The organism is Glutamicibacter sp. JL.03c, assembly GCF_025854375.1.
Lineage (GTDB): Bacteria > Actinomycetota > Actinomycetes > Actinomycetales > Micrococcaceae > Glutamicibacter.
This window is the reverse complement of sequence record NZ_CP107575.1, coordinates 2356310-2411064: the sequence shown is the minus strand read 5'-3', so window position 1 is coordinate 2411064 and position 54755 is coordinate 2356310. Positions and strand designations below refer to the sequence as shown.

Sequence of the window (54755 nt, the reverse complement as noted above, 5' to 3'; positions counted from 1 at the left end):
CGTGCTCCTCACATGACCGGCGGCGGCATTGTCCACGGTCCAACCCCACGTGATTACTCGCAGCGTACCCCGAAGAAGATGAAGGCTGCTGCACTGCGCGGCGCTTTGTCTGATCGCGCACGCTTCGGTCGCGTTCACGTGATTGAGAACTTGGTTGCAGGGGAAACCCCATCGACCAAGGAAGCTCTGGCTACCTTGCGTTCGCTCACCGAGCGCAAGAACCTGCTTGTCGTCATCGATCGCGCCAACGATGTTGCAGCCCTTTCGGTTCGCAACCTCGACCTTGTGCACGTTCTGTACGTCGACCAGCTGAACACCTACGATGTTCTGGTTTCGGATGACGTAGTCTTCACCAAGGCTGCCTTCGACGCCCTGGTCCAGAAGGAGGAAGCCAAGTGAGCATCAACTCCAAGGCTCCACACGACGTGGTCATCGCACCAGTCGTATCGGAAAAGAGCTACGGTCTGATCGATCAAGGTCAGTACACCTTCGAGGTGGCACCGAGCTCCAACAAGACGGAAATCAAGTACGCCGTTGAAGCTATCTTCAACGTCAAGGTTGATTCCGTAAACACCATCAACCGAGCCGGTAAGCGCAAGCGCACCCGCTTCGGGTGGGGTGCACGCAAGAACACCAAGCGTGCCATCATCACCCTGAAGGAAGGCTCGATTGACATCTTCGGCGGTCCGCTTTCCTAAGCGGAGACCACTTTAACGAGGAATAGAAAATAAATGGGAATTCGTAAGTACAAGCCGACTACCCCGGGCCTCCGCGGCTCGTCGGTAGCCGACTTCGCAGAAATCACCCGATCGACTCCGGAAAAGTCGCTGGTTCGCCCACTCACCAAGACTGGCGGCCGTAACAACTCCGGTAAGATCACCACCCGACACAAGGGTGGCGGACACAAGCGCGCTTACCGTGTTATCGACTTCCGTCGTCACGATAAGGACGGCGTTCCGGCAAAGGTCGCTCACATCGAGTACGACCCGAACCGTACCGCTCGTATCGCTCTGCTCCACTACGTGGATGGCACCAAGCGCTACATCATCGCACCGAACAACCTCAAGCAGGGTGACCAGATTGAGGCCGGCGCAAACGCTGACATCAAGCCAGGTAACAACCTGCCACTGCGTAACATCCCGGTTGGTACCGTGATCCACGCTGTGGAGCTCCGCCCAGGTGGCGGCGCCAAGATGGCTCGTTCCGCAGGTGCTTCGATCCAGCTGGTAGCCCGTGAGGGCCGCTTCGCTCAGCTGCGTTTGCCTTCGGGCGAAATCCGCAACGTTGATGTGCGCTGCCGCGCAACCATCGGCGAAGTTGGCAACGCTGAGCAGATCAACATCAACTGGGGCAAGGCCGGCCGTATGCGCTGGAAGGGCGTTCGCCCAACCGTTCGTGGCGTTGTCATGAACCCAGTTGACCACCCACACGGTGGTGGTGAAGGTAAGACCTCCGGTGGTCGTCACCCGGTCAACCCTAACGGTAAGCGTGAAGGACGCACCCGTCGTCCGAACAAGGAAAGCGACAAGCTCATTGTGCGTCGTCGCAAGACCGGCAAGAACAAGCGATAGGAGCCTGGAAACATGCCACGCAGCCTGAAGAAAGGCCCCTTCGTCGATCAGCACCTGTTCCTGAAGGTCGTTGCTGAAAACGAAAAGGGCACCAAGAACGTCATCAAGACGTGGTCCCGCCGTTCGATGATCATCCCGGACATGCTGGGACACACCATCGCCGTACACGACGGTCGCAAGCACATTCCTGTGTTCGTCACCGAATCGATGGTTGGACACAAGCTCGGAGAGTTTGCCCCAACCCGTACGTTCCGTGGCCACGTAAAGGACGACAAGAAGGGCAAGCGCCGCTAGGCCCCGCAAGGGTACTAGTATCGCTTAGCACTTCTTCGATAGACGAGAGAAGGATAGCAATGGAAGCCAAGGCAATTGCGCGTCACATCCGCGTAACGCCTATGAAGGCCCGGCGCGTCGTCAACCTTGTTCGTGGTCTGCAGACCAACGAGGCACTGGCCATCTTGAAGTTTGCCCCACAGGCAGCTTCGGAGCCGGTATACAAGGTTGTCGCATCGGCAGTGGCTAACGCCCGTGCCGCCGCGGACCGCGCAGGTGAAGCATTCAATGAGGACGAGCTGATTATCAGCGAAGCGTTTGTTGACGAAGGTCCGACCATGAAGCGGTTCCAGCCGCGTGCACAGGGTCGCGCATTCCAGATCAAGAAGCGCACCAGCCACGTGACTGTGGTTGTTTCAACCCAGAAGGGTGGGGAGAACTAAATGGGACAGAAGGTCAATCCGAACGGTTTCCGTCTCGGCATCACCACTGACCACATCTCGCACTGGTTCGCTGATTCCAGCAAGCCAGGCCAGCGTTACGCGGACTACGTAAAAGAAGACGTACAGATCCGTGCACTGCTGTCCAAGGGTATGGACCGTGCAGGTATCGCCCGCGTAGAGATCGAACGCACCCGTGACCGCGTACGTGTGGATATCCACACTGCACGTCCAGGTATCGTCATCGGTCGCCGTGGTGCAGAAGCCGACCGTATTCGCGGCGAGCTGGAAAAGCTCACCAAGAAGCAGGTTCAGCTGAACATCCTCGAGGTCAAGAACCCTGACATGGAGGCCCAGTTGGTCGCCCAGGGCATCGCCGAGCAGCTTGCTTCCCGCGTGGCTTTCCGCCGTGCGATGAAGAAGGCAATGCAGTCGGCAATGCGCGCTGGTGCCAAGGGCATCCGCGTTCAGTGCTCCGGTCGTCTTGGCGGTGCAGAAATGTCCCGCAAGGAGTTCTACCGCGAAGGTCGTGTGCCGCTGCACACCCTGCGTGCGAACATCGACTTCGGCAAGTTCGAAGCCAAGACCACCTTCGGCCGTATCGGCGTGAAGGTTTGGATCTACAAGGGTGACGTAACCGCCAAGGAACTGGCTGCACAGCAGGCTGCTGCTGCTCCAGCTCGCGGCGGCCGCGGTGGCAACGATCGTCCACGTGGCGGCGAACGCCGTCGTCGTAACGACCGTAACAAGGGCGCTGCAGCTCCTGCTGCGGAAGGAGGAGAGGCTTAAATGCTTATCCCACGTCGAGTCAAGTTCCGTAAGCAGCACCACCCAAAGCGTTCGGGTGCTGCCAAGGGCGGAACCACCGTTAACTTCGGTGAGTTCGGTATCCAGGCGTTGACCCCGGCTTACGTGACTAACCGTCAGATCGAAGCCGCTCGTATCGCAATGACCCGTTACATCAAGCGTGGCGGTAAGGTGTGGATCAACATCTACCCAGACCGTCCGCTGACCAAGAAGCCTGCTGAAACCCGTATGGGTTCCGGTAAGGGTTCACCTGAATGGTGGGTCGCCAACGTCAAGCCAGGACGAGTCATGTTTGAACTCGGTGGCGTCAGTGAAGAGGTAGCTAAAGAGGCATTGCGTCTTGCAATCCACAAGCTGCCAATGAAGGCACGCATCGTGCGTCGTGAAGGTGGTGAATAGGGATGTCTATCGGTTCTAAGGACCTTAGCATTGAGTCCCTGGACGGCTTCGATACCGCTCGTTTGAACGAGGAATTGAAGAAGGCCAAGGCAGAACTGTTCAACCTGCGCTTCCAGTCGGCTACCGGCCAGCTGGAGAGCAACGCGAACCTGAAGGCTATCAAGCGCGATATCGCCCGCATCTACACTGTGCTGCGCGAGCGCGAGCTGGGCATTCGTCAGGATGTCGTCGTTCCGGTTGAAGAAACCAAGAAGGAATCCAAGTAATGAGCGAGAAGGAGAACGGTGTGGATAACGCTACCGAGCGTAACGACCGCAAGACCCTCCGTGGTTACGTGGTTTCCGACAAGATGCAGAAGACCATCGTCGTTGACGTCGAGGACCGTGTGAAGCACGCCCTTTACGGCAAGGTCATGCGTCGCAACAAGAACGTCAAGGCTCACGATGAGAACAACGAAGCCGGCATCGGCGACTTGGTTGTCATCGCTGAGACCCGCCCGCTGTCTGCTGACAAGCGTTGGCGTCTCGTTGAGATCGTAGAGAAGGCTAAGTAAGCCTTCGCTTCGATTTCACGGATCTCGTGATTGAAGAATGCCCCGAACACTTCGCAAGAAGAGTTCGGGGCATTTCTGCATTCTCCCTATAGTTCGCGGATACGGCACTGGATCATGCAATCACTTCAGAGACTGCGCCCAGGAGTCCTTGCCCGGTCGCCCGCCTGCAGGTACGTAGCCATCGTTGCGCCGGGAGCCAGCACCGTCTACCTTGTCGGGCAGAAGGCGGTTGATGCCGATGGCACACTGATCGGCGAAGGCAATGCCGAGGAACAAGCAAAGGATGGGTTACACAATGCAAACGCAGCGTTGGCAGCAACCGGGGCAAAGTTTGACGAGGGTGTCCAATGGAACGTCCTTTGCTGGAGGACGTATATATCATTAGCACCTATGCGGCTATCGGCACCGAACCAGCTTCAGAAGAACCACCGCTGACGTGCGCTACCATTGTTTCCCAGCGAGGCATCCCTGGCGGTCTGTTTGAAATCAACGCAGTTGCGCCGTTGGCCATTGATTAGGACACGGATTGCCAAAACACGAGTCAGCGTATCCTGCTAGCTGCTTCGATAGTCACTAGGGGAGTACCCGAGCACTTTTCGGAAGTCTGTCGACAGGTGGGCCTGGTCGGTATAGCCGAGGTCCACGGCCAGCGAAGCAAGCGAAGTTTGCGGATGCTCGCGCAAATGCAGGGCAGCTTCTTGCAAGCGATAGCGCCGGATGACTGCCAACGGTGAAAGCCCCAAGTATTTCTGGGACAAGCGCTGCAGGCTACGCGTGGTGAGATTCAAATCTTTTGCTACTTGGTCAATACGCAAAGCCGTGCCGTTCGTCGACACATAATCCAAGAAATTATTGGCCAGTTCGCCGGACTCGGTGATTGGCGGCAGACGCTGCTCCAGCCATAAGGACAATTGACGAGCACAGCCTGCATTCGAGTTTGCGTCGTCACTCAGCTGATGTTCGTGCAGCAGCGCTTGATGAAGTGCACCTGCATCAATAGTTGCTTCTTGGTCCAGCAGCAGCTGCGGCGTGCTCTTGAGCAAGGAAGCCAAATAGGGAGCTGCAGCGGGGCGGAACAGTGCGGCTACGGCCCAGCTGGTGCCGCGCAGATCCCTATGAGATGCACCGCGGCTTGGACCTGCGACGGACACACCCTCAGGTTGCACCACAAGATTCATTTGCGGAAAAGGCAGGATCTGCTGGCGGGAAAACCGGCCAGCAGCAATATCCCAACGCGAGATCCAATACCAGCTGACGTTTTGCTGCAAATGTTCGGGAGGCATGATGCGCTGGAATTCCGGCAGCCGGGCCGGATATAGAACCCCACGACCATCGTGAATATCGGCCATGCAGCAGCACCTCAAATTTGTCGCAAATTTACAAGCTCCAGCATTCCATAACGTCGTAGTCTTGTGGCATGCAAAGTCACAACGAAATGGTGCGTGGTGTCACCGGAACGCACACCACCGCTGGTGTTCCACACGGAGTAACTTCACTCACTCCATTCCTCGCTGTACCAGATGCGGCGAAGGCAGTGGAGTTCTACAAAGACGTGTTTGGAGCACGGATCATTGATGTCACCAACATGGGCGGGGTCGTTGTCCATGCCGAGATTGATTTTGGCCAAGGACACCTGCAAATTGGCGAGCCCAGCCCCGCATACGGGTTGGTGCCGCCACCAGCTGCACCGAATGCTTGCTATTCGCTCGGGTTGTATTGCGAGGACGTGGATGCAGTGCTGGCAAGGGCTACAGACGCAGGCGCTACGGTGAGGGAACCGGCGACCAATTTTGTTTCCGGCGACAGGTTCGCTTCCATAATTGATCCTCACGGCGTGAGGTGGTCCATCATGAGCAGAGTTGAAGATCTGAGCGAAGAAGAGAGCGCGCAACGGGTGGCAGCTTGGGCTGCGCAACAGTCGGAAGCCGACTCGAATTGAGCTGCATCTGCCAGGCGCTGAACTAAGCTCAAGCCATGACATTGAATCGCCCGCAACCACGTTCACAGTGGCTGTGGGCGATTCCCATGCTCCCTTGCCTGGGCATTGGAATCCTGCCCTACCTAACGTGGACAGCTGCCGGCTGGGTTCCTCGGCTCCAGGCATTCCAACCATGGATGCTGCTCGGTGCTGCCGTGGCCGTAGTGCTGGCCTCAGTCAAACGCCGGTGGCTGGTTTCGGCAGTGGTCGTGGTCTTGCTGGCCATCGGTGCGTTCCCGAACATTGCTATGGCAACCGGCGAACCGTTGCCATCGGATGCAACCCCGGAGATATCAGTTTTCTCCTTCAATGCGCTCAAGGCTGGCGCTGATGCTTGGCAATTATCGCAGAGCATTAAAAAGGCCGACCCCGATGTCTTGGTGCTCGTAGAGACAAGTGAACCTCTTCATCGGAAATTGGCTACCCAAGGAGCATTGGACACCTTGCCATACCGAAGCGCCCCGGTGCCTGCCGGGGGAGAAGCCGATACGGTGATTTTTTCGCGCTATCCAGCGACAGAACGATCAGGTTCGCTTGGCCCGGACGCGACCAATTGGTACGGATTTCCCATCGTTGACATTGCGTCTCCACGAGGGCCAATCACGGTCGTTGGGGTTCACATTTATCCTCCGCTGCAAGATGCGCGCCGGTGGCAGGGTGGGCTGCTGGCTCTGCAGCAGTGGGTTGCCGCGCAGGAAGCAGAACCAATGATCCTGGCAGGGGACTTCAACTCCACCCGAGCCCATCCACAGTTTCGAGAACTTGTCTCCAGCCTGGGACATGAACGATCGTTGTTGCCCATATCGACATGGCCAACTGGGGGAACACTGCCGCCGATGATTGGGATTGACCATGTTTTATCCCGCGGCTTCGTTCCGCTCAAGCAAGAGGCAGCCAAGATCGATGGGTCCGATCATCTCGCACTCATCGTGAAGCTCGGTGTGCCACATTAGCAGACCCCGCGCAGAGGCATTGCCCCGCAGACATGGAGCACCGAGCGGTGAATATCCGCCCGAAATATGGAAACGCAAATAAATGCCTGCCGGCGTAAATGATCTCCGCTCGACGATTAGCAGCGCAGCTCGTCAGGTCTTGCGGGTCCTCGCGAACCGCTGGTTGGGTATCGGCAACCCACTGACGTTTTGCATTCAGGACGGGACGTCGTTTGCGAGCGCTGCGGCGACAGACTTTGCTCTTCCGGTGAAGAGGGTCTTGTTATCCTTCGCGCCATGAACCGAGTCAGCATGGCCACCTAACTGGACCTCGGCGCCGTTGGGTATCTTGGAAACCCATGATTCCACCTTCGCAGAACCTATGGATGGAAGCTTCGAACGATCTGGAGGGAAAGGATGTCGGTTGCCCGGGTAATGGTAGTTTCCCCGTCCTTCTCCTGAACCCGTTCAACGGCTTTCACGGAGCCGGCGAGACCCAGGCGATGACGCTTGTGGAAGGGTCCCAAACGAGCACGAACTTGGCAATAAGAGCACTAGACGGTTCGGGCCATTCCTGCGCATTAGTTGCGGCTGCCTGTGCAGCCGGCTAGTGGCATCCGAGGGAGGCCAGCCATACCCCGCTTCCTTTGAGTCGAACCGTTCCTGCTTTCATCGAGTCTCCGGTACGTCAGTGACCTCCGCCATCGAATCGATTACTCGGATATCTAAGCGATTATTGCCATCTTCGGGAGCGGCATAAAGTCCGCACCAAATAATGGATTCATGATTTGCGGTTGAAGTTCGGATGGAATCGGCCGCCCAAGTCAGTCCCACATCGGAAATGACGCTATATTCCTTGAGGTTTGCCCGATCATCGAGGGTCGTGCGTGGCGGGGAATTCTCGAACATGTCGCCGATCGAGATGGCTGCGGGGTCACTGGCAGGCGGCAAAATCAGGAATGAGCACGTACCGCAGTGTCATGGTTTTCCCTTCGACTTTCAGAGCCTGGATGCCGGCCGTGACTTAGTCGTCTTGATGTCCCGGGTCGGTGAATTCCCTCGTGACGATGACGCTCGTGGTGGCAACAGGAGCGGTGGGCGTTTCCGATTGCCCGAACGGCGCCTGCGTCGTTGCAGCGGCGAGGTTCCTTCGGAGGACGAGGGGCCACCGGTGAGGGCGGAGAGCGCGAGAACGCTCGCAGGGCAGAGGGCCAATGCTCGTTCCAGCGTGAACGCCGATAGTCGTGAAATTGATGTGCAGCGATCAAGGCGCTGAGGCATCGGGGGTGGATGAGCACTTGTCTTTCCCTGAAATCCAGCGAAGTGTTGGCTAGAGAAGGCACCTGACTTGCTGGAATGACGTAGCACGGTATTGATTGCCGATTGCCGGCACAGTGTCTTCGTGGGCAGCAACTGCAAGTCAAAAACATGCCGACTACTCGCGGTATTCGCGGAAGAACATTGCCTGGAACATCGAGTCCGCGGTGACCTCGTGGCCCCAATCTAGCCCGTGCAATTTAGCGCTACGTGAATCCTTGCGATCCGTGGTGCCGGAGCCCGCCAAGCCGAGGAAAAGCGCGTTGGCGCATGTGACGAATAACGCCTTATTTCCGCATACCACACCATTTCGGTTTAGCGCCAATCTGCGCTAGACTAGAGAACCTGTGCGCATTGTGTTCGAGGACTATCCACCTTCGGCACGATGCAGTGCGGTCTAAATCAGTTTAGACGCATAAGCGCAGCCTCGATATTTTACGCCTCGGCCCTGCCAACATTTGGGATCAGCATTCGGTGCGCCCGCGTCGGTGGGGGTAAGCGATACATATCGTGGAGACCATATCCGTTCCGCAAGGCTCGTAAGAGAACCAGCGAGACGACAGGAGTAAGAAGTGATTCAGCAGGAGTCGCGACTTAAGGTTGCCGATAACACCGGTGCTAAGGAAATCCTTACCATTCGTGTTCTGGGTGGCTCGAAGCGTCGCTACGCAAGCATTGGCGACACCATTGTCGCTACCGTCAAGGATGCAATTCCTGGCGGCAACGTGAAGAAGGGCGATGTCGTCAAGGCAGTCGTCGTTCGCACTAAGAAGGAAATCCGTCGCGCAGACGGTTCCTACATCAAGTTCGACGAGAACGCAGCAGTGATCTTGAAGAACGAAGGTGAACCACGCGGTACCCGTATTTTCGGCCCAGTGGGTCGTGAGCTTCGTGACAAGAAGTTCATGAAGATCGTTTCCCTGGCTCCGGAGGTGCTGTAACCATGGGCGCAAAGATCAAGAAGGGCGACCTGGTTCAGGTCATCTCAGGCAAGGAACGTGGCAAGCAGGGCAAGGTCCTGAAGGTCATCACCGAGTCCTCCCGCGTGCTGGTTGAAGGCGTAAACCGCGTCACCAAGCACACCAAGGCTGGTCAGACCGAATCCGGTTCGACCACTGGCGGCATCGAGGTTGTCGAAGCTCCACTGCACGTATCGAACGTTGCTGTGGTTGACCCAGAAACCAAGAAGCCAACCCGCGTCGGCTTCCGCGAGGAAACCGTAGAAAAGAACGGCGTGTCCAAGACTGTACGCGTTCGTTTCGCCAAGGCTTCCGGAAAGGATCTGTAATGACTGAAGCAGCCACCAAGATCCAGCCACGTCTGAAGGCTAAGTACAACGACGAGATCCGCTCCGCAATGCAGGAGCAGTTCAACTACGCAAACCCAATGCAGGTACCATCCCTGACCAAGGTCGTAGTGAACATGGGTGTCGGCGAAGCTGCCAAGGACTCGAAGCTCATTGAAGGCGCCGTTCGCGACCTGACCGCTATTACCGGTCAGAAGCCAGTGATCACCCGTGCCCGCAAGTCCATCGCTCAGTTCAAGCTGCGCGAAGGCATGCCAATCGGTACGCACACCACCCTGCGTAACGACCGCATGTGGGAATTCGTTGATCGCCTGATCACCCTGGCACTGCCTCGTATCCGCGACTTCCGCGGTCTGAGCGACCGCCAGTTCGATGGCAATGGCAACTACACCTTCGGTCTGACCGAACAGTCGATGTTCCATGAAATCGATCAGGACAAGATCGATCGCGTGCGCGGTATGGACATCACTGTGGTGACCACCGCCAAGACTGATGAAGAAGGCCGTGCCTTGCTGAAGGCTCTGGGCTTCCCATTCAAGACCAACAACTAATCTCACTACGTTACAGGTCCGCTAAGGAAACCGTAACGAGGAAGGGCTGAAGCCCACATGTCTATGACAGATCCAGTCGCAGATATGCTGACTCGTCTGCGTAACGCTAACTCGGCATACCACGACACTGTGTCGATGCCGTCGAGCAAGCTCAAGGTACGCATTGCCAACATCCTGAAGGAACAGGGCTACATCGCCTCGTTCGAGGAAGTTGCAGCAGAAGTCGGCAAGACTCTGACTATCACTTTGAAGTACGGCCCATCGCGCGAGCGTTCGATCGCTGGCGTGCGTCGTATCTCCAAGCCAGGTCTTCGCGTTTACGCAAAGTCCACCAACCTGCCTCACGTGCTCGGTGGTCTTGGCATCGCGATCCTGTCCACCTCCTCCGGTCTGCTTACTGACCGTCAGGCTGCAAAGAAGGGCGTGGGTGGGGAAGTCCTCGCCTACGTCTGGTAACGGAAAGGGAGAAACATACAATGTCACGTATTGGACGTCTTCCGATCACCGTTCCTGCCAACGTTGAGATGAACATCGACGGCCAGCTGGTCGCCGTTAAGGGACCAAAGGGTGAACTTTCGATCACCGTTTCGGCTCCGATCACCGTTTCCAAGGACGAGAACACTGTTACCGTTGTTCGCCCGAACGATTCCCGCGAGGCTCGTTCGCTGCACGGTTTGACCCGCACCCTGATCAACAACATGATCATCGGTGTGACCGAGGGCTACGAGAAGAAGCTCGAAATCCACGGTACCGGTTACCGCGTACAGGCCAAGGGCGCTGACCTGGAGCTTGCTCTGGGTTACTCGCACCCAGTGAAGGTTGCTGCCGTTGACGGCATCACCTACTCGGTCGAGGGCAACAACAAGATCACCGTTGCTGGTATTGATAAGCAGCACGTCGGTGAAGTTGCCGCCAACATCCGCAAGCTGCGTAAGACCGAGCCTTACAAGGGCAAGGGTATCCGTTACGCTGGCGAGATCATCCGCCGCAAGGTCGGAAAGGCTGGTAAGTAATCATGGCTATCGGAATCAAGGGCAAGAGCAAGTCCGCTCAGCGCGGTCGTCGTCACCAGCGTTTGCGCAAGCACATCGTTGGTACCACCGTTCGTCCACGCCTGGTTGTCAACCGCTCGGCTCGTCACATCTTCGTACAGATCGTAGACGACTCGCAGGGTATCACCCTGGCCAGCGCTTCGACCATGGAAGCCGAGCTTCGTGCAAGCGAAGCAGACAAGACCGCCAAGGCTAAGCAGATTGGCCAGCTCGTTGCAGAGCGCGCCAAGGCTGCTGGCATCGAAGCAGTAGTCTTCGACCGCGGTGGCAACAAGTACCACGGTCGCGTGGCTGCTGTTGCTGATGGCGCACGTGAAGGTGGGCTGGCACTGTGAGCGAAGCAACCAACAAGAAGGAAACTCAGGTGTCTGAAGCTACTGAAGCAGTCGAGACTGCATCGGCTCCCGCTACCGAGAACGCTGGATCCCGTCGCGGCGAAGGCCGCGGTCGTGGTGAAGGTCGTGGACGTGGCGAAGGCCGCGGCCGTGGCCGCGACCAGAAGGATAACCGCAACGAAGACAAGGACAAGTTCCTTGAGCGCGTTGTAGCTATCAACCGCGTATCCAAGGTCGTCAAGGGTGGTCGTCGCTTCAGCTTCACCGCACTTGTCGTTGTTGGTGACGGCAACGGTCTGGTAGGCGTTGGCTACGGTAAGGCCAAGGAAGTTCCTGCAGCTATCGCCAAGGGCGTTGAAGAGGCTAAGAAGTCCTTCTTCCGCGTTCCACGCGTTGGCACCACCATTCCACACCTGGTCAAGGGTGAGGCCGCCGCTGGCGTCGTCATGCTTCGTCCAGCTGCTCCTGGTACCGGTGTTATCGCCGGTGGTCCAGTGCGCGCCGTATTGGAATGCGCAGGCATCCACGACATCCTGTCGAAGTCGATGGGTTCTAGCAACCAGATCAACATCGTTCAGGGCACCATTGCTGCACTGAAGGCTCTTGAAGAGCCAGCAGCTGTTGCAGCTCGCCGCGGTCTTCCGCTGGACGAGGTTGCGCCAGCAGCAATGCTGCGTCACATCCAGAGCCAGAAGGCAGGTGCTTAATCAATGGCTAAGAACATTGTTCCAAGCGACGCCAAGCTGGAAATCACCCAGATCAAGTCCATCATCGGTGGTAACCAGTCCCAGCGCGACGTTGTTCGCTCGTTGGGCCTGAAGCGCATCGGACAGACCGTTGTCCGCTCCGCTGACCCTGTGACTGTTGGTATGGTCAACAAGGTCCCACACCTGTTGAAGGTTGAGGAGGCGAAGTAGAGATGGCTGAAGAAAAAGCACTGAAGATTCACCACCTGCGCCCAGCTGAGGGTGCAAAGACTGCCAAGACCCGCGTTGGTCGTGGTGAAGGTTCTAAGGGTAAGACCGCAGGTCGCGGTACCAAGGGTACCAAGGCTCGTTACCAGGTGAAGGCAGGCTTCGCAGGTGGTCAGCTTCCGCTGCACATGCGTCTGCCAAAGCTGCGCGGCTTCAAGAACCCATTCCGCGTCGAGTTCCAGGTTGTAAACCTGGACAAGATCTCGGAATTGTTCCCAGAAGGTGGCGAAGTCACCGTAGAGGCACTGGTTGCCAAGGGCGCTGTTCGCAAGAACCAGCCTGTCAAGGTACTGGGCACCGGCGACATCACGGTAAAGGTTGACGTGAAGGTTGACGCCTTCTCGACTTCCGCAGCCGAGAAGATCGCTGCTGCTGGCGGCTCGGCAAACACCCTCTAATTCAGGGTTAGCCTTTGAATGGTCCCGGTTCGCGTTGAGTAATCGACGTGAACCGGGACCATTCTGCTATCGGCGAGAAACTTTCCAAGAACATATCCAATGCTTGGTTGATCAGTCCATAAACAATTCTGTCCATAAACATTTGCGTCTAATTCGTGTGGCGTATTTGGCAGGATAGTACTGTTCACGGCTAGAATCGTTAGGTCATAGGAAGTATCTCTTCCTAGGCTCAAGCACATACTTCAGGAGGACGCTTGTTCAGCGCCATAGCCCGAGTTTTTCGGACGCCTGATCTGCGCAACAAGTTGCTGTTCACGCTTGGGATCATTGCGATCTATCGTGTCGGTGTATTCATTCCCGCTCCGGGCATTGATTACAGCAACGTTCAGCAGTGTCTGGCAATGGGTGAAACCACCGGTGGACTTTATTCGTTCGTGAACCTTTTCAGTGGCGGCGCCCTGTTGCAGGTCTCCATTTTTGCCATGGGCATCATGCCGTACATTACGGCGTCCATCATCACCCAGTTGCTTCGCGTGGTGATTCCGCATTTCGAGACCCTGCACAAGGAAGGCCAAGCCGGCCAAGCCAAGCTGACGCAGTACACGCGTTACCTCACCATCGCCCTGGCCTTGCTGCAAGGAACCACCCTGGTGACCCTGGCCCGCACCGGCAGCCTCTTCCCGAGCTGCTCGCTGCCGCTGGTTCCAGATGATTCCTTGATCGTGATCCTGCTGATGGTCATCACCCTTACCGCAGGCACCGGCCTGATCATGTGGATGGGCGAGTTGATCACCGAACGCGGTATCGGCAATGGCATGTCCATCCTGATCTTCATCTCCATTGCCTCGGGCTTCCCATCCGCAATGGGCACGATCATGCAGTCCCAGGGCATCATGACCTTCATTGGCGTTCTGCTGGTGGGCCTGGTCATCGTGGCACTGGTGGTCTTCGTGGAGCAGTCCCAGCGCCGCATCCCGGTCCAGTACGCCAAGCGCACCGTGGGCCGACGCACCGTTGGCGGCACCTCCACCTACATCCCGCTGAAGCTGAACATGGCCAACGTGATCCCCGTGATCTTCGCCAGCTCCATCTTGGCGCTGCCGCAGATGCTGGTGCAGTTCAACCAGAACGACGACGGCACCCTGCCGCAGTGGGCCATGTGGCTGCAGGAGCACTCCTCGACCTCCTCGCCGTGGTACATGCTGGTGTACACGCTGATGATCATTGGCTTCGCGTACTTCTACGTCGCCATCACCTTCAACCCGGTTGAGGTGGCTGACAACATGAAGAAGTACGGCGGATTCATTCCAGGCATTCGCGCTGGACGTCCGACCGCCGAATACCTTCAGTACGTGATTTCACGTATTACCTTCCCGGGCGCGCTCTACCTCGCGTTCGTTGCGTTGATCCCACTGATTGCCTTCGTGCTGTTCAACGCTGATCAGAGCTTCCCATTTGGCGGAACATCGATCCTCATTATGGTTGGTGTGGGATTGGAAACCGTCAAGCAAATCAATGCTCAAATGCAGCAACGAAACTATGAAGGGCTACTGCGATGAGTCGACTGCTAATTATTGGACCTCCAGGTGCCGGCAAGGGCACTCAGGCCGTAAAGATCTCCGAGCGTTTGGAAATCGTCGCCATCTCCACCGGCGACATCTTCCGTGCCAACGTCAAGGGCGGCACCCCGCTGGGAATCGAAGCAAGCAAGTACATTGACAACGGTGACTTTGTACCTGATTCGGTAACCAACAACATGGTCGAGGATCGCCTGAACCAGGACGACGTCGCCCAGGGCTTCCTGCTCGACGGCTACCCACGCACCAGCGCACAGGTTGACGCGCTGGACGCCATGCTGGCCAGCAAGGGCATCGCACTGGACGCTGTGCTGCAGCTGACCGCCGATGACGATGAACTGGTGGCCCGCCTGCTCAAGCGCGCTGAGATCGAAGGCCGGGCAGATGACACCGAAGAGGTCATCCGCCACCGACTGAGCCTGTACAACGAAGAGACCCGCGTCGTTGTCGAGCGCTATGAGGAACGCGGCATCGTGCGCAAGGTCGATGGCCTGGGCGCGATCGACGAAGTGACCGAGCGTGTGCTGGCGGCGTTGAACGTCAACGCCTAGGCGACGGTCAGGACATCTCGCAGGGATCGTGCAGCAACAATGAAAGTTGCAGCGCGGTCCCTGCGCACTTTTGCACGGATCCGAGCTGACACGGATCCACCACTGAGCTAGGGGAAACACATTGGCTTTTGGACAGCCGAAAATCGAGTACAAATCCAACTCTGAAATCCTGAAGATGCGCCAAGCCGGTCTCGTGCTGGCTGAGGCATTGGATGAAGCCGTTGCGATGGCTCGCCCCGGGGTGACCACCGAAGCGATCAACAAGGTGTTCGGCAAGGTGCTCGAACGCAACAACGCGACCAGCAACTTCCTGGGCTACCACGGTTTCCCAGCCAACATCTGCGCCTCGGTCAACCACGAAGTGGTGCACGGCTTCCCCTCTGACTACGAGCTCAAGGACGGCGATGTGCTGAAGATCGATGGCGGCGCCATCGTTGACGGCTGGCACTCTGACTCTGCGCGCACCGTGCTGATCGGCAAGAACATCGACCCGGCCGACCAGCGCCTGAGCGACATTACCGAACAGGCGATGTGGGCAGGTATCGCCGCGGCGGCCGACGCCCGCTTCATCGGGCAGATCGGCCAGGCCATCGACGACTACGTCACCAGCCAGCCAGGCGACGAACTGGGCATCCTGGAAGACTACTGCGGCCACGGCATCGGCTCGGCCATGCACATGGCGCCGGATGTATTGAACTACAACTCCGGACACCGCGGCCCGCGCATCAAGCCCGGCATGGCCCTGGCCATCGAGCCGATGCTGGTGCGCGGCGGCATCGAGACCTCGGTGCTGGAAGACGACTGGACCGTGGTCACCAACGACAAGTCCAACGCATCGCAATGGGAGCACACCGTGGCCTTCCACATGGGCGGCATCTGGGTGCTCTCGGCCCATGATGGGGGAGAAGCAGGGCTGGCTCCCTTCGGCGTGGTCCCTTCACCGATCAAGCCATAGCCGATCCGCTCAAAAACCATAGATCCAGCACGCTGACAACTCGTTGCGTGCTGGATCTAACATTTTAAGATCAGTGAACGATTGGCACTGAGCGCTTCTATGGCGTATTGTTGAATGTTGGTTCGTGATTTAAGTGTGCCCAAAATTCAAAGTTTGGACATCGCCGATTATGAGCCGGAACCAATTACTTGTTGGTGAAAATTGCCAACAGAAAAAGTTAGCGGGGAAAATGGGCAAGAAGGAAGGCGTCATCCAGGTAGAGGGCACCGTCTCGGAGGCACTGCCGAACGCGATGTTCCGCGTGGAGCTGCCAAATGGACACGTAGTGCTCGCCACTATCTCGGGTAAGATGCGTCAGCACTACATTCGAATCCTCCCAGAGGACCGAGTGCAGGTTGAAATGAGCCCATACGATCTCAATCGAGGTCGTATCGTTTACCGCTACAAGTAAATCTGCAGACTGAAGACTTTCCCAGCGAGACGGGGCATCGCAAGATGAACCGGTTCGCTGATGATTGTTCTTGGACAAGCTTTTTACTGCTCCACATTTAACTGCAACCGCATAGAGGAGTAAACCGTTGAAGGTTAACCCTAGCGTGAAGCCGATCTGCGACAAGTGCAAGGTAATCCGCCGCAATGGTCGCGTCATGGTGATCTGCGAGAACCCACGCCACAAGCAGCGTCAGGGCTAATTCCGTTTTACGGGATTCCCACGCGTAGTCAATTAGGCAGTATCAGCTAGGACTAATGTCCTGGTGTACCCCCGGATTCGGAGGCCGGGGCCGTGAGAGATCACGGATGGTACTGCTCCAGACCTCCGTTCGTTGAAAGGTAGCCACTTGGCTCGTTTAGCAGGCGTGGATATTCCACGCGAGAAGCGCGTAATCATCGCGCTGACTTACATCTACGGCGTGGGCAAGACCCGTGCAGAAGAGACCATCGCAGCGACCGGTATCAACCCGGACACTCGCGTCAAGGATCTCACCGATGACCAGCTCGTGCAGCTGCGCGACTTCGTCGAAGGCACTTACAAGGTAGAAGGTGACCTGCGCCGTGAGGTTCAGGCTGACATCCGCCGCAAGGTCGAGATCGGATCCTACGAAGGTATTCGTCACCGTAAGGGCCTGCCGGTCCGCGGTCAGCGCACCAAGACCAACGCACGTACCCGCAAGGGCCCGAAGCGTACCGTCGCAGGTAAGAAGAAGACTCGCTAAATCTTAGCGATCTAACTCAAATACTTTTTTCGTAGGAGAAGAAATGCCCCCAAAGACTCGTGGAGCGGTACGTAAGCCGCGTCGCAAGGACAAAAAGAATATTGCGCAGGGACAGGCGCATATCAAGAGCACCTTCAACAACACCATCGTATCGATCACCGATCCGACTGGCGCTGTAATCTCGTGGGCTTCGGCCGGCGAGGTAGGCATGAAGGGCTCGCGCAAGTCGACCCCATACGCTGCCCAGATGGCTGCTGAAGCCGCTGCAAAGCGCGCTCAGGAGCACGGCATGCGCAAGGTTGACGTTTTCGTCAAGGGCCCGGGCTCGGGACGCGAAACCGCGATCCGTTCGCTGCAGGCTGCTGGCCTTGAGGTTGGATCCATCCAGGATGTTTCCCCAAGCGCTCACAACGGTTGCCGCCCATCAAAGCGTCGCCGCGTCTAATTGATTCGCTAGGCTAGGCCTAAGAAGTCACCGAAGCATTCATCAGAGTGCTCCGGTGGCTATCTTGGACTCATTCGCCTGCAAAAGACGAACGGCCACCTAAGGCTACCGTCGTTTCCACCCCCGTGAGGCGTCATATAGCGGACGCTCGCCGAAAGGAAATGTAAGTGCTCATTACGCAGCGCCCAACCCTGACCGAAGAAGTAGTTGCCGAAAACCGCTCCCGGTTCGTAATCGAACCACTGGAGCCAGGCTTTGGTTACACCCTGGGTAACTCGCTTCGCCGTACCCTGCTCTCTTCGATTCCTGGTGCATCTGTCACCAGCATTCGAATTGACGGAGTACTGCACGAGTTCACCACCGTAGCCGGTGTCAAGGAAGATGTCACCGAACTGGTCTTGAACATCAAGAACCTGTCGGTCTCTTCCGAGCACGACGAGCCAGTCGTTGCCTACCTGCGCAAGCAGGGCCCAGGCATCGTTACTGCAGCGGACATCACCCCGCCAGCCGGTGTGGAGTTCCACAACCCTGATCTGCACATTGCAACCCTGAACGCCAATGGCAAGTTCGATATGGAATTGACTATTGAGCGTGGCCGTGGCTATGTGTCTGCCGCTCAGAACAAGAACATCGACGGCGAGATCGGTCGCATCCCTGTGGATTCGATCTACTCCCCAGTTCTGAAGGTAACCTTCCGCGTGGAAGCTACCCGTGTTGAGCAGCGCACTGACTTCGATCGCTTGATCGTTGACGTGGAGACCAAGGATTCGATCACCCCGCGCGATGCAGTTGCATCCGCAGGTACCACCTTGGTTGAACTGTTCGGCTTGTTCCGCGAGCTGAACACCGCAGCTGAAGGTATCGAAATCGGTCCATCGCCAACGGACGCAGCCATGGCTGCCGACATGGCTCTGCCGATCGAGGATCTGGAACTGACCGTTCGTTCGTACAACTGCTTGAAGCGTGAGGGCATCCACTCCGTGGGTGAACTCGTTACCCGCTCCGAGGCAGACTTGATGGACATCCGCAACTTCGGAGCGAAGTCCATTGACGAAGTCAAGGCCAAGCTGGTTGAACTGGGTCTGGCCCTGAAGGATTCCCCTCCAGGCTTTGATCTGGCCGCTCGTAGCGCCATCGAAGATGGCGACGAATACGACGAAGGTCTGTAAAGACCCGCGTCTAGCGACACACTACTTCATCCGCCGACACGAGAGAATCGTGCCGGACGGGTTATTCATCTAGGAGAACCACAATGCCTACCCCTACCAAGGGTCCGCGTCTCGGCGGCAGTGCAGCACATGAGCGACTGATTTTCGCTAACATGTCGGCACAGCTCTTCGAGAACAAGAAGATCACCACCACCCTGACCCGCGCCAAGCGTCTGCGTCCACACGCAGAGCGCCTGATCACCTTCGCAAAGCGCGGAGACCTGGCATCGCGTCGTCGCGTTCAGGCCGTCATCGCTTCGCGTTCGCGCACCAACAAGTCGATCGTTCACGAACTGTTCGAGAACATCGCACCAGCAATGGCAAACCGCGAGGGTGGCTACACCCGCATCACCAAGATCGGTAACCGCAAGGGCGACAACGCTCCTATGGCAGTTATCGAGCTCGTGATGGAGCCGGTTTCGCCAAAGCAGGCTGTCGTCAAGGAAGCCACCAAGGCTACCGAGAAGGCTGCCGAAGCACCTGAGTCAGAGGCAACCGAAGAGGCATAAGTCCCCTTTGAGCCGAGGCTTGCACCCTAAGCGGTGATAAAAAGATTCCCGTTGAATCCGAAAGGATCCAACGGGAATCTTTTTTGCTATCAGCGGCCTGTATCACGGGAGTGGAAAGGCCGGGGTTTAGCTGAAGCTATCCATGCCCGGGCACGCCTCATCCAGATAGGCCGTGGCTTCGGAGTCTTCATCAGTCTCCAGAGCGGAGAGTTTCATGGAGATCTCGGCGGCATTTTGGCTGGTTCCCTGGGCCATGAGCTTGAAGACTTCCTGATTCTGTTCTGACGCAGCAGTCAAGGCCTCAACGAGCTTCTTGTCTTTGGTCTGGGAAGCAGCATCCCCGAGAATCGCATTGAACTCGTCAATGATCTTGGCATAGTCCTTGGTCTCTCCAGCCATGAGTTGCTCGCTGACATCGTCAGCCTTTTGCTGCAAGTCCTTCTCGATTACCTGGACGCTGATGAATGAACAGGTATCTTCTGTGTTCAGCTTTCCCGAGGAGCAACCGGTGATAACCGTGGCGGCCAGCGTCAGCGCTGCAGCGCTGGCAGCAACCTTCTTGAGCATGTGATTCCTTGCGTAGAGATGATCGAGTGACGGCAGGCCCCTGGGGCCTTGTCAGCATAGATTTAAGCCTACACAAGCGGATGCGGTCATCCACGTCCAACTGGCCTCAAGGATCTTGTAGTTTCTCCACTCTGCGTACGCGTATACACGCAGTTGTCTCTTGTCTCTTGTCATTGGCCATCACCATCGGGATCCACAATTGAGCCGGGGCACTGGCTTTGGATGTAAGGCATGGCATCAACATCCAGCTGACCTCTGACTTTCTGCAACTCTTCAACAAGAGCTGGATCATCGACGGAATAAGAGGCATAGGCGTCCCTGAGCATCTGATAATCATTGACTTGAGTCAGCAGTGCAGCCCGCATGTTGCTGTCGCCTGTTTGGTCAGCAATTTGCTGAAAAATGACAATTGTTGTCTCCAAGAACCCGATCATGGGTTCTGAGTTCTTCGCCATGAGCGCCATATCCGCCAGCGCTCGTTCTTGTTTGATGTTGTGCTGGACCGCCTCTTCATCGAGTAAGTCGCAGGTTTCGCTGATTGATAGTTTTGGCTCGTCGGATGGCAGGTTTGACTCATTGGGGGCTACATTCGCCGCATTGCAGGCAGCCAAACCAACGATGCAGCCCACCGACAGGACGATTGCATGAACGACTTTCCTCAACATGTAGATTCCTTTGTATAGAGCCGATGCTGTGATGATGCGGCTGGCTGTCCGTGGAATGCATTCAGAGTACAAGCGATCTAAGATCGCGTTTTTTGCCTGTGGAAAAGTCTGCGAGGTAGTGCACCGGATACAAGGTTGGGAAGTTCGTACCGTGTGTACAGGTTTGCGGTAAGTTGGGCGCATGAGCACTGAACTAGTTAGCAAGGGGGCAGTGAAGAAGGCCCTGCATTGAACTGAATGCTGATAGTACTCGGCTACGCCGCCGGCCTCAGATGAAAGGCAAAGAAGTGGCTCCACACGACCTGAAACAAGTGCGAGTGGAGCCAATAGAAACCTGGGATGTGATATTTTCTGACGCCAAGTACTCCTGTTAGCCCGGTTCTTCCAGGTCCGGACACGCCCTATTCACGTAGGCCATTTTTTTCGCATTCCGCTGCCGATCCGGCATTTTGCACCTTTGAGGTTTTCTCCGTCAAAGTCAGATCTTCGTCTGACATGATTTGAATCATTTGGCTGTTCTGGTCAATCGAGCTTTGTAGTGCTTCCACCAATTTCTCATCTTCGGTTCTATCTGTGGCCTCTTGCAGGTATGCCGAAACTTCTTCCATCGCGGTCTTGAAGCTCTCATCGTTTCCCGAGAGCACATCTTGCTAAGCCCCCTCGGTTTTCTCGGCGAGGTTCAGCTCCCTCCCTTTGTCGAGAAGCCAAGTACACGTTTCCTCGGCGGATAGTTGTCCAGCTGAAGAGCCGGACAGCGTTGAGAGTTCGAGAGCGAATACTGCTATTGTCGCGCCAAGTTTTTTGGCATGTTGTCCCTCGTGTAGTGATCAGCGGGCACCAGCGGTCGTAGCCGCGATTGGTAAACAGCATTTACTCTACAACTAGGAGTTATCTGGTTCTCAAGAATTACACCATGCCGTTAGCCAGACGACTTGCGATTCTATTGACCAAACCTGTCTGGCGGACTGTATCGGGTGAGCGTCAATGGACGCTACCGGCGAAGCGATGCGCAAACGCCGTTGACCAAATCCGCGCCAATGCGACTCAGGCCCAATTGGCTCCGGGTACAGGCCGACACGCATAATTAAGACTATGAGCATTGAACCTGTCAGCATCGATCCCATGGGCACCTCGGCGCTGGGGAGTACAGAAGACCCCGCATGGATCCGGATGCAGATGGTGCTCGGCTATGACGGTGCAGCCTACAGCGGCTGGGCCCGGCAGCCCAATGTCATCGGTGTTCAGCAGTTGGTCGAAGAAGCATTGGAACTGCTGGTGCGGCGCCGGGTGCGTGTTGTTGTCGCAGGACGCACCGACGCAGGAGTGCACGCTCGCCGGCAGGTAGTCCACTTCGACCTCACCCCAGCTGAATATGAAGGCCTGCCGCGCAAGGCCTCACTGGAACCAGGCCCAGCACTGGTACGCCGTATTAACGGTATTCTCGGCCGCCAGGATGGCGCCGTATGGGTCCACGAAGCCCAGCGCGCGCCCGAAGGATTCGACGCCCGCTTCTCGGCATTGGCTCGTCGCTACTCGTACCGCATTGCCGATGGGCAGCACCGCTGGGATCCGCTGACCCGGCACCTGACAACATGGCACCGTGAAGAACTTGACGTCGAAGCCATGAATCGAGAAGCGCAGACGGTGCTTGGCCGACATGACTTCCTGACCTACTGCAAGCCCCGTCCGAATGCGACAACTATTCGTACATTGCAGGAATTCAGCTTCACGCGGGGCGAGGATGGCTTGATTCTCGCGCACCTCAAGGCCGATGCCTTCTGCCACAATATGGTCCGTGCCCTCATTGGCGCAGCCATGATGGTGGGCGACGGGCGCGAGCAGCCCGGATTCTTGGCCACCCGCTTGGAGCAGATGGTCCGCGACTCCAAGACCAAGCTCTCGCATCCGCGAGCCCTGGTACTTGAAGAGGTCTACTATCCTGAGGCTGCTGAGCTAGCTGCCCGTGCGCTGCAGACCCGTGCCCTGCGCAGTGACGATGAAGTCGAAAAGTCATCCACGGAAGGCTGAAGGGCGGATAATCCCCGGGATCTTAAGGGTGTTGTTGCTCACGACGCTGATGCTTTTTTGGCCGGAAACACTTTAATCCGCTAAACTTTTATGAGTTGTGTATGTCCACGTTCGACACTACACGCCCAAGCGTGACGGCTTAGTTGCATAGTCGCTGGTCTGCTGGGTGTGCGAACACTATATGGACGGCCGGTTATCATCAGTCCTCACCTGACGTACTGGTCTAAACACAAGAACAACACGACAGTGCCTGTCACTGGGGGATCTCACCGCCTTCAGCCAAGCGACTGTTTGACCAGAAACGAATCAACGTAAGGCAATTACTGTGCGTACGTACACCCCAAAGCCGGCTGACCAGACTCGTCAGTGGTATGTCATTGACGCCACCGATGTAGTACTCGGCCGTCTCGCCGTCCAGGCCGCAACCCTGCTGCGCGGCAAGCACAAGCCAACCTTTGCTGCACACATGGACATGGGCGACCATGTCATCATCATCAATGCAGAAAAGGTTGCACTGACCGGTAAGAAGCTTGAGAACAAGCGCGCTTACCGCCACTCCGGTTTCCCAGGTGGCCTGAAGAGCATCAACTATGCAGATCTGCTGGAAAAGAACCCAGTTCTGGCTGTTGAAAAGGCTATCAAGGGCATGCTGCCTAAGAACAAGCTGTCTGCTGCTCAGCTCTCGAAGCTGAAGGTATACCGCGGCGCAGAGCACCCACACGCTGCTCAGTCGCCAAAGGCACTGGAAATCACCCAGGTCGCTCAGTAGTCCTGGCCCCGAGAAGAAATACTTAATAGGAGATTATCGTGGCTCAGAACGCTGAAGAAACCACTGAATTCGAAGGCGAGACCCCTTCGACCTACACCACCGAGACCTCTGCTTCGGCTGCAGTTGCTGAAACCGAACGTGCTCCATTGACCGTTCCAGGCGCAGCAGTTGGCCGTCGCAAGCAGGCTATCGCTCGCGTTCGTCTGGTACCAGGCTCCGGCAAGTGGACCGTAAACGGTCGCGAGCTGGACAACTTCTTCCCAAACAAGCTGCACCAGCAGGATGTTAACGAGCCTTTCAAGGTTCTGGGTCTGGAAGGCGCATACGACGTTATCGCACGCATCAACGGCGGCGGCATCTCCGGTCAGGCTGGCGCACTGCGCCTGGGCATCGCCCGTGCACTGAACGAGATCGACCGCGACGCTAACCGCGCCACCCTGAAGAAGGCCGGTTACCTGACTCGCGACGCACGCGTCATCGAGCGTAAGAAGGCTGGTCTGAAGAAGGCACGCAAGGCTTCGCAGTTCTCGAAGCGCTAAACCTTACTTCAAGGTCTTTCCCGAAGGCCCCAATTCCCCGCAAGGGAAGTTGGGGCCTTCGGCCTTTAAGCACGCCATCCTTGAGGCCCGTATTAATCTTTTCTCATTCCGTACCTGTCGCATCGCTTCAACGAGGATAAATCGAAGTAGAGGGCATATGATTGGAAACGATGGCAAGATTATTTGGGACCGATGGGGTCCGAGGAAAAGCAAACGAACTGTTAACTCCCGAGTTAGCGCTGGAACTGGCGCAGGCAGCCTCAGTGGTGCTGGGCTTGAGCCAACCAGAAGACGGGCACAAGCCCGTTGCAGTGGTGGCAAAAGATCCGCGCATCAGCGGCGACTTCCTGTCCGCGGCAATCGAGGCCGGCCTGGCCGCCTCGGGTGTGGACGTCATGGATGCCGGCACGCTGCCCACACCAGCAGCAGCCTTCTTGGTAGGAGACCTGAACGCTGATTTTGGCGTCATGATCTCTGCTTCGCACAACGCCGCTCCGGATAACGGCATCAAGTTCTTGGCTCGCGGTGGCAAGAAGCTTGATGACTCGCTGGAAGACGCGATCGAAGCGTGCCTGAAGATGCCGAAGCCTCGTCCCACCGGTGGTGAAGTCGGCCGCGTCGCACGTTTTGCCGACGCCGAGGATCGCTACGTCATGCACCTGCTTCAGGCGCTGCCAAACCGCATCGACGGTTTGAAGGTCGTCTTGGACTGCGCTCACGGCGCCGCTTCGGGGTGTTCCCCGGAAGTCTTCAAGGCTGCCGGGGCTGAGGTCGTCGTCATTGGCGCCGATCCGGATGGCATCAATATCAATGATGGCTACGGTTCCACCCACCTGGAGAAGCTGCAGGCTGCCGTACTGGAGCACAAGGCAGACCTGGGTATCGCGCACGACGGCGACGCAGACCGCTGCCTGGCAGTAGACCATGAGGGCTCCGTCGTTGACGGTGACCAGATCATGGCCATCATGGCACTGGACATGAAGGACCGCGGCGAGCTGAAGGATGACACCCTCGTTGCCACCGTGATGAGCAACCTCGGATTAAAGCTGGCCATGGAAGCTGCAGGAATTACCCTGAAGCAGACTGGGGTGGGGGATCGCTACGTCCTTGAAGGAATGCACGAAGGAAACTACTCGCTTGGCGGCGAGCAGTCGGGCCACGTGATCTTCTCCAAGCACGCAACCACCGGCGACGGCGTATTGACCGGCCTGATGATCGCAGCGCGTGTAAAGGCTACCGGCAAGTCCCTGAAGGAACTGGCTTCGGTGCTTACCGTCCTGCCGCAGGTTCTGATTAACGTGCGTGGCGTCGACAAGGCCGCAGCGCCTGAGTGCGAGCCGCTGCAGCGCGATGTTGCCGCCGCAGAAGCCCGCCTGGGTTCTACCGGCCGTGTGCTGTTGCGCCCTTCGGGCACCGAGCCTGTAGTTCGCGTGATGGTTGAGGCGGCAACGCTTGGCCAAGCGCAAGCTGAGGCCGAGGCCCTGGCCGGATCTGTCAAGGAACACCTCTCCCTGTAATTCAGCCGGCGTTCAGCGACCAATACGTAAATATCGAGAAAACTCACACCCCCGTACAGTGTTCTGCACACGAACACCCTACGGGGGTGTGGCATGCTAACTAGTAGAAACAGACATCGGTTCGTGTTCTCGGAGAGAAGGACTTTCGTGACTCTACGCATCAGCGTGATCGGCACCGGCTACCTCGGTGCAACCCATGCAGCCTGCATGGCTGAACTTGGGTATGACGTCATTGGTGTCGATGTAGACAAGACCAAGCTGGAAGCGCTGGCCGCTGGCATCCTGCCATTCCATGAGCCGGGTCTCCCAGAACTGCTGCGCAAGCATGTTTCCTCAGGACGCCTCCGCTTCACGGACGACTACGAAGACGTAGCCGCCAATGCAGATATTCACTTCATCACTGTCGGGACCCCGCAGCGTGCGGATTCGCAGTCCGCGGACATGTCGTACGTGGATGGAGCAGTCGACTCACTTCTTGAACACATCACCGGCGATGCGCTAGTTGTCGGCAAGTCCACCGTGCCGGTAGGCACCGCCCGCCGATTGAGCGAAAAAATTGCCCAGGAAGCCAAGCCGGGAAGCACTATTTCTCTAGCCTGGAATCCTGAGTTCCTCCGCGAGGGCTTCGCGGTAAACGATACGCTCCGTCCAGACCGTCTGGTCTATGGTCTCGAAGACGGACTCGGACTGGAGCTATTGCGCGAAGTGTACGCACCGGTGCTGGCCCAGGAGATCCCTGAAATCGTCACCGACCTTGAAACCGCGGAGCTGGTCAAGGTGGCCGCCAATGCGTTCCTGGCGACCAAGATTTCCTTCATCAATGCCTTTGCCGAGGTGACCGAAACCGTGGGTGGCGACATCAAGACCCTGGCCGACGCCATTGGCCACGATAAGCGCATTGGCCGCCAGTTCCTGAACGCAGGAGTGGGCTTTGGAGGCGGATGCCTGCCGAAGGACATCCGGGCCCTCCAAGCGCGCGTGAGCGAGCTCGGGCTGACCCAGACCATGAACTTCCTCTCCGAAGTTGACCAGATCAACCTGCGCCGGCGAGACCGCGTTGTCTCGCTGGCGGAAAATATGCTCGGCAATGTGCTGGCTGGCAAGCATATTTGCGTCCTCGGTGTCACGTTCAAGCCCAACAGCGATGACGTGCGCGATTCGCCAGCACTGGATATTGCCGTGCGGCTCTACAACGCCGGCGCGGAGGTCTCGGTCTATGACCCGGAAGGCAACGCTAACGCCGCTGGACGCTTCCCGCGGTTGAACTACGTGGATTCGCACAGGGAAGCAGCTCGCAATGCCGACCTGACGTTGGTCCTCACGGAGTGGCAGGAATTCCGCGACCTGGATCCAAGTGAGCTGGGCGAGGTTGTTGCATCCAAGATGCTCATCGACGGCCGTAACGTGCTGGACCGTCCGGCCTGGCGCGAGCAGGGCTGGGTCATGACCGGTCCAGGCGAGTATTTCGAGCTGGGAACCTTCGAACAGGCGTCATTGGCTTGATGCCTGCGGGCGATGCGGAACCACGAGTCCCGGCTTCAAGACTGGGGAACTTGCACTTCCATCGGGAAGTACAGCTGAAGGCACGTGAACCATTGTGCCGGGCCATTGCCTCGATCCGGCTGTGTCGAGAAACTGCCCCGTCCTGCCTGAGGCAATCCTGATTAAATTGCGCCCGGCGCCGCCATCAGCTCGTTGCACATGGTAAGAGCATCGTAGACCGGCAGCCGGGTCACATTGCGCACGTCCTGTGCGTACGGCGGCAGGTTGGTGCATTCCAAAACTATGGCGTCGAGCTCTGGATTGTCCCGGACCAGTTCCCGGGCCACGGCGATGACTTCGGATCGTATGGCCGCTTCGTCCAATGCTGCGGTCTGCTCGATGATGCTGCTGGTGAACGCCGGGGAGGAATCCATGCCGGCAACTGCTGCAGGTTTCCCTGTGCATCTAGCACCTAGGAAGTGGTCCAGGCCAAGGCTGGACTCCTTGGCGGTGATGACGCCAACATTTCCATGCCTCGCCTGTGCTGCGGGGATTTGCAGCAGGCTCGACGATCTGAAGGGAACGTCCAGCCCGGATTGGATTTCCAATTGGAACTTGGCGAGAAAACCGCAGCTGGTCGTAATGGCCGTGGCACCTTGACGCTCCAATTCCCGACCGCTGTCAATAAACAACGTGATCAGTTCTTCATCAGGTTCTTCCACGACCCGGTTCACTGACGCATGCGGGACGGTGGCATGGATTACCGGGTAGCTGAACGATGCCGGATTGCCGATGTCGCCGCGGATCCGACGGAATGAGGTATCCAGCATGAGCACCCCTAGGGTACCTAGATGAACCACATTAATACACCAACAATCAGGAAATAGAACGAGTTCGGCAAGGCCAGAATCATCACCTTGATGGGGTCCACCCTAATGTTCAGCGCAGAACCAACAAGCCCGCACACCACAAAGGCAGTAAGCCCGACCGGTGGCATATTCTGTCCAGCGGCAGCAATGTGCGACGCGCCCAAGGCCACATTGACCGGGTCCACACCCATGCCTGTCAGAATGGGCCCCAAGAAGGTCACCAGAACGGTTTGCGAGGTAGTCTGCGAGCCGGTCAGCATGCCGACACCCACGATGCCTGCGGCGCCCCCGAGCTTCAGCGAAGTTCCGGAGAGGGATTCGGCTGCTTGGGCCACCACGTCGATGGCCCCCGTGGCGTAGAAAACTCCCACCAGCACGGCAGCGCACAGCTGGATTTGAACTGTTCCGCTGACGTTGCCGAGCCCTGTTTTGAACGTGCCGATGGCCTCCTTGCGGACGCTTCTGAACGTGAAGCTGACGATGATCGCCACCACGATGGCCAGGACTACGGGGAAGGCCAGCCCCTTGATGATGGGGACAGCCAGCATCCACGCTGTGACGTTACCCAGCACTGGCAGTTCGGTGAAGACATTGTAGGAGAATCCGGTATTCAGCAAGACAATGACAATGAGGATCATCAACGGGATCATGGTCATCCAGCGTCGCTTGGCCAGCTGCGCAAACGCCCTGAACCCGGTGTCCACTTCATCTAGCTGGCGGGACTTCTGGCTTGCATCCGCGCTGAACTGCTCATTGCCTGAAGCGCTCACGCTGCCTGCCGGAATCTTGACGGCTGCCGCCGGGCCGGCCAGGCGCCCTCGCTTGTTCCGCACAAAGCGATAGGACTCCAGGATTGCCAAGGCGGCACCAATGCCTACGGTGATGTAGGCGATTCTGGTCACCGGCGTAGGGTCGGTGCCCACCAGAGATGAAGCCAGGAAAACACCCTGCGAAATGGGCGGCATGATCGAACCGATGGAGGCACCGAACAGGATGATCATGCCGATTTGCACCGGCTTGATATTGAGCTGGCTTAGTGAATGAATCACGAAGAAGCCAATGACAGTGGCTGCAGCGATGGCATCGCCCAGCAGCGACCCGGCCAGGATCAAGGTGATGAATACCGCAGTGATCAAGGCCCGCGGCGACTTTCCGAACAAGGCCTTCAGACCGAGCAGGGTGGTTTCCATGGTACCCAGCCTGACTTGGGACTCGGCATAAACGCTTCCGACAATCGACAGGGCGATAACCCACGCGAGCCGATCCACACCATCGATGATGGCAAGGGCCCATTGGGCCGGGTCCAAACCGCCAATGAGTCCTGCGGCCAGGGCCGCGACCAGCAAGGCAGCACGAATGTCGCCACCGATCACCGGGATCTTCTTCACCAGTGCGATGACGAAGAGCAACGTCATCGGTATTACTACAACCAGCATTGGGTTGCCTCCTTAATAGTGGCTCTTCGTTCAGGACACGGCAGTATCTGAGAAGCGGTCAATCGACAGTGCCGGGAGGAAGGCCGAACGCGGTTGGCCAGCTTCCAGCAGTTCTGCGACCAGGCTCCCGGTGATCGGAGCCAGCGCAATGCCGTCGCCTTCGTGTCCAGCGGCAACCACGTATCCGGTCAATTCCGGCACCGTGCTGATAATGGGCAATCCATCGCCGGTTGAAGGCCTGAAGCCGGTCATCGAGCGGATAATTTGTGTGTCCCGCAGGCTTGGAACCAGCCGGACGGCATGCTTGGCGATCGCCCTCATCACTTCGACACCTTGGGGCTTGTCGAATCCGGTGAACTGGCGGCTTCCGCCGATGAGCAGGTTCCCGGAGTCAGTTTGGCCAAGCGAGAGCCCGATGCCAAATGGCGGCGCGTTTTCTGGATTGACCGATGCCAGGTGCTTGGCAGCGATATATTGCGCGCAGAGCACGTTGCCATGAACAAGGTGCGGCAAGGCTTCGGAGATCAAGATCGTTCCGCGCCGAGGCTCCACCGGCACCTCTACACCGGCTAGTGCTCCTACATGCCGTGCCTGCGGACCGGCAGCATTGATCACCACGGGCGCGGCAATTTGCCCCCGAGTCGTGGTGAGTCCGGTAATTCTTCCGTGCTGCGAGTCGATGGCGATGACTTCAGTATGGGTTTGGAATCGCGCGCCAAGGCGCAATGCGGCGCGATAGAAAGCAGCATTCAGCGCCAGGGGATTGACTTCTGCATCGTCTGGGCTATGTGAAGCGCCAAGGACGTGGTGCGAAATGCAGGGCTGACGTTCGCGAGTCTGCGCTGCATCGAGCAGCTCTACCGAGATCCCCGCAGACTGCTGCTGGCCGATGAAGCCTTTCATGAACTCAAGTTGTTCAGCGCTCTCAATGACCACCATTCCGCCATCGCCCTTCAGCTCGATGTCGGCATCGAGTTCCGCACCCAGGGAGTCGTACATCCGTCGGCTGGCCAGCGCCAGCTCCATGTGGATCCCGGGGCGCTTGGACTGCAGGAAGATGGCCTTGTCGCAGGACCCCGAGGCTCCTGAGCCCGGTCCGACTTGCTCTACGACGATGACCTCGCGTCCCTGCTGGGCAAGCCTAAAGGCAATGGAGGTCCCGATGACACCGGCACCGATAACAACAGCATCAGCCGAGTCCATCACAGCACCCCCTGCCGGTTGGCCGCTTGGCTATCCGAATGCGCATTCCACAGCGCGTCGGCACGTTGCCGCCCCACGCGTACCTGGGGTTCGAAGGAGAACTCGCTGGACTGGCGAGCATGCTCAACGCTGGCAACCGCCGCATCGACCTGTTCCGGGGTAGCGAGTCCGAGACGGCAGGCCACGGAAGTTCCCGCTAGCCGGCCCTGGGCCATGGCGACCTTGGCACTTTCGATTCCGATCGTGTTTCCCGCGGCGAAAAGCGACTCGCGGCTGGTCTCCAGCTCGCGGCTGTATAACGGAACGGTACCGCCAAGCTCGCTAATCGATCCGGTTGCACACCCCGCTGTGAGTTCCTGCAATGGATACAGGCCGCCGGAAATGCATACGCAGTCGACCGGAATATCCCTTGAGCGGCCGGCGAGCTTCCCACCGGCTGTCAGGTCGTGGACGCGAATGCCGCGCACGCTGTCCTCACCCAGGATCTGGGTGACGGCCTGCCGCAGGTGCAGCCGGGTGCCGAGCATCGTGACGCCACGCCGCGGGAAGAGGCGGGCGGCCAGGTTCCGGGCGGCGTGGGCCTGCATGATCTTCCCGGCGAATTTCAGCAGCGGGTTGGGCGCGATGGCGGACATGGAGGAGAGGTAGCCGAGCACCTTTTCCGGCATGGCGCGGTCCATGCTGAATTCCCCGGGGCTGGGCAGGAAGATCCCGACAACGTCGGCACCGCACAATGCCAATTCACTGGCTACCGACAACGACAACGGATCAACCCCGATGATGGCGATGCGCTGGCCCGGGAACACCCGATAGTAGTTGGTCAGTGTTTGCGCAGCACCTATGGCCATGGCGCCGGGAAGCGTCCAGCCCGGAATGGGTACGGCGCGTTCTGCCGCCCCGGTGGCAACCAGCAGGTTGCTGGCCATGATCTGCTCTGCACCGTCGAGGGACAGAACCCATCCGGGGGACAGGGCCCATACCTTGGTGGCCAGGCGAAGGGTGGCTCCCGCATCGCGGGCTTGCAAGGCCAACGTGCTCGCTTCATCCTTGCCGATCCACCACGAGCCAGAGGCTTCCTGATGCAGCTGCCCCAGCAGCCTCCCGCCAGGTTCCGTATTCTCGTCAATGACGATCACGGTGGCACCTGCCCGCGCGGCCACAATCGCCGCGCTCAGACCAGCCGGGCCGGCCCCGATAATTGCCAAGTCATACATGCTTTACCCATCCCCTTCGGCGCGGCGGTCATCGGGCGAGGCCAGGATCATCCCATCGGCGACCGGCGTCAGGCAGGCCCGGACACCGGGATCGCCGTCAACGGTCAACCGGCATTCGTAGCAATGCCCGATCCCGCAGTACACGCCGCGTTGCTGCCCGGTGCCCCTGGTGCGGCGCAGCGCCCGGATGTCATTAGCCAGCAATGCGGACACCACGGAGTCGCCTTCGATAGCGGTGTAGGGCTGGTCGTTGAATACGAAGTCCACTGGATTCTTGGCCAGCGGACCCAGAACGGGATGATTCTCGATGCGTTTCATCAGCGATCCGCCTCATCCCAAGCCGCGGGGTCCTCGGCCAGGTCGGCCAGGGAGATGGGGCGCAGCGGGTTGTTCCGCGTCCACGCCCCATCCTGGGCGAGAACGCGATCAGAGCCTTCGACAATGCGGCCCAGGAGCGGGGCGCAGGTGCGGCCCTGGCAAATTCCCATGCCGGCACGTGTCTGCAGCTTGATTTCCCGGAGGCTGATCGGTCCCGTTGCGGCCGCCAGACAGGATGTGATGATCGACAGCGGGACTTCCTCGCAACGGCAAATCGTTGGATCGCTCATGCCGATTCTCCTTTCGATGTGCGCGGACTGATGAATCAAATGTCCGCGAATCATCGGAAGCTTACAAGCTGGCGAGCAACAGAAAAGGTGGCAAGGGAGTCGAGGAAAACTGTCGCTGGGTTTCAACGCGGCACGCAGGCCACAAAACTTCGCGGGTTTTCGGCCGATCATGCTGGCGCGCGGTGCCCGCTGCTGCCTGCCTGGCACGGTTCGTCGTAAGCCGGCAGGGCGCTTTTACCAGAATGTTACGCGGCGCACATCGGCGCGGCGCTAGAGCTCCATGAATGCCGGTGGCAGTCCCAAGGAAGGCGCTAGCCGGGATCCTCGCATGAACTGATGCGCTCGCCGATGGCACCGAGCGGAGTTTCCTGCGGCTCGAGGAACGCTGTCCTGGTCCATTGCAGAAATTCCTCGGCGGCGTCCTGCAGGGCGGCCAGCGTAGCTGGCAGCAGCTGGTTCGAGTCCGAGGATCGGTGCGCCACAAGCACCCGGCGCTTGAGCGATCCGGCGTTGATTCGGCACATCTGGATCGACCTGTCGATGCCCAGGGCCAGCGCAGGCATCAAAGCGACGCCGAGCCGCTCCTTGACAAAGCCGCGGATCACGTCGAAGTCGTTGCTGAAGTACTTGATGTCAGGCTGGAAGCCTTCGCGTTCGCAGGCCTGGAGCAGGTAGTCGGTATCCGCTGAGCCAGGGTCATTGGCAACCCATTGTTCTGCGGAAAAGTCGGCCAGGGAAATCCTGGTCGTGATGGTGCCCGAATCGGGGCTGGCAACCATGACCAGTTCTTCTTCCATCACCGTATGGGCCACGAGTCCCTCGGGCCACTGCGGGGTCCCCAGATCGTAGTCGTAGAGAATTACAAGGTCGGCGAAGCCTTCCAGGACGTCGTCAATGAGGGTCCGCCCCTCACGTGCGTTCTGGACCGAAATATTGATGTTGGAGTGCTGGGCGGCCAGGCGGGCCAGGGCGCGCGGAATGAGCTGTGCCGCGGCCGCTCCTGTGGCGGCGACCCGCAGCCTCCCGCTGGCGCCGCTGGCGTAATTGGCCATATCGTCCTCGGCCTCAACCACGAGCTTGAGAATCCGATTCGAATGCTCATCCATGGCCAGCCCCGCAGCGGTGGGCCAGAGGTTCCGCGGGCCACGCTCGAAGAGCTCAACTCCCGCGGACTTCTCCAGGGCCGCGATTTGCTGCGAGACCGCCGAGGTCGTATAGCCCAGCTGCTTGGCCGCGGCGCTATGCGACCCGGCACGAATGACTGCCTGCAAGGTTCGGAGGTGGATGATATTCAGATTGCCCTTTGCCCAGCGCATCGATGCCTCCGTTCTATTGGCCCATGGCGGGGCGCCCGTGATTCCTCATGATCTTTCGAGGAATGGTTCCTAGAAGCCGAAGCGCTTCATCACCCCGGGCAGGTTATCGATCAGGCGCGAGGCGCTGACCGTGCCATCTTCGGCAGTCACTCGTCCCAGGTGGCCGTGGATGATTGCGGCGCACGCCGCGAGTTCCATGATGCGACGGTTAGGCACGGTGCGCAGGCCCTGGGTTCCCGTCAGGGAACTGTCCGCGAGCAAATAGCCAAGAATTCCCGTGAGGACATCGCCGCTGCCGGCGGTGGCCAGCTGGGGAGCTGAGTGCGAAACCACTAGGCTGGTGCCGTTAGGTGCCACGATGTAAGAGGTGGGGCCCTTCAAGAGCACCACGGCGTTGTATGCCAGAGCAGCCCACCGGGTCCATCTAATCGGATCCTGCGCAATCTCATCAGGGGTGACCTTGACGCCGGCGCGGCCCAGAAGCATGCGCAATTCCTTGGCATGCGGGGTGAGCACACGAGGCTGTTCGCTGGGACCGGTGGGCACAACTTCCAAGCCAGACGCGTCAATGACCGCTGGCTGGCGGCTGGCGAAGACTTCCGCGATAACACCGGTTGGGGGAGTGCGTCCATCAAGACCAGGACCGATGGCCCAGGCCGAGATCTTGGCTCCCTTGCCATGCAGGTGGCGACGCGAGGAAGACAACGCCTCCTTGATCTGCTCATCATCCATAGGGACGGATTCCGGAACCGATGCCGCGACCAGAGGCCGAACCGATTCCGGGACATGGGTGCGTAGCAATCCGATTCCGCAGTTCACGGCAGCCTTGGCGGTCAGCTGAGCTGCGCCAGGGTAGAGGTCGGAACCGGCGATGAGGCCCAAGACGCCACGCTGGTACTTGTGCCGTCCCGCGTCGCGCCACGAACGGTGCTGGTCCAGAAGTTCCCGCGCAGCAGCTTCATCAACCAAGTGGGTCTCTGGCGTTACGGAGGAGAAATCGAAGTTGAGATCTGCCACGGTGATGTCACCGGTCACCAGAGGAGCGTCAATGGTCAACAGGCCGGACTTCATGGCGCCAAAGGTCACGGTGCGCTCGGCACGCAGGACGTTGTCTTCTGCGACACCGGTTTCAGGGTTCAGGCCCGACGGCACGTCGCACGCGACAATGCGGGCGTTCGCGGGAAGGGAAGGCAGCGGGGAACCGGCACGGTAGCCCAGGCCGTAAAGGGCATCGATGATCAGCGACGCGTTGGCGAGCTCGCCTTGGCCGTCAGTAAAATCAGTCAGGGTTCCGCCGGCGCTCTGGTAGGCAGCAGCCGCATCGGAATGAACCTGCTCTGCATACTGCAATGCGAGCGTGGAGATTCCCTGCTCTTGCAGCTGGGCTAGCGCATAAAGGCCATCTCCGCCGTTGTTGCCAGGTCCGATGAGGGCGATAACAAAGGCAGGTTCCGGGCCCGGTTTGTCAGCCAGCATGGCGACGGCCGTTGAAGCCAATTCAGCGGCTGCTTGCTTCATCAAACTCGCTTCGCCACGCTTGGAAATCTCCTGCGACTCAACCGCACGAATCTGCGCAACACTGTAGACAGAGATCATGAAACAAACAATACTCAAGGCCGTTGGCCGAATCATTATTTAATGCCGAACGTGTCGTTATTCTTTTGTTTTGGAAGTCCTAGCGTTCCGCGACAACCATGGCGATTGCCATGTCGCCATCGTGTGACATGGTCAGATGCCATGAAGTGATACCCCGCTGCTCACTGGCCTCGGCAACCGAACCGGTGTTGTGGATCTGCGGATCTCCAGCTTCGTCTTTGCGGATGGTGCAGTCTTGCCAGTTCATCCCTGCAGGTCCGCCCAGTGCTTTGGCGATGGCTTCCTTGGCAGCGAAACGGGCGGCAAGGGAACGAAGCGGCAAATCGCGTTCTTCTTCAGTGAAGAGGCGCTCTTTCAGGCGTGGGGTCTTTTCGAGCTGTCGGCCAAATCGTGGCACGTCAACAATGTCCACTCCAATACCTGCAATCATGTACCCCAGTTTATCCAGCTGTAGTGAAGCTGGAAAACGAACGGCGTGTGCTTGTGTTTTCTCGCGCAAGATATCGATTTACACACGCCGTCGTATCAAGCTGACCATCCGAGTATGAACGCCAATATTGGATCGCGGAGGTACGCAATCTGAGCCAAAGATAAGAAGACAGCCGCCGTCAATAGGCTCTATCCTTTCATGGCCCAAAGAAATGGTAGACGTGAATGTCGGTCTGATGGTATTTGATAGTACTTGTCACTCGACGGAAAGGCATAGAAACAGAAAATGGAAACTCATACCCGCAGCCCACGAGATCTTTTTGAGGGAAAAGAACATTACGAAATTCCAGCCTTTCAGCGGCCATATGTATGGTCGGAGGAGGAGCAATGGGCGCCATTGTGGGATGACGTCCGACGAGTTGCCGAGAGTGTAGTAGCCGCAAAAGTCTCAGATCCAGAATCAGATCCTGAAATTCAGCATTTCATGGGAGCCGTTGTTTACGAATCGAAAAGGCCAATTGCGGGTGACGTTACCAGACACGAAGTAATCGATGGCCAACAAAGAATGACCACGATTCAAATTCTTCTCGACGCAGTGCATGAGGTAATCCAACGACGGAACCACGAAGAGCAATCAGAAGCACTTCAAGAACTGATCATCAATACTGGCACCAGATTCAAAGGCAAGAAAGAACGCTTCAAACTGTGGCCTTCCCAAGCGGATCGCAAGGCATTTGAATACGCGATGGACGCAGTGGATGAGACAGAAATCGAGCACCGTATCGTGGACGCTCATAAATTCTTTGGCAAAGAAGCGGATGATTGGATCTCCGGTGCCGCTGATGATGATGGGCTGGTTCCGCCTGGGGACGAAGCACAACGTGTTGAGGCTTTGAGCTCAACACTTCAGTATCGGCTTGTGCTCGTTGCCATTGACCTCACCGGGCATGATGATGCTCAACTCATATTTGAGACACTCAACGATCGCGGCACGCCGTTGCTCAAAGCAGATCTAATCAAGAATTGGATCTTCCGCAAAGGCGAAAAGATCAAGGCAGACGTCTCACGTTGGGCAGACGATCTTTGGGCTGAATTCGATGGCGAATGGTGGAGAACGGAAGTGCGTCAAGGGCGATTGACTCGCTCCCGCATCGATATCTTTCTACATTACTGGCTGACGATGCGTAGGCAGGATGAAATCAAGGCAGATCAGGTCTTCAGGATTTTCACTGAATATGCGGATCCATACATGAGAACGGTTGAAGATGCAGAAAGGCTGCTTAAGGAATTGCGTCGAGACGCTGACACCTTCCACGATTTCTCAGCATTGGAACCGAATACGCCTGAAGGCCAGTTTTATTGGCGTGTCATTGAGCGTCTGGATATGGCAACAACAACGCCGGTCTTCCTTTGGATGTTATCGGTAAATCACAAAATTCCTTCAGAACAAAGACGAATAGCTCTTGAGGCTCTTGAAAGCTGGGCGATTCGTAGAATGCTTCTGCGGTTGACGTCCAAGGATGTCAACAAGTTTGTCATCGTGATTCTGAAGATGCTTGATTCATCTGAAAAGCACGTGGTTGGGGACAGCCTCATTGAGTTTTTGCGGAGCCAGACGGCTGAGACGAGAAAATGGCCAACAGCGTCCGAGATGAAGGAAAATCTGCCACAGCAACGGGTCTACGGATATATCAGGCAGGATCGATTGCGCGTTATCTTCAGCGCAGTCGAGCGACATTTGCGCACAAAAAATTCGCGATACGAAGCGGTAAGTTTACCGGAGAAACTGGAAATTGAACATCTCATGCCGCAGGGTTGGCGAACTCTTTGGGATACCGAACCAAAACTTAATTTGGAAAAGGCACATGAGCGGGAACGATTAGTGAACTCGTTAGGCAACCTAACACTCGTCACCAAATCCTTGAATGGTTCATTATCTAACCGGCCCTGGACGGATAAAGAGGCTCTAGGGCTAAAAGAAGGTGGCGAACCAGGATTAGGGAAACATTCACTCTTGGAGTCTTACAGTCTGCTGATCCTAAACAAAGAAATCCTTACCAACCATCCGCTGGAATGGACAGAAGGAGACATCAAAGCACGTTCCATTTCGCTGATCGAAAGTATTTGTGAGGTTTGGACACGTCCAGAAGAATTGTTGTCCTAAATCCAGATGCCATTGGCATCCAATTCATGACGGTTGGCTCACAACTTGACCCTACTTCGAGATTTTGTGCCAAGGTCAAGTCCATGAGTTCTGTCCCTCACTTTCGTGTGAGCCGGACTTGCAAATTAAAGCCTGTGCATAGCGAGACTGGCGGTGAGAACGACGGTCGCGAGCACGACGAATGACGGCGCATCTTATGGCCTTTGCTACGCTAAGCGATCCGGAGTGTTGCAATTGACTGAGGGGTCTCGCGCTGCCACATGGCAACGCGAGACCCCGCGAGTTCGAACAATGGATGCCGCTGTTACACGGCTGCTTCAACCAGGGAACTCACCTTGGCGAAGAGCGGATGCTCTGGCTCCAGTCCGGTGATCGAGGCAGTAGCCTCATCAGCGGACTGGCTTTCTAGGATCTTGTGCAGGGTGGCTGCTTCCTCATCCTCTGGTGCATTGAAGCGAAGAGCGGCCGCAATGGCTTCTTCCAGCGCTTCGGTTTCCATTCCTCGCTCGGCCAGATCAGCGGCCGGGCCGATGAAGCGTTCGTGGCGGCTGAGCTTGCGCAGTGGCGCTCGGCCTACACGGCCCACGGTGTCCGGCAGGTGAGGGTTGGTGAAGCGGGTCAGGATCTTCTGCACATAGGCTTCCTGCGCGATGGGATCCAAACCATGCTTGGTCACCAGCAGTGCCTTGGTCTCCTGCAGGACTGTATTGACCTTCTGCGAGATCTGCTCATCAGCCATGGCATCAGAGATCTTCTCAATCCCAGCGGCAGCACCGAAGTACGCTGCACTGGCGTGGCCGGTATTGACCGTGAAGAGCTTGCGTTCAATGTAAGGCAACAATTCATCGACAAATGTTGCCCCGGGAATCGCTGGTTCATTTCCACGGAATGGGGTGCGGTCGATGACCCACTCGTAGAAGGTCTCTACGGTGACATCAAGGTTCTGGCCTGGTGCCTGCGCCGGGACGATGCGGTCTACCGCGGTGTTGGCAAAGGTGGCACGCACAGCCAGATCATTCTCGGAACCTTCCCAAGCGGACTGGATTTCCTGTTGCAGGATGTCGGTGGCGTTGATGGCGTTTTCACATGCCATCACATGCAGCGGAGCCAGGCTAGGCGAGCGCTGCACAAGCCCCTGCGCGATGGCCGGGGCAACGAACTTCAGGATGTGCGGACCGACCGCGGTGGTCACTAGATCAGCGGTGGCAATCTGCTCGATGAGCTCAGTCTGCTGGGTGCCGGAGTTCAAGGCGCTGAAGCCGGTGACGACCTTGTCTTGTCCTTCCTGGCCGACCTCGTGCACGGTGTAGCTGTCTGCCGCTGTGAGGCTGTCGATCAGTTCTGCTGCAACGTCAGCGAAAACGATTTCATAACCGGCTTCGTGCAGCAGCAAACCGACAAATCCTCGGCCGATGTTTCCCGCTCCAAAATGTACGGCTTTCACTTAGTGTTGACCTTTCCGAATAGATCAAGGATCTCCTGTACGGAGGTGGCCTGCTCCAGCTGGGCGACCTGTTCCTTGTTGGTGAAGATCTTGGCGATGGAAGCCAGGATCTTCAGATGTTCATTGTTCAGGCCCGCGACGCCCACAACAAACTTCACGTCCTTGCCGCCCCAGTCGATACCTTCCGGGTAGCGGACGACGGCAACTGCCGAGTGGTTGATGTGTTCCTTGGCATCGTTGGTGCCGTGGGGGATCGCCAAGAAGTTGCCCATGTACGTGGAAACCGAAGTTTCGCGCTCATGCATGGCCTTCACGTAGTCTGCATCGACAGAGCCGCGCTGCATCAGCAGCTGGCCGACTTCCTCGATGGCTGAGTCGCGTTCGGTGGCGGTACCCGAGAGCACCACGCCGCCAGGCTGGAGGACCTCATGGCTTGGCTGTGCTTCCTCTGCCGGGGCGGCCGAAGAATCTTCAGCCGTGGTTGGAGCCACTGCCGTAGTGTCCTCTGCAGCAGGATCGCCAGCATCGCCATTGCTCTTGCGGACCAGCTCGACGATCTCGTCATAGCGGGGGCTGTTCATGAAGTTGTCCACCGAGACGTGCGTGGCGCTTTCGGTCTTCGGCTTGGCCCGGTCGGTGAGGTCCTGGTGCGTGACAACGATGTCGTAGGTGTCCGTCAGGTTGGCGATGGCCGAGTTGGTGACCTTGACTTCGCCGAAGCCAGCATCCTTGATCTTATTGCGCAGGACCGAGGCGCCCATGGCGCTGGAACCCATGCCCGCGTCGCAAGCGAAAACCACGGAACGGATGGGGCCGGAGACCGCGGCTGCGGAAACCAGCGAAGAAGCTACGGAACTCTTCTTGCCCTTCATCGCCTCCATCTTTGAGGTAGCTTCACCCAGCTCATCGCCATCGGAAGCCTTGCTGAACTTCAGAATCGCGGCAGCGACGACGAAAGAGACGATCGCGGCAAAGAGTACCGAGAGGGTAACGCCAAGATAGCTGTCCGACGCGGTCGCAGCGTAGACCGCCAGGATGCTGCCGGGGGCCGCAGGGGAGCGCAGACCGGCATCGGTAACTACCAGGGTGAAGACACCGGTCATGCCGCCGAGAATCGGAGCCAGCACGATTACTGGCTTCATCAGCACGTAAGGGAAGTAGATTTCGTGGATACCGCCGACAAACTGGATCAGTGCGGCGCCGGGAGCCGAGGCGCGGGCCATGCCGCGCCCGAAGACCGTGTAGGCCAGCAACAGCCCGAGACCCGGGCCGGGGTTGGACTCGAGCAGGAACAGCATCGACTTGCCGGTGTTCAAGGACTCCTCGGTGCCCAGCGGGGTGAGGATGCCGTGATTGATGGCATTGTTCAGGAACAGGATCTTTGCCGGTTCGATCAGGATGCTGGTCAGCGGTAGCAGGCCGTGCTGGACCAGGAAGTCGACGGCTGCTGCCGCGCCCTGGCTGAAAGCCTTAACCGCCGGGCCGACAATCAACATGCCGAGGATTGCCATGATGGCGGCGAGGATGCCGGCGGAGAAGTTGTTCACCAGCATCTCGAAGCCGGGCTTGATGCGGCCTTCCCACAGTGCATCCAGCTTCTTCATGACCCAAGCCGCCAGCGGGCCCATGATCATCGCGCCAATGAACATCGGGATATCGGTACCCACGATCACGCCCATGGTTGCTGCGGCGCCGACAACGCCGCCGCGCAAACCGTAGATGGCATGTCCGCCGGTGTAGCCGATGAGCAATGGCAGCAGGAAGGTGATCATTGGATCTACCAGCAGTGCCAGTTGTTCGTTCGGCAGGAAGCCGTCCGGGATGAACAGGGCAGTGATCAAGCCCCAGGCGATGAACGCGCCGATATTGGGCATGATCATGCCCGAGAGGAAGGTGCCGAACTTCTGGACACCGACTCTCAAACCGGCGCGTGGTTTTTCAACCGTTTCTGTTTCCATGACTAATCCTAAGAATTCGCCCGTGGGCGGGTAGTAGATCTGGAGATTACGGGTGGTCGTGGGACTTCGAGGCTATCCGGAGGAAGAGATCCTGTGAAGCCATTCCAAGAACAGCTTGAGTTCTGAACTGGATAACTCGTTGGAGTTCGAAGACTGCAGTGCCGCATTCAAGGCAATGGCGGCAACGACGACGGAGGACTGATTGGTGGGTTCGGAGAACTGGGCGTGCGCTTCGTCATTGAACACGGCCTGGATCATGGAGTCGCGCGTCATCGTGGACAACTCCACATTTCTCCGGTCCGCTGATTCGGCGATGAGCATCAGGGTGACGCCGACGTTGGCGGCCATGATGCTGCGTGCCGCTTCATGCGGTGGAACTTTCAACTGCCCGGCTATGGCGGCGCGATGAAGCCGTTCGGCCACCAGCTGTTCAGCTTCTGCCACGATTGCCGGGCGGCTCTCGGGGCGGATGTTGCCGAACAACACCAGATAAAGGTGGGTCTTATCCAGGCCGAACTGCACGTGGCCATCCCAGAGGCGGCGGATGTCCTCGATTGGATTGGAATCCAAATTGATGGCCCGTTCGCCTGCCAGGTACTCTTCAAAACCTGCCGTGACTACTGCATTGAACAGTCCTTCCTTGTCTCCGAAGTGGTGGTAAAGGGTTGGTGCGGTAACACCAGCGAGTTTGGTGATCTGCCGAGTCGACACCGGCTCGCTGCCTGCATTTGCCAGCAGCTCGGTGGCTGCTTGCAACAGGCGAGTTTTGGGAGGCAACTGGTCATTGGAACTCATAAGCGTTACCCTATCACTTATAGCGCTGTTATATGAATTGAATCACAGCATCGCGCAAACGCCAAGAACTTATCGCGAAACCCGCACCACACCCGCACTGCAGCAGGGAGGGGTGCGCCCGCGCCAAGACAAGGAACGACCATGCAAAATTTGAAGGGTGTCGGGGTCAGCCCCGGCCGCATTATCGGAACAGTCCGCCACATGCCCCAACCGGTTCACGAACCGCACGCCGAGCAGCTGCTGCCACCAGATGTCTCAGCCGAAGACGGGATTGCGCAGCTGAAAGCGGCCGCTGCAGGCGTGCATGAACAGCTCAGAAACCGGGCCAGCCACGCCCAGGGAGACGCCAAGGCCGTCTTGGAAGCCACCGCCCTCATGGCCAAGGACAGCATGCTGCTCAAGACCGCGACCAAGAAGATCACCGCTGGCATCTCTGCCGAGCGGGCCATCTGGGAGGCAGGCCAGACGGTGGCCACACAGCTGGGTGCCCTGGGCGGGTACATGGCCGAACGAGCCACCGACGTGCTGGACGTGCGACAGCGCATCGTCGCCGAGCTGCGCGGCGCCCCGGCCCCGGGCATTCCGCACAGCGACATCCCGTTCATCCTCGTAGCGCCGGACCTTGCTCCCGCTGACACGGCCACCTTGGATCCCGCGCAGGTGCTGGCCCTGCTGACCTCCGAAGGCGGTCCGCAGTCGCACACCACGATCATCGCCCGCGCGCTGGGGATCCCAGCGGTGGTAGCCGCCGCTGGCGCCGAGCAGATCCCGGAGGGTGCCGAGATCTACGTGGATGGCGCTACCGGAGAGATCCATCTGGCACCGGGGCAGCCCGAGCGCCAGGCTGCCGAACGGTGGCAGGCCTCGGCGCAACTGCAGAGTTTCGACGGCGCCGGCGCCACCGCCGATGGGCACGCAGTGCCGCTGCTGGCCAACGTCGGGGGTGCCGATAGCGCCCGCCGAGCTGCTGCCGACGGTGCCCAAGGCGTTGGGTTGTTCCGCACGGAATTCTGCTTCCTGGAACGCGATAGCGAGCCCAGCGTGGAGGAACAGGCTGCAGCCTATGCCGGGGTCTTCGATGCCTTTGCCGGCAAGAAGGTCGTGGTCCGCACCCTGGATGCCGGCGCTGATAAGCCGTTGCCTTTCCTCACCGACTCGACGGAGCCGAATCCCGCGCTGGGCGTGCGAGGCTATCGCACGGATTGGAGCAACCCCGGCGTGCTGCAGCGCCAGCTGCAGGCCATCGCCCAGGCCGCTGCCGGGAGCAACGCCGAGGTCTGGGTCATGGCCCCGATGATTTCCACCGTCGAGGATTCCGAGGCCTTTGCCCGGATGTGCGCTGACTCCGGGCTGAGGACTCCCGGAGTGATGATCGAGGTGCCCTCCGCGGCGCTCAACTCCCGGCACGTGCTGCAGCCGGTGCAGTTCGCCTCGCTGGGCACCAATGACCTCACCCAGTACGCGATGGCCGCAGACCGGCAGCTTGGCTCCTTGGCCGCGCTGAATACCGGATGGCAGCCTGCCGTTTTGCAGCTGGTCAAGCAGGCGGTGGACGGCGCGCAGCTGGCAGGCCAGCGCCCGGTCGGCGTGTGCGGGGAGTCCGCCGGCGATCCTGCCATGGCGGTGGTCCTGGTGGGCCTGGGCGTTGCCACCCTGTCCATGAGCGCACGCTCGATTCCCGCGGTCAGCTCGGTGCTGCGCTCGGTCAACCTGGCGCAGGCGCAGGAACTGGCCGAGGTGGCGCTGAACGCGCGTACCGCACAGGAAGCCCAACAGCAGGTGCGCGCCGGCCTGCCTATTCTCGATCAGCTCGGGCTCTAGCCCAAGAAGCGAGTCACGAACCAGCAACAGGGAAAGGAACAAGACCATGATTTCACGTACAGCCGCCATCGGCAGCAGTGTCGGATTGCACGCACGTCCGGCTGCGATCTTCGCCGAAGCAGCCAGCGACTGCAACTTTGACATCACCATTGCACGCCAAGGCGAGCCGGCGGAAGACGCCGGGGACGCCAGCAGCATCCTAACGCTCATGGGCCTGGGTGCCGAGCACGGGGAAATAGTGGTGCTGCGCAGCGAAGATGCCGGAGCGCAAGAGGCGTTGGATGCACTGGCGGCAGTCTTGGAAGCCGACCATGATGCCAGCTAGAAGCCTTGGCTAGAGCTTCTTGAGTTAACAGCAAAGAGTCCACACCAAAATGGTGTGGACTCTTTGCGTGGGGCAATGCGTGGATTACTCCACGGTCACCGACTTGGCCAGGTTGCGTGGCTGATCAACGTCGTAGCCCTTGGCCGATGCCAGCTCGCAAGCGAACAGCTGCAGCGGAACGGTGGTCAGCAACGGCATCAGCAGCGTTGGGGTCTCCGGTACATAGAAGACGAACTCTGCGTAAGCGCGTACGTCCTCATCGCCGGACTCCGCGATCACCAGGGTGTTTGCACCACGAGCGCGAACTTCCTGGATGTTGGAGACTACCTTCGAGTGCAGGGAGTCGCGGCCGCGTGGGGAAGGTACCACCACGAAGACCGGCTGGTCCTGCTCGATGAGCGCGATTGGACCGTGCTTGAGCTCGCCGGCCGCGAAGCCTTCCGCGTGGATGTAGGCGATTTCCTTGAGCTTCAAGGCGCCTTCCATTGCTACCGGGTAGCCAACGTGGCGACCCAGGAACAGCACCGAAGGAACCTGGGCCATCCTGCGTGCGACAGCCTTGATCTCTTCGCCGCGATCCAGGATGTCCTGGATCTTGGCTGGGATCTTGCCAAGGTCAGCAAGGATGTCCTTGATCTGGCCTTGGAACAGGTTGCCGCGCAGCTGTGCCAGGTACAGGCCCAGCAGGTAGGTTGCGGTGATCTGCGCCAAGAATGCCTTGGTGGAAGCCACTGCGATTTCCGGACCCGCGTGGGTGTACAGCACCGCATCGGATTCACGCGGGATGGTGGACCCGTTGGTGTTGCAGATGGACAGGGTCTTGGCGCCCTGTTCCTTGGCGTAGCGAACAGCCATCAAGGTATCCATGGTCTCGCCGGACTGGGAGATGGAAACAATCAGGGTGTTCGAATCAACGATTGGTTCGCGGTAGCGGAACTCGTGGGAGAGCTCAACCTCAACCGGTATGCGGCACCAGGACTCGATAGCGTACTTGGCAACGGTGCCGGCGTAAGCGCTGGTACCGCAAGCAAGAACAACAATCTTATTGACCTCTGCGAGCTCCTCAGGGGTGATGCGAAGCTCATCGAGGGTCAGTCGGCCGTTGGCGTCCGAGCGACCCAGCAGGGTGTCGGCCACAGCCGCAGGCTGGTCAAAGATTTCCTTCTCCATGAAGGAGGCGAAGCCGCCTTTTTCAGCGCTGGCTGCATCCCAGTCAACGGTGAATTCCTTGCCCTCGGCAGGGGTGCCGTTGAAGTCGATGATCGAGTGGCTATCTGGGGTAATGGTGACAATCTGGTCCTGGCCAAGTTCTACGGCACGACGGGTGAAGTCGATGAAGCCGGAAACATCGGAACCGAGGAAGTTCTCGCCATCGCCCAAACCGAGAACCAGCGGCGAATTGCGGCGGGCAGCCACAACAACACCTGGGTGGTCCTGATGGACAGCCAGCAGGGTGAAAGCACCCTCAAGACGCTGAACGGCCAACTGCATGGCGCGCGTCAAATCGCCTTCGGCTTGGGTGGTGTAGATCTTGCCCAGCAAAGCGGCTGCAACTTCGGTGTCGGTTTCCGAGAGGAAAGTGACGCCATCAGCCAGCAGCTCTGCCTTGATACCGGCGAAGTTCTCAATAATTCCGTTGTGGATCATGGCAAGCTTGCCACCATCGGCCAGGTGTGGGTGGGCGTTGCCATCACTCGGCCCACCGTGGGTTGCCCAACGGGTGTGTCCAATGCCAGTCATCGACTTGGGCAGTGGAGCTTCATCAATTTCATTCTCCAAGTTGGCCAGCTTGCCGGCCTTCTTGCGAGAGTGAATAGCGCCATCGGCAACAACTGCGACACCAGCCGAGTCGTAACCGCGGTATTCCAACCGGCGCAAACCTTCAATCAGAACGTCGAGGGCACCGTGATCGGCAACTCGGCTCGAGGTTCCTGCATATCCAACAATTCCGCACATGCGTAAAATCCTACCGGTTGAAACCCCATCGACGGGAACAATCGTGTTTCAGCCCTCAAAATTCGGTGTGCAGTGGCTCACTTTATAGAGATGGAATTCAAGGTGGATAATAAGAGCGGAAACCCGTTAATTGGGATGTGGAGCATATTCTTGGCAGAATTTGACCTCGTGGAACCACACGGAACACTTGAAACATCCATCTCGCCTTTTGTTGATCTTGAGCGCGAGACCTGGGCGCGGCTCTCCGATCAAATGGAACAGCCGCTGAACATCTCTGACATTGAACGGCTGCGTGGCCTCGGTGATGAACTGGATCTCCAAGAGGTCCGGGACGTCTACTTGCCACTGAGTCGCCTGCTGTATCTCTACGTCGAAGGCGCCGGAGCGACACACCAGGCAACCACCACCTTCCTTGGCGAGCAGACCACCCGCACCCCATTTGTCATTGGCGTGGCCGGGTCTGTTGCCGTCGGCAAATCAACCACCGCACGCGTGCTGCAGGAAATGCTGCGCCGCTGGCCGCAGACTCCTGACGTGCAGCTCATTACTACTGACGGTTTCCTGTACCCGAATGCAGAGCTTGAGCGACGCGGCATCATGCACCGCAAAGGGTTCCCGGAATCCTATGACCGCCGCGCGCTATTGCGCTTTGTCTCTTCGGTGAAGTCGGGAGTGCCGGAAGTGAGTACGCCGGTGTATTCGCACCTTACCTACGACATTGTTCCGGGGGAGCGCAACGTGGTGCGCAGCCCGCAGGTGCTCATTGTCGAGGGCCTGAATGTCCTGCAACCAGCGAGGACCCGTTCCGATGGAACCGTGGGCCTGGCACTCAGCGACTTCTTTGATTTCTCGGTTTATGTCGATGCACGTACCTGCGACATTGAAGAATGGTACATCAATCGATTCATGCGTTTGCGCTCCGGCGCCTTCGCGGATCCGGCCAGCTACTTCCACCGATACTCGCAATTGACGGACGAAGAGGCGCATGAAACGGCTCACGGTATCTGGAAGCGGATCAATGAACCGAATCTGAAAGAAAACGTGTTGCCAACTCGCGGCCGTGCCCAGCTTGTTTTGCGTAAATCCGCGGATCACTCGGTACGACGCATGCTGCTGCGAAAGATTTAACCTGAAGTTTAAGGTTCATTATGTGTCGAACAGAAGAACGTAATCTGGGAGTTTCTCAAATTCATCGGTTTCATCTGGGAATATGCACTTGATCCTGTGCTTAGCCTGTGTATGCTACAAACATGCTTAAAGGTTTCCGCGATTTTATTATGAAGGGCAACGTTGTCGATCTGGCCGTTGCTGTTGTGATCGGTGCTGCCTTCGGTGCCGTAGTTACCGCTCTTGTTGACAACATCTTGATGCCACTGATCGCTGCACTGGTGGGTTCCCCGAACTTCGACAGCTTCCTGCTGCTGAACATCAACGGCGTAGACATCAAGTTCGGTGTGTTCCTGACAGCCCTTGTTAACTTCCTGCTGATTGCTGCAGCTGTTTACTTCGCACTGGTACTGCCAATGCAGAAGGTGAACGAAAAGCTTGCAGCTCGCCGTGGCCTGAGCGAAGAAGAAGTTGCCGAAGAGCCAGACCCGCAGCTGGCACTGCTGGAGCAGATCCGAGACGAACTGAAGAATCTGCGCTAGGCACACAAACTAAACCGTTTCTAAGGGGCGGACCAGAACATCTAAAGATGTTCTGGTCCGCCCCTTCTAGCTTCTAACCTCGGATGTGCTCTACCGCGCAGGTCGCATGACAGCAACGCAGAAGGAAAAGTGGGAAGATGAATAGGTGAACTCTGAAGCGCTTGAAGAAAGCAACGTGACAACCAGTACCAGCAGTGAACAGGCCAGCGGATTCGAACGGCGAGCAGTCATTGACCTGTCCGCCATCCGCAACAACGTCAAGCAGATCTCTGACGTAGTGGCACCCGCTGCAGTCATGGCCGTCGTCAAAGCCGACGCTTACGGCCACGGTGCAATCCCGGTAGCCAAAGCAGCAGTGGAAGGTGGTGCCAGCTGGCTCGGCTGCGCACACGTCACCGAAGCCCTGGCTCTGCGCGAAGCCGGGATTCAGACTCCCATGCTGGCGTGGCTGCACACCGAAGACACCCCATTTGCAGCCGCCGTTGATGCCAGCCTTGATCTTGGTGTTTCCGGATGGGAACTAGAACGAGTAGCCGCCGCAGCGCGCTCCGTGCAAACCCCAGCACGTATTCATCTGAAGATTGATACCGGGCTGGGGCGCAACGGGTCCACCCTGGATGACTTCCCGGATCTGCTCAGCCGGGCCAGCGCATTTCAAGAAGAAGGTCTGTTGCGAGTTGTGGGATTGTTTTCCCACCTAGCCGTGGCGGATGAACCAGAACGCCCTGAAACCGACGAACAGCTGGAACTGTTCAACAAAGCCATTGAATTGGTTGAAGCGGCAGGCTTCCACTTGGAAGTGCGGCACATCGCTAACACCCCAGCCATTCTTTCTCGCCCGGATGCGCACCACGACATGGTTCGCCTCGGGCTGGGACTTTATGGCCTGAGCCCATTCGAAAACGAATCTCCGGACAGCTTCGGCCTGCGTCCGGCGATGAAGCTGGTGACCCGGATTGCGAACGTTAAGAAGGTACATGCTGGCCAAGGTGTCTCCTACGGCTTGAACTACAAAACTGACGGCGAAACCTACCTGGGACTCATACCCATGGGATATGCCGACGGACTTCCACGTATTGCTACCGGAGCACCGGTTACCGTCAACGAACGCAGCTACCCGGTGCGAGGACGCATTGCCATGGACCAGTGCGTCATTGATCTCGGACCTGAGATTTCTCCCGAAGACTATCTGGGTGCAGAAGCCATTATCTTTGGTGAAGGCGGACAGTCCGTGAATACCTGGGCACACGCGGCCAACACCATTAACTACGAAGTGGTGACAAGGATTTCCCCTCGCGTGCCACGCCATTATGTTGAAGGAAGCTGGGGTGAAGCCGGTGAATGAGACCGTCCAAGAATTTTCCTGCCAGCTCACTGACCTTACGAAGACTGAGGCCTTGGGCAAAGCGCTGGGTGAGCAGCTTCAAGCTGGAGATCTGGTGATCCTCACTGGTGCACTGGGTGCCGGGAAGACGACTCTGACCCAGTCACTGGGTCACGGGCTCAACGTCCGTGAAGGAATCATCTCGCCCACTTTCGTACTGGCGCGCCAGCATCCTTCGCTGGCTGATGGACCCACCCTGATTCACGTTGACGCCTACCGCCTGAAAGATCAGAACGACGTAGACACTCTCGACCTCGAATCAACGCTGGCTGAGTCAGTCACGGTAGTGGAGTGGGGACTGAGCAAAGTGGAGCACCTTTCGGACTCACGCCTGGAAATCACCTTGGACCGAGAAGTGAACGCGGCGGCCGTTGAGAACCCGTGGGAAGAATCCGAGGAAGAATTGGATGAGCCAAGAGAATTCACTCTCAAAGCCATTGGTCCGCGCTGGGAATCTGAAATCTTCGCTCAGCTGAAAGACAACTTGCGCTCTGCTATCAACGCACAGCCCACCGGAGAGAAGCATGCCTAACTACTTGTCCATCGATACCTCGGCCCACGCCTCGGTAGCACTGGTCGACTACACCACTGGTTCAGTTGTCGCCCAAAAGACTTCGCCCAAAGGCAACGACCAGACTGAAACCCTGGCATCCTACGCGCGAGATCTCTTGGCAGAGAACAACGAAGAAGGCCGGAACCTGGCGGGCATCTTTGTTGGTGTTGGCCCGGGGCCGTTCACTGGCCTGCGTGTTGGCCTGGTTGCAGCGCGCACTTTCGGGTTCGTATGGAATGTCCCCGTGTACGGCGTTATGTCCCTGCATGCACTTGCCGAGCGCGTGCTTCGTTCCGGAGATAATCCTGACGAGTTCATTGTGGCCTCAGATGCAAGACGCAAGGAGCTTTACTGGGCACGCTATAGCGTCGATGGGATGTTGCTGGACGGTCCGCATGTCGCTTCGGCTACGGAGCTGCCCGCACTCCCCGTGTATGGGGTGGGCGCTGGGTTGTACTTTGAACAGCTCGAATCTGTTGGGGCCAAACCTGTGCCACGGTCTTTCGAATGGGTGGTGGATGCACGGCATTTGGCCTACCGCGGCATAGATGACCTTGCGGCCGGCAAGGACCTGTCCGACACGGCTCCTCAGTACCTGCGTGAATCCGATGCCCAGGTTCCTGCCTTCATGAAGCAGGCCAAGGCATGAGCGTGGCTCTTCGCGAAATGACCGCCAGCGATATCCCTGCGGTGCACCAGCTTGAGACTGAGCTCTTCCCTGAAGATGCGTGGCCGCTGGCTGCTTTCGAATCGGAACTGGCCCAGAGCGAAACCCGTAATTACTGGGTGTACGAAAACGATGGCAAAGTTGTTGGCTATGCAGGACTGTGTACCGTCTTGCCCATCAGTGATGTGCAGACCATTGCCATCAGCCCTGAATTCCAAGGTCAAGGGCTAGGCCGCAAGCTGCTGACGCTGCTTGTGGAGACTGCCAAAGAACGCAACGCATTGGATGTCATGCTTGAAGTCCGCTTTGATAACCCCACGGCTATTGGCCTGTATGAATCAATGGGATTCGTGACCATTCATCGCCGTGTGGGCTACTACAAGGGCGGCGTTGACGCGCTGATCATGAGACTGCAACTGGATGCCCAGCAGGGACAAGAGGAAGAAAACAAAGCATGAGCACCACCGAACCCATCGTTCTAGGCATTGAATCTTCATGCGATGAAACTGGCGTGGGCATTGTGCGCGGCAATCGCCTTTTGGCCAACGCTGTTTCCAGTTCCATGGATGAGCACGTACGCTTTGGCGGAGTGATCCCGGAGATTGCAGCCCGAGCACACCTCGAAGCTTTCGTTCCCACGCTGCAGTCGGCGTTGGAAACGGCTGAGCTGACGCTTGATGACATTGACGCTATTGCCGTGACCAGTGGCCCCGGGTTGGCTGGCGCACTGATGGTTGGCGTTTCAGCTGCCAAGGCTTTGGCTCTGGCTACCGGCAAGCCGCTGTACGGCATCAACCACCTCGTGGCGCACGTTGGCGTTGGCGTGCTTGAAGGCCCTGTGCTGCCACCAACCTTTGGCGCCCTGTTGGTGTCTGGTGGCCACACCGAGATCCTGAAGGTCACCTCGCTGACCAATGATGTGCAGCTTTTGGGCTCCACCATTGATGATGCTGCCGGCGAAGCTTATGACAAGACTGCTCGCCTGCTGGGACTTGGATACCCCGGCGGGCCAGCCATCGACAAGGCTGCCAAGGACGGGGACCGCAAGGCCTTCCGATTCCCGCGCGGATTGACCCTGCCTAAGTTTGTGGGCAGCGAAGAGAACCCTAGTAAGCATCGCCACAACTTCTCCTTCTCCGGATTGAAGACCGCCGTGGCGCGCTGCGTAGAGCACTTCGAAGCCAAAGGGGAAGAGATTCCTGTCGCGGATATTGCCGCTTCCTTCCAAGAAGCAGTCGTTGATGTGATCACTTCCAAAGCGGTCAGGGCGATGCAAGAGCATGGTTTGAAGACAGTACTTCTTGGTGGGGGAGTCGCGGCCAATACCCGGCTGCGTGAGTTGCTCTCGGCACGATGCGCTTCGGCAGGCATCGCCTTAGTGGTTCCACCATTCAGCTTGTGCACCGACAATGGTGGAATGGTTGCGGCTCTGGGCGCGCAGTTAGTGGCCGAAGGAGTTGCTCCATCGGGGCTGGACTTCGCGACAGACTCGTCACAGCCAGTGACCACCATTGTTCTGAATTAGAGTTATATTTTTCATCTTCCAACTGCTCGTTGAACAATCGGATCCGGATCTTTTCGATTGCCATGAGGAAGTACGCTCTCATGAGTCATTGGATAAGTGTTGGCGACAACACTCATGGCACAGCATCAATCGATACCGTGCCATGAGTGTTTCTACTTCTCGCCACAGTTACCGTTAGACGTGCCCGCTAGGCGTTTACCGGACTGCGTTCGTACGGAAAAGCGGGACTCAGTCCACTGTTGATGGTTGCCCGCCCCTTGCTGAAGCAGTTCTCCATGACTAGTTGAGCTAGGCGTTAACCGCAGCTTTTGAGTGCCGCAAAAATGGATCACCATCAACCTGCTGTTCATCCTTCTTCAGCGCGAAGAATCCGCAAATGCCAGCAAGCAAAACAACAATCGAAATGGTGATGAATGTTTGCTGGTAGCCCGTGTGATCATGCAAAGCGCCCAGTGGAGTGGACAGGATGACGCTGCCGATCTGCGCTGATATCTGGAATCCGACCATGTAGAGGGTTGCCGATAGCGCTGGGTTGAAGTGCAGTTTGAAGTAACGGAACACCGGCAAGATGAACAGCGGAGTCTCTACAGTGGGCAGCATTTTGATGGCCGAAACCCAGATTGGGTCATCCACCAGTGCGCATCCAAGGATACGGATGAACATGATGGAGACACCTAAGAGCAACGAAGTGCGGACACCAACGCGGCGCATGATGATTGGCACGATACCCAGCATGGCAGCCTCAAGAAATACCTGAACTGAGTTCAAGACGCCGTAGACCTGCTGGCCCATCTCCGGGGTAGGAAATAGTCCTGCGTAGTAGTCCGGGAACATCTGCTGGTCAAACACCGTGTAGAAGGTCCACGAGAGCATCACGAAGAGCATGATCAGCCACAGGCTTGGCAGGCGGAACAATCTCAGCACTTCCCGGAATGTTGGAGTGGACGCAGGGGACAGGATTCCCTCGACCGGGGATTTCCTGATGACTGGTGGTTCCGCAGTACGGGAGAAGACCAACAGTAACAGGTGAATCAAGCCGAGAACTGATCCACTCCAGAAGTTCAGCGCTGGGTTGATCGTGAACAAGAAGCCTGCGGCCAGTGCCATGACGGCGCAGCCGAAGGAGCCCCACATGCGAGCCTGTCCATATTCAAACTTGACTTGACAGCGGGAGCGGATCTGTCGGTCCTGTCCTTCGACGATAAGATCATTGCCAGCTACCTGCGACCGCAGTTGAGCTCTATCCGGCTCCCCTATGAGGAAATGAGTGCTCTTGCTGTCGCGTTGCTGCTCGCGGGAAGCCTGGAGGCTGGCGAGCATCAGATTGATATGCCGCTCATCGAACGTGACTCCATGAGGAATCATTGATCCACGCCTTGAAACAGATTCTCAGCTGGCCTGAACTACTGGATTCTCCAGCTCCCCAATGCCCTGGATCTTGCAAATAACTTCATCGCCCGCAGCAATTGGTCGGGACTTGGCGGGGAAACCGGTCAAGATGAGATCACCCGGTTGCAGGGTCATGAATCCGCTGAGGTAGACCAGGATCTCTTCAACACCCCACCCGAGATTCTGAGTGGTCGAGGTTTCAAGCGCCTCGCCATTGTGCACGATGCCGACTTCCAGATCGCTGTCATCTAAACCGGCAACTATCCACGGGCCCACCGGAGTGAAGGTATCAGGGCTCTTGGCGCTGATCCACAGATCATCAGCTTTTTGAGCGTCTCGATCCGTCACGTCATTGCCGATGGTCACACCGAGAACTGCTTCACGGGCATTTTCCAGCGTGAGGTTCTTGGCGGGCCGGCCAATGACGATTGCCAACTCCGCTTCCGGATCAACACGTGCACCGCTATCGGCCAGTTCTATGGCGTCGAAAGGGCCCACGACCGAGCTGGTTGCCTTGTGGAAGGCTTGTGGCGGCAAGGCGCGGCCTGGTGCCCCGGTGTTGTGCGCCATCCCGAAGATGTTCGTTGGGTTGCAGGGGGATAGCAGATCAAACTGCTCTTCGGCTACCAGATCATCGATGTGCCAGCCTGGGCGTGCAGGGCTATTCTGATTCGCTCGCGAGCCAGGAAATGGTGATGCGATGACTTTCCACGTGCGCCCTTGCGCAGAGTCGAAATCAGCAGCGTCATTGCGGACAAAAAATTGTTCGGCGATTGCTGATGGTTCACTGTCTTTGGGGCGAACACGCGCAATTCGGAAAACGGCTTCAGGCATATTCGAATCCTACCTACTGAACCAGGATGATCCTTTGGTTGGCGATGTTTTGTTTACTGGGAAGAGTGCTTTACGGGTCATGGCCACGGGCTAGCGAGCCGCCTTCGTTCCCACATTCTGCGGGGGTCCACTCGCAGGCTTGAAGTAATGCCAGTCACAAGAATCGCGTTCTCAAACATCAAACGTCTAATGTTTAGGAGTGAGTGTTAATTCAGCTGGACCATCGAACCAGCCAGCAGTTCAAGAAGCCCTGAAGCCCGCATGGAGGGCGAATCTCCTCGCGGTCGTGGCCGTCATCCTTGTCGGCCTGAATCTGCGCATGGGAATTGCGTCGGCATCGCCGCTGTTCCATGACCTGCAGGAGCTGCTGGGGTATGGGACCTTTGTTGCCTCGCTGCTGCCGACCATCCCGGTGTTGTGCTTTGCGGTGGCTGGGGCAGCGACCAGCACGGTGCTCCGGCGGACAGGCCTTGAACTTGGAATCGCCCTCTCCTTGTTGATGCTTGCGGCCGGATTGGCGCTGCGCGTGGCTGATTCAACGTGGGCCCTGCTGGGAGGAACCGTAGTAGGCATGTGCGGGCTGGCTGTTTGCAATGTCTCCATGCCCTCGTTCATCCGCCAATATCATGGGAACCGCGCGGCTTCGATGACGGCGGCCTACACGACAACCATGTCCATTGGAGCAACCCTGGCCTCATCGATCAGCGT

At 57.9% G+C, this 54755-nt stretch carries 66 protein-coding genes and 2 pseudogenes (2 of these 68 running past the window's edge); 48 read left to right on the top strand and 20 right to left on the bottom strand.

Annotated features, from left to right (window positions below; all coding sequences use genetic code 11):
- The 11 genes and pseudogenes from rplD to OF385_RS11125 all read left to right on the top strand — a co-directional run.
- Positions 1–399, top strand: the 3' portion of a protein-coding gene (gene rplD, locus OF385_RS11170; RefSeq protein WP_022874137.1) for a 50S ribosomal protein L4. It extends 204 nt beyond the left edge of the window; only the last 399 of its 603 coding nucleotides appear in the window; its start codon lies beyond the left edge, outside the window; its stop codon occupies positions 397–399.
- The gene (gene rplW / locus OF385_RS11165) at positions 396–698 is read left to right on the top strand and encodes a 50S ribosomal protein L23 (RefSeq protein ID WP_022874136.1); all 303 of its coding nucleotides are present in this window, start codon (positions 396–398) and stop codon (positions 696–698) included. Before rplD ends, rplW begins: the two co-directional genes overlap by 4 nt.
- Before the next feature lie 33 nt (positions 699–731).
- Positions 732–1571 (top strand): 50S ribosomal protein L2, encoded by an 840-nt coding sequence (gene rplB, locus OF385_RS11160; RefSeq protein WP_022874135.1) that lies wholly within the window; start codon positions 732–734, stop codon positions 1569–1571.
- Positions 1572–1583: 12 nt separating this feature from the next.
- Positions 1584–1865, top strand: a complete 282-nt coding sequence (rpsS, locus tag OF385_RS11155) for a 30S ribosomal protein S19 (protein WP_022874134.1) — start codon at positions 1584–1586, stop codon at positions 1863–1865.
- 59 nt (positions 1866–1924) lie between these two features.
- Complete coding sequence (gene rplV, locus OF385_RS11150; protein WP_022874133.1) at positions 1925–2287, top strand: 50S ribosomal protein L22; 363 nt, start codon at positions 1925–1927, stop codon at positions 2285–2287.
- Positions 2288–3073, top strand: coding sequence for a 30S ribosomal protein S3 (gene rpsC / locus OF385_RS11145; RefSeq protein ID WP_022874132.1), 786 nt, complete (start codon positions 2288–2290; stop codon positions 3071–3073).
- Positions 3074–3490 (top strand): 50S ribosomal protein L16, encoded by a 417-nt coding sequence (gene rplP / locus OF385_RS11140; RefSeq protein ID WP_264275435.1) that lies wholly within the window; start codon positions 3074–3076, stop codon positions 3488–3490. It abuts the gene before it with no gap.
- Positions 3491–3492: 2 nt separating this feature from the next.
- Complete coding sequence (rpmC, locus tag OF385_RS11135) at positions 3493–3756, top strand: 50S ribosomal protein L29 (RefSeq protein WP_022874130.1); 264 nt, start codon at positions 3493–3495, stop codon at positions 3754–3756.
- Entirely contained in the window at positions 3756–4043 is a 288-nt protein-coding gene (gene rpsQ, locus OF385_RS11130) for a 30S ribosomal protein S17 (RefSeq protein ID WP_013349679.1), read from the top strand. The genes rpmC and rpsQ overlap by 1 nt, the downstream gene beginning before the upstream one ends.
- A gap of 114 nt (positions 4044–4157) precedes the next feature.
- Positions 4158–4343: pseudogene (locus OF385_RS16750) on the top strand (RidA family protein); the annotation flags it as partial.
- Between the two features lie 47 nt (positions 4344–4390).
- Positions 4391–4561, top strand: coding sequence for a hypothetical protein (locus tag OF385_RS11125; protein ID WP_264275434.1), 171 nt, complete (start codon positions 4391–4393; stop codon positions 4559–4561).
- 36 nt (positions 4562–4597) lie between these two features.
- Here OF385_RS11125 and OF385_RS11120 read toward each other — a convergent pair whose 3' ends face one another.
- Positions 4598–5392 carry a helix-turn-helix domain-containing protein gene (locus tag OF385_RS11120; protein WP_264275433.1) on the bottom strand — a complete coding sequence of 265 codons (795 nt, stop codon included), beginning with the start codon at positions 5390–5392 and terminating at the stop codon, positions 4598–4600.
- A 68-nt stretch (positions 5393–5460) separates the two neighbouring features.
- Here OF385_RS11120 and OF385_RS11115 point away from each other — a divergent pair, with 68 nt between their 5' ends.
- Together OF385_RS11115 and OF385_RS11110 are read left to right on the top strand one after the other, a co-directional pair.
- Entirely contained in the window at positions 5461–5982 is a 522-nt protein-coding gene (locus tag OF385_RS11115) for a VOC family protein (protein ID WP_264275432.1), read from the top strand.
- Between the two features lie 35 nt (positions 5983–6017).
- Positions 6018–6974 (top strand): endonuclease/exonuclease/phosphatase family protein, encoded by a 957-nt coding sequence (locus OF385_RS11110; protein WP_264275431.1) that lies wholly within the window; start codon positions 6018–6020, stop codon positions 6972–6974.
- 1414 nt (positions 6975–8388) lie between these two features.
- On the opposite strand, the gene OF385_RS11105 is transcribed toward OF385_RS11110, so the two are convergent.
- The gene (locus tag OF385_RS11105) at positions 8389–8574 is read right to left on the bottom strand and encodes a hypothetical protein (protein ID WP_264275430.1); all 186 of its coding nucleotides are present in this window, start codon (positions 8572–8574) and stop codon (positions 8389–8391) included.
- Between the two features lie 268 nt (positions 8575–8842).
- On the opposite strand from OF385_RS11105, the gene rplN reads away from it, so the two are divergent.
- The 18 genes and pseudogenes from rplN to rplQ all read left to right on the top strand — a co-directional run.
- Positions 8843–9211 carry a 50S ribosomal protein L14 gene (rplN, locus tag OF385_RS11100; protein WP_058254887.1) on the top strand — a complete coding sequence of 123 codons (369 nt, stop codon included), beginning with the start codon at positions 8843–8845 and terminating at the stop codon, positions 9209–9211.
- 2 nt (positions 9212–9213) lie between these two features.
- Complete coding sequence (rplX, locus tag OF385_RS11095) at positions 9214–9558, top strand: 50S ribosomal protein L24 (protein WP_060702212.1); 345 nt, start codon at positions 9214–9216, stop codon at positions 9556–9558.
- On the top strand, positions 9558–10127 hold the full coding sequence (gene rplE, locus OF385_RS11090; protein WP_264275429.1) for a 50S ribosomal protein L5: 570 nt from the start codon (positions 9558–9560) through the stop codon (positions 10125–10127). Before rplX ends, rplE begins: the two co-directional genes overlap by 1 nt.
- A 57-nt stretch (positions 10128–10184) precedes the next feature.
- Entirely contained in the window at positions 10185–10583 is a 399-nt protein-coding gene (gene rpsH / locus OF385_RS11085; RefSeq protein ID WP_013349671.1) for a 30S ribosomal protein S8, read from the top strand.
- A gap of 20 nt (positions 10584–10603) precedes the next feature.
- On the top strand, positions 10604–11140 hold the full coding sequence (gene rplF, locus OF385_RS11080) for a 50S ribosomal protein L6 (protein WP_264275428.1): 537 nt from the start codon (positions 10604–10606) through the stop codon (positions 11138–11140).
- Positions 11141–11142: 2 nt separating this feature from the next.
- Positions 11143–11514, top strand: a complete 372-nt coding sequence (gene rplR / locus OF385_RS11075; RefSeq protein ID WP_022874122.1) for a 50S ribosomal protein L18 — start codon at positions 11143–11145, stop codon at positions 11512–11514.
- Between the two features lie 29 nt (positions 11515–11543).
- Entirely contained in the window at positions 11544–12221 is a 678-nt protein-coding gene (gene rpsE / locus OF385_RS11070; protein WP_171918424.1) for a 30S ribosomal protein S5, read from the top strand.
- 3 nt (positions 12222–12224) lie between these two features.
- Positions 12225–12431 carry a 50S ribosomal protein L30 gene (gene rpmD, locus OF385_RS11065; protein ID WP_022874120.1) on the top strand — a complete coding sequence of 69 codons (207 nt, stop codon included), beginning with the start codon at positions 12225–12227 and terminating at the stop codon, positions 12429–12431.
- Between the two features lie 2 nt (positions 12432–12433).
- On the top strand, positions 12434–12886 hold the full coding sequence (gene rplO / locus OF385_RS11060) for a 50S ribosomal protein L15 (RefSeq protein ID WP_022874119.1): 453 nt from the start codon (positions 12434–12436) through the stop codon (positions 12884–12886).
- Positions 12887–13140: 254 nt separating this feature from the next.
- Positions 13141–14445 carry a preprotein translocase subunit SecY gene (gene secY / locus OF385_RS11055; protein WP_022874118.1) on the top strand — a complete coding sequence of 435 codons (1305 nt, stop codon included), beginning with the start codon at positions 13141–13143 and terminating at the stop codon, positions 14443–14445.
- Positions 14442–15014 (top strand): adenylate kinase, encoded by a 573-nt coding sequence (locus OF385_RS11050; RefSeq protein WP_264275427.1) that lies wholly within the window; start codon positions 14442–14444, stop codon positions 15012–15014. Before secY ends, OF385_RS11050 begins: the two co-directional genes overlap by 4 nt.
- 121 nt (positions 15015–15135) lie before the next feature.
- On the top strand, positions 15136–15969 hold the full coding sequence (gene map, locus OF385_RS11045; protein WP_264275426.1) for a type I methionyl aminopeptidase: 834 nt from the start codon (positions 15136–15138) through the stop codon (positions 15967–15969).
- A 229-nt stretch (positions 15970–16198) separates the two neighbouring features.
- Positions 16199–16420 (top strand): translation initiation factor IF-1, encoded by a 222-nt coding sequence (infA, locus tag OF385_RS11040; RefSeq protein WP_013349662.1) that lies wholly within the window; start codon positions 16199–16201, stop codon positions 16418–16420.
- Positions 16421–16547: 127 nt separating this feature from the next.
- Positions 16548–16661 (top strand): 50S ribosomal protein L36, encoded by a 114-nt coding sequence (gene rpmJ, locus OF385_RS11035; protein WP_071894985.1) that lies wholly within the window; start codon positions 16548–16550, stop codon positions 16659–16661.
- 147 nt (positions 16662–16808) lie between these two features.
- Complete coding sequence (gene rpsM, locus OF385_RS11030; RefSeq protein ID WP_022874115.1) at positions 16809–17183, top strand: 30S ribosomal protein S13; 375 nt, start codon at positions 16809–16811, stop codon at positions 17181–17183.
- A 43-nt stretch (positions 17184–17226) separates the two neighbouring features.
- On the top strand, positions 17227–17628 hold the full coding sequence (rpsK, locus tag OF385_RS11025) for a 30S ribosomal protein S11 (RefSeq protein WP_022874114.1): 402 nt from the start codon (positions 17227–17229) through the stop codon (positions 17626–17628).
- Between the two features lie 167 nt (positions 17629–17795).
- Entirely contained in the window at positions 17796–18797 is a 1002-nt protein-coding gene (locus OF385_RS11020) for a DNA-directed RNA polymerase subunit alpha (protein WP_264275425.1), read from the top strand.
- Positions 18798–18880: 83 nt separating this feature from the next.
- Positions 18881–19342 (top strand): annotated as a pseudogene (rplQ, locus tag OF385_RS11015) (50S ribosomal protein L17); the annotation flags it as partial.
- A gap of 129 nt (positions 19343–19471) precedes the next feature.
- On the opposite strand, the gene OF385_RS11010 reads toward rplQ, so the two are convergent.
- The 3 genes from OF385_RS11010 to OF385_RS11000 all read right to left on the bottom strand — a co-directional run bounded on the left by OF385_RS11010 (position 19472) and on the right by OF385_RS11000 (position 21185).
- Positions 19472–19912: a hypothetical protein gene (locus tag OF385_RS11010; RefSeq protein WP_264275424.1), complete on the bottom strand. Its 441-nt coding sequence runs from the start codon at positions 19910–19912 to the stop codon at positions 19472–19474.
- A gap of 170 nt (positions 19913–20082) precedes the next feature.
- The gene (locus tag OF385_RS11005) at positions 20083–20577 is read right to left on the bottom strand and encodes a hypothetical protein (protein WP_264275423.1); all 495 of its coding nucleotides are present in this window, start codon (positions 20575–20577) and stop codon (positions 20083–20085) included.
- Between the two features lie 401 nt (positions 20578–20978).
- Positions 20979–21185, bottom strand: a complete 207-nt coding sequence (locus OF385_RS11000) for a hypothetical protein (protein ID WP_264275422.1) — start codon at positions 21183–21185, stop codon at positions 20979–20981.
- A gap of 484 nt (positions 21186–21669) precedes the next feature.
- Here OF385_RS11000 and truA point away from each other — a divergent pair, with 484 nt between their 5' ends.
- The 5 genes from truA (at position 21670) to OF385_RS10975 (ending at position 26933) form a co-directional block, all read left to right on the top strand.
- Positions 21670–22605 carry a tRNA pseudouridine(38-40) synthase TruA gene (gene truA, locus OF385_RS10995; RefSeq protein ID WP_264275421.1) on the top strand — a complete coding sequence of 312 codons (936 nt, stop codon included), beginning with the start codon at positions 21670–21672 and terminating at the stop codon, positions 22603–22605.
- 325 nt (positions 22606–22930) lie between these two features.
- Positions 22931–23374, top strand: a complete 444-nt coding sequence (rplM, locus tag OF385_RS10990; RefSeq protein ID WP_022874108.1) for a 50S ribosomal protein L13 — start codon at positions 22931–22933, stop codon at positions 23372–23374.
- Positions 23375–23412: 38 nt separating this feature from the next.
- Positions 23413–23913 (top strand): 30S ribosomal protein S9, encoded by a 501-nt coding sequence (gene rpsI / locus OF385_RS10985; RefSeq protein WP_022874107.1) that lies wholly within the window; start codon positions 23413–23415, stop codon positions 23911–23913.
- A 170-nt stretch (positions 23914–24083) separates the two neighbouring features.
- Positions 24084–25430: a phosphoglucosamine mutase gene (gene glmM, locus OF385_RS10980; RefSeq protein WP_264275420.1), complete on the top strand. Its 1347-nt coding sequence runs from the start codon at positions 24084–24086 to the stop codon at positions 25428–25430.
- 147 nt (positions 25431–25577) lie between these two features.
- Positions 25578–26933, top strand: coding sequence for a UDP-glucose dehydrogenase family protein (locus OF385_RS10975; RefSeq protein ID WP_264275419.1), 1356 nt, complete (start codon positions 25578–25580; stop codon positions 26931–26933).
- A 161-nt stretch (positions 26934–27094) separates the two neighbouring features.
- On the opposite strand, the gene OF385_RS10970 is transcribed toward OF385_RS10975, so the two are convergent.
- The 9 genes from OF385_RS10970 to OF385_RS10930 all read right to left on the bottom strand — a co-directional run bounded on the left by OF385_RS10970 (position 27095) and on the right by OF385_RS10930 (position 35584).
- The gene (locus OF385_RS10970; protein WP_264275418.1) at positions 27095–27742 is read right to left on the bottom strand and encodes an aspartate/glutamate racemase family protein; all 648 of its coding nucleotides are present in this window, start codon (positions 27740–27742) and stop codon (positions 27095–27097) included.
- Positions 27743–27759: 17 nt separating this feature from the next.
- The gene (locus tag OF385_RS10965) at positions 27760–29217 is read right to left on the bottom strand and encodes a hypothetical protein (protein ID WP_264275417.1); all 1458 of its coding nucleotides are present in this window, start codon (positions 29215–29217) and stop codon (positions 27760–27762) included.
- Between the two features lie 30 nt (positions 29218–29247).
- Positions 29248–30420, bottom strand: coding sequence for an NAD(P)/FAD-dependent oxidoreductase (locus tag OF385_RS10960; protein ID WP_264275416.1), 1173 nt, complete (start codon positions 30418–30420; stop codon positions 29248–29250).
- On the bottom strand, positions 30420–31634 hold the full coding sequence (locus OF385_RS10955) for an NAD(P)/FAD-dependent oxidoreductase (protein WP_264275415.1): 1215 nt from the start codon (positions 31632–31634) through the stop codon (positions 30420–30422). Before OF385_RS10955 ends, OF385_RS10960 begins: the two co-directional genes overlap by 1 nt.
- Positions 31635–31637: 3 nt before the next feature.
- Positions 31638–31952 (bottom strand): (2Fe-2S)-binding protein, encoded by a 315-nt coding sequence (locus tag OF385_RS10950; RefSeq protein WP_264275414.1) that lies wholly within the window; start codon positions 31950–31952, stop codon positions 31638–31640.
- Positions 31952–32242 carry a (2Fe-2S)-binding protein gene (locus OF385_RS10945; protein ID WP_264275413.1) on the bottom strand — a complete coding sequence of 97 codons (291 nt, stop codon included), beginning with the start codon at positions 32240–32242 and terminating at the stop codon, positions 31952–31954. Before OF385_RS10945 ends, OF385_RS10950 begins: the two co-directional genes overlap by 1 nt.
- 311 nt (positions 32243–32553) lie before the next feature.
- Positions 32554–33558, bottom strand: coding sequence for a LysR family transcriptional regulator (locus OF385_RS10940; RefSeq protein WP_264275412.1), 1005 nt, complete (start codon positions 33556–33558; stop codon positions 32554–32556).
- Between the two features lie 69 nt (positions 33559–33627).
- Positions 33628–35154: an NAD(P)H-hydrate dehydratase gene (locus OF385_RS10935; RefSeq protein ID WP_264275411.1), complete on the bottom strand. Its 1527-nt coding sequence runs from the start codon at positions 35152–35154 to the stop codon at positions 33628–33630.
- A gap of 79 nt (positions 35155–35233) precedes the next feature.
- The gene (locus OF385_RS10930; protein ID WP_022874098.1) at positions 35234–35584 is read right to left on the bottom strand and encodes a holo-ACP synthase; all 351 of its coding nucleotides are present in this window, start codon (positions 35582–35584) and stop codon (positions 35234–35236) included.
- A gap of 285 nt (positions 35585–35869) precedes the next feature.
- Between OF385_RS10930 and OF385_RS10925 the strand changes: the two genes are divergently transcribed.
- Positions 35870–37747 (top strand): DUF262 domain-containing protein, encoded by a 1878-nt coding sequence (locus OF385_RS10925; RefSeq protein WP_264275410.1) that lies wholly within the window; start codon positions 35870–35872, stop codon positions 37745–37747.
- Between the two features lie 304 nt (positions 37748–38051).
- Here OF385_RS10925 and OF385_RS10920 read toward each other — a convergent pair whose 3' ends face one another.
- The 3 genes from OF385_RS10920 to OF385_RS10910 form a co-directional block, all read right to left on the bottom strand.
- Positions 38052–39191: a mannitol-1-phosphate 5-dehydrogenase gene (locus OF385_RS10920; protein WP_264275409.1), complete on the bottom strand. Its 1140-nt coding sequence runs from the start codon at positions 39189–39191 to the stop codon at positions 38052–38054.
- Positions 39188–41149 carry a PTS mannitol transporter subunit IICBA gene (locus OF385_RS10915; protein WP_264275408.1) on the bottom strand — a complete coding sequence of 654 codons (1962 nt, stop codon included), beginning with the start codon at positions 41147–41149 and terminating at the stop codon, positions 39188–39190. The genes OF385_RS10920 and OF385_RS10915 overlap by 4 nt, the downstream gene beginning before the upstream one ends.
- Before the next feature lie 72 nt (positions 41150–41221).
- Entirely contained in the window at positions 41222–41944 is a 723-nt protein-coding gene (locus OF385_RS10910) for a TetR/AcrR family transcriptional regulator (RefSeq protein WP_264275407.1), read from the bottom strand.
- Positions 41945–42085: 141 nt separating this feature from the next.
- Between OF385_RS10910 and ptsP the strand changes: the two genes are divergently transcribed.
- Positions 42086–43765 carry a phosphoenolpyruvate--protein phosphotransferase gene (gene ptsP, locus OF385_RS10905; RefSeq protein WP_264275406.1) on the top strand — a complete coding sequence of 560 codons (1680 nt, stop codon included), beginning with the start codon at positions 42086–42088 and terminating at the stop codon, positions 43763–43765.
- A gap of 46 nt (positions 43766–43811) precedes the next feature.
- A complete protein-coding gene (locus OF385_RS10900) occupies positions 43812–44090 on the top strand; it encodes an HPr family phosphocarrier protein (protein WP_264275405.1) in 279 nt (92 codons plus the stop codon).
- Between the two features lie 84 nt (positions 44091–44174).
- Here the strand turns inward: OF385_RS10900 and glmS are convergent, their stop codons facing one another.
- Positions 44175–46046 (bottom strand): glutamine--fructose-6-phosphate transaminase (isomerizing), encoded by a 1872-nt coding sequence (glmS, locus tag OF385_RS10895; RefSeq protein ID WP_264275404.1) that lies wholly within the window; start codon positions 46044–46046, stop codon positions 44175–44177.
- A gap of 168 nt (positions 46047–46214) precedes the next feature.
- On the opposite strand from glmS, the gene coaA reads away from it, so the two are divergent.
- The 7 genes from coaA to tsaD all read left to right on the top strand — a co-directional run bounded on the left by coaA (position 46215) and on the right by tsaD (position 51824).
- Positions 46215–47174, top strand: a complete 960-nt coding sequence (gene coaA / locus OF385_RS10890) for a type I pantothenate kinase (protein WP_264277907.1) — start codon at positions 46215–46217, stop codon at positions 47172–47174.
- A 149-nt stretch (positions 47175–47323) separates the two neighbouring features.
- Positions 47324–47695 carry a large conductance mechanosensitive channel protein MscL gene (mscL, locus tag OF385_RS10885; protein ID WP_413467983.1) on the top strand — a complete coding sequence of 124 codons (372 nt, stop codon included), beginning with the start codon at positions 47324–47326 and terminating at the stop codon, positions 47693–47695.
- 145 nt (positions 47696–47840) lie between these two features.
- A complete protein-coding gene (alr, locus tag OF385_RS10880) occupies positions 47841–49040 on the top strand; it encodes an alanine racemase (protein ID WP_413467981.1) in 1200 nt (399 codons plus the stop codon).
- The gene (gene tsaE, locus OF385_RS10875; protein ID WP_264277906.1) at positions 49033–49611 is read left to right on the top strand and encodes a tRNA (adenosine(37)-N6)-threonylcarbamoyltransferase complex ATPase subunit type 1 TsaE; all 579 of its coding nucleotides are present in this window, start codon (positions 49033–49035) and stop codon (positions 49609–49611) included. Before alr ends, tsaE begins: the two co-directional genes overlap by 8 nt.
- Positions 49604–50281, top strand: a complete 678-nt coding sequence (tsaB, locus tag OF385_RS10870; RefSeq protein WP_264275401.1) for a tRNA (adenosine(37)-N6)-threonylcarbamoyltransferase complex dimerization subunit type 1 TsaB — start codon at positions 49604–49606, stop codon at positions 50279–50281. The genes tsaE and tsaB overlap by 8 nt, the downstream gene beginning before the upstream one ends.
- Positions 50278–50757, top strand: a complete 480-nt coding sequence (gene rimI / locus OF385_RS10865; protein WP_264275400.1) for a ribosomal protein S18-alanine N-acetyltransferase — start codon at positions 50278–50280, stop codon at positions 50755–50757. Before tsaB ends, rimI begins: the two co-directional genes overlap by 4 nt.
- Positions 50754–51824, top strand: coding sequence for a tRNA (adenosine(37)-N6)-threonylcarbamoyltransferase complex transferase subunit TsaD (gene tsaD, locus OF385_RS10860; RefSeq protein ID WP_264275399.1), 1071 nt, complete (start codon positions 50754–50756; stop codon positions 51822–51824). Before rimI ends, tsaD begins: the two co-directional genes overlap by 4 nt.
- Before the next feature lie 288 nt (positions 51825–52112).
- On the opposite strand, the gene OF385_RS10855 is transcribed toward tsaD, so the two are convergent.
- Positions 52113–52931 carry an MFS transporter gene (locus tag OF385_RS10855; protein ID WP_413468155.1) on the bottom strand — a complete coding sequence of 273 codons (819 nt, stop codon included), beginning with the start codon at positions 52929–52931 and terminating at the stop codon, positions 52113–52115.
- 54 nt (positions 52932–52985) lie between these two features.
- Between OF385_RS10855 and OF385_RS16745 the strand changes: the two genes are divergently transcribed.
- Positions 52986–53192: a substrate-binding domain-containing protein gene (locus tag OF385_RS16745; RefSeq protein ID WP_413467980.1), complete on the top strand. Its 207-nt coding sequence runs from the start codon at positions 52986–52988 to the stop codon at positions 53190–53192.
- A gap of 21 nt (positions 53193–53213) precedes the next feature.
- On the opposite strand, the gene OF385_RS10850 is transcribed toward OF385_RS16745, so the two are convergent.
- Positions 53214–54047 carry a fumarylacetoacetate hydrolase family protein gene (locus OF385_RS10850; protein WP_264275397.1) on the bottom strand — a complete coding sequence of 278 codons (834 nt, stop codon included), beginning with the start codon at positions 54045–54047 and terminating at the stop codon, positions 53214–53216.
- Between the two features lie 199 nt (positions 54048–54246).
- Here OF385_RS10850 and OF385_RS10845 point away from each other — a divergent pair, with 199 nt between their 5' ends.
- Positions 54247–54755, top strand: partial view of a CynX/NimT family MFS transporter gene (locus OF385_RS10845; protein ID WP_264275396.1) — the 5' portion only. Its footprint extends 763 nt past the window's final position; the window shows 509 of its 1272 coding nt (coding positions 1–509); the start codon lies at positions 54247–54249; its stop codon lies beyond the right edge, outside the window.

Bases quoted from the DNA above. Each gene is read 5' to 3' on its own strand.
- OF385_RS11120 (WP_264275433.1), bottom strand. From the start codon at position 5,392: ATGGCCGATATTCACGATGGTCGTGGGGTTCTATATCCGGCCCGGCTG.
- OF385_RS11000 (WP_264275422.1), bottom strand. From the start codon at position 21,185: ATGGAAGAAGTTTCGGCATACCTGCAAGAGGCCACAGATAGAACCGAA.
- infA (WP_013349662.1), top strand. From the start codon at position 16,199: ATGGGCAAGAAGGAAGGCGTCATCCAGGTAGAGGGCACCGTCTCGGAG.
- OF385_RS10965 (WP_264275417.1), bottom strand. From the start codon at position 29,217: ATGCTGGTTGTAGTAATACCGATGACGTTGCTCTTCGTCATCGCACTG.
- OF385_RS10925 (WP_264275410.1), top strand. From the start codon at position 35,870: ATGGAAACTCATACCCGCAGCCCACGAGATCTTTTTGAGGGAAAAGAA.
- tsaB (WP_264275401.1), top strand. From the start codon at position 49,604: ATGCCTAACTACTTGTCCATCGATACCTCGGCCCACGCCTCGGTAGCA.
- OF385_RS10935 (WP_264275411.1), bottom strand. From the start codon at position 35,154: ATGATCTCTGTCTACAGTGTTGCGCAGATTCGTGCGGTTGAGTCGCAG.
- OF385_RS10945 (WP_264275413.1), bottom strand. From the start codon at position 32,242: ATGAGCGATCCAACGATTTGCCGTTGCGAGGAAGTCCCGCTGTCGATC.
- OF385_RS10900 (WP_264275405.1), top strand. From the start codon at position 43,812: ATGATTTCACGTACAGCCGCCATCGGCAGCAGTGTCGGATTGCACGCA.
- rplR (WP_022874122.1), top strand. From the start codon at position 11,143: ATGGCTATCGGAATCAAGGGCAAGAGCAAGTCCGCTCAGCGCGGTCGT.
- OF385_RS11005 (WP_264275423.1), bottom strand. From the start codon at position 20,577: ATGTTGAGGAAAGTCGTTCATGCAATCGTCCTGTCGGTGGGCTGCATC.
- rplO (WP_022874119.1), top strand. From the start codon at position 12,434: ATGGCTGAAGAAAAAGCACTGAAGATTCACCACCTGCGCCCAGCTGAG.
- OF385_RS11115 (WP_264275432.1), top strand. From the start codon at position 5,461: ATGCAAAGTCACAACGAAATGGTGCGTGGTGTCACCGGAACGCACACC.
- OF385_RS10950 (WP_264275414.1), bottom strand. From the start codon at position 31,952: ATGAAACGCATCGAGAATCATCCCGTTCTGGGTCCGCTGGCCAAGAAT.
- rpmC (WP_022874130.1), top strand. From the start codon at position 3,493: ATGTCTATCGGTTCTAAGGACCTTAGCATTGAGTCCCTGGACGGCTTC.
- OF385_RS11010 (WP_264275424.1), bottom strand. From the start codon at position 19,912: ATGCTCAAGAAGGTTGCTGCCAGCGCTGCAGCGCTGACGCTGGCCGCC.
- rplE (WP_264275429.1), top strand. From the start codon at position 9,558: ATGACTGAAGCAGCCACCAAGATCCAGCCACGTCTGAAGGCTAAGTAC.
- OF385_RS10955 (WP_264275415.1), bottom strand. From the start codon at position 31,634: ATGTATGACTTGGCAATTATCGGGGCCGGCCCGGCTGGTCTGAGCGCG.
- glmS (WP_264275404.1), bottom strand. From the start codon at position 46,046: ATGTGCGGAATTGTTGGATATGCAGGAACCTCGAGCCGAGTTGCCGAT.
- rpsK (WP_022874114.1), top strand. From the start codon at position 17,227: ATGCCCCCAAAGACTCGTGGAGCGGTACGTAAGCCGCGTCGCAAGGAC.
- OF385_RS10910 (WP_264275407.1), bottom strand. From the start codon at position 41,944: ATGAGTTCCAATGACCAGTTGCCTCCCAAAACTCGCCTGTTGCAAGCA.
- rplP (WP_264275435.1), top strand. From the start codon at position 3,074: ATGCTTATCCCACGTCGAGTCAAGTTCCGTAAGCAGCACCACCCAAAG.
- OF385_RS11125 (WP_264275434.1), top strand. From the start codon at position 4,391: ATGGAACGTCCTTTGCTGGAGGACGTATATATCATTAGCACCTATGCG.
- tsaD (WP_264275399.1), top strand. From the start codon at position 50,754: ATGAGCACCACCGAACCCATCGTTCTAGGCATTGAATCTTCATGCGAT.
- OF385_RS10855 (WP_413468155.1), bottom strand. From the start codon at position 52,931: ATGGCACTGGCCGCAGGCTTCTTGTTCACGATCAACCCAGCGCTGAAC.
- rplB (WP_022874135.1), top strand. From the start codon at position 732: ATGGGAATTCGTAAGTACAAGCCGACTACCCCGGGCCTCCGCGGCTCG.
- rimI (WP_264275400.1), top strand. From the start codon at position 50,278: ATGAGCGTGGCTCTTCGCGAAATGACCGCCAGCGATATCCCTGCGGTG.
- OF385_RS10940 (WP_264275412.1), bottom strand. From the start codon at position 33,558: ATGCGCTGGGCAAAGGGCAATCTGAATATCATCCACCTCCGAACCTTG.
- rpmD (WP_022874120.1), top strand. From the start codon at position 12,225: ATGGCTAAGAACATTGTTCCAAGCGACGCCAAGCTGGAAATCACCCAG.
- OF385_RS10915 (WP_264275408.1), bottom strand. From the start codon at position 41,149: ATGGAAACAGAAACGGTTGAAAAACCACGCGCCGGTTTGAGAGTCGGT.
- rpsC (WP_022874132.1), top strand. From the start codon at position 2,288: ATGGGACAGAAGGTCAATCCGAACGGTTTCCGTCTCGGCATCACCACT.
- OF385_RS10850 (WP_264275397.1), bottom strand. From the start codon at position 54,047: ATGCCTGAAGCCGTTTTCCGAATTGCGCGTGTTCGCCCCAAAGACAGT.
- mscL (WP_413467983.1), top strand. From the start codon at position 47,324: ATGAAGGGCAACGTTGTCGATCTGGCCGTTGCTGTTGTGATCGGTGCT.
- OF385_RS10960 (WP_264275416.1), bottom strand. From the start codon at position 30,420: ATGGACTCGGCTGATGCTGTTGTTATCGGTGCCGGTGTCATCGGGACC.
- OF385_RS11110 (WP_264275431.1), top strand. From the start codon at position 6,018: ATGACATTGAATCGCCCGCAACCACGTTCACAGTGGCTGTGGGCGATT.
- OF385_RS10930 (WP_022874098.1), bottom strand. From the start codon at position 35,584: ATGATTGCAGGTATTGGAGTGGACATTGTTGACGTGCCACGATTTGGC.
- OF385_RS11050 (WP_264275427.1), top strand. From the start codon at position 14,442: ATGAGTCGACTGCTAATTATTGGACCTCCAGGTGCCGGCAAGGGCACT.
- truA (WP_264275421.1), top strand. From the start codon at position 21,670: ATGAGCATTGAACCTGTCAGCATCGATCCCATGGGCACCTCGGCGCTG.
- rplF (WP_264275428.1), top strand. From the start codon at position 10,604: ATGTCACGTATTGGACGTCTTCCGATCACCGTTCCTGCCAACGTTGAG.
- rpsQ (WP_013349679.1), top strand. From the start codon at position 3,756: ATGAGCGAGAAGGAGAACGGTGTGGATAACGCTACCGAGCGTAACGAC.
- rpsS (WP_022874134.1), top strand. From the start codon at position 1,584: ATGCCACGCAGCCTGAAGAAAGGCCCCTTCGTCGATCAGCACCTGTTC.
- glmM (WP_264275420.1), top strand. From the start codon at position 24,084: ATGGCAAGATTATTTGGGACCGATGGGGTCCGAGGAAAAGCAAACGAA.
- ptsP (WP_264275406.1), top strand. From the start codon at position 42,086: ATGCAAAATTTGAAGGGTGTCGGGGTCAGCCCCGGCCGCATTATCGGA.
- rplV (WP_022874133.1), top strand. From the start codon at position 1,925: ATGGAAGCCAAGGCAATTGCGCGTCACATCCGCGTAACGCCTATGAAG.
- rplX (WP_060702212.1), top strand. From the start codon at position 9,214: ATGGGCGCAAAGATCAAGAAGGGCGACCTGGTTCAGGTCATCTCAGGC.
- rpsH (WP_013349671.1), top strand. From the start codon at position 10,185: ATGTCTATGACAGATCCAGTCGCAGATATGCTGACTCGTCTGCGTAAC.
- OF385_RS10970 (WP_264275418.1), bottom strand. From the start codon at position 27,742: ATGCTGGATACCTCATTCCGTCGGATCCGCGGCGACATCGGCAATCCG.